Origin of the sequence: Pseudoalteromonas sp. HM-SA03 (assembly GCF_002289345.1) — a bacterium.
Taxonomy (GTDB): Bacteria; Pseudomonadota; Gammaproteobacteria; order Enterobacterales; family Alteromonadaceae; genus Pseudoalteromonas.
In genome coordinates, this window is the sequence record NZ_NSDG01000022.1 from 1 (window position 1) to 57671 (window position 57671).

At 43.8% G+C, this 57671-nt stretch carries 54 protein-coding genes (1 of these 54 running past the window's edge); 26 read left to right on the plus strand and 28 right to left on the minus strand.

The genetic code is table 11. From position 1 onward, the window contains the following. Positions 1 to 121 precede the first annotated feature (121 nt). On the minus strand, positions 122 to 1729 hold the full coding sequence (locus CKO50_RS04260) for a methyl-accepting chemotaxis protein (RefSeq protein WP_095727147.1): 1608 nt from the start codon (positions 1727 to 1729) through the stop codon (positions 122 to 124). Between the two features lie 711 nt (positions 1730 to 2440). On the opposite strand from CKO50_RS04260, the gene CKO50_RS04265 reads away from it, so the two are divergent. Further along, a complete protein-coding gene (locus CKO50_RS04265) occupies positions 2441 to 3832 on the plus strand; it encodes a diguanylate cyclase (protein WP_095727148.1) in 1392 nt (463 codons plus the stop codon). A gap of 44 nt (positions 3833 to 3876) precedes the next feature. Continuing rightward, entirely contained in the window at positions 3877 to 5679 is a 1803-nt protein-coding gene (locus tag CKO50_RS04270; protein WP_095727149.1) for a HAMP domain-containing sensor histidine kinase, read from the plus strand. A gap of 388 nt (positions 5680 to 6067) precedes the next feature. Here the strand turns inward: CKO50_RS04270 and CKO50_RS04275 are convergent, their stop codons facing one another. From CKO50_RS04275 to CKO50_RS04305, 7 genes are all read right to left on the minus strand, one after another. Further along, positions 6068 to 7900 (minus strand): DUF885 family protein, encoded by a 1833-nt coding sequence (locus CKO50_RS04275; RefSeq protein WP_095727150.1) that lies wholly within the window; start codon positions 7898 to 7900, stop codon positions 6068 to 6070. A gap of 79 nt (positions 7901 to 7979) precedes the next feature. Beyond that, on the minus strand, positions 7980 to 9116 hold the full coding sequence (hemW, locus tag CKO50_RS04280) for a radical SAM family heme chaperone HemW (protein ID WP_095727151.1): 1137 nt from the start codon (positions 9114 to 9116) through the stop codon (positions 7980 to 7982). Then, the gene (locus CKO50_RS04285) at positions 9113 to 9706 is read right to left on the minus strand and encodes an XTP/dITP diphosphatase (RefSeq protein ID WP_095727152.1); all 594 of its coding nucleotides are present in this window, start codon (positions 9704 to 9706) and stop codon (positions 9113 to 9115) included. The genes hemW and CKO50_RS04285 overlap by 4 nt, the downstream gene beginning before the upstream one ends. Positions 9707 to 9713: 7 nt before the next feature. Beyond that, entirely contained in the window at positions 9714 to 10148 is a 435-nt protein-coding gene (locus tag CKO50_RS04290) for a DUF4426 domain-containing protein (protein ID WP_095727153.1), read from the minus strand. A 10-nt stretch (positions 10149 to 10158) separates the two neighbouring features. Further along, on the minus strand, positions 10159 to 10692 hold the full coding sequence (locus tag CKO50_RS04295; protein WP_010379021.1) for a YggT family protein: 534 nt from the start codon (positions 10690 to 10692) through the stop codon (positions 10159 to 10161). Positions 10693 to 10701: 9 nt separating this feature from the next. Next, on the minus strand, positions 10702 to 11523 hold the full coding sequence (gene proC / locus CKO50_RS04300; protein WP_039494449.1) for a pyrroline-5-carboxylate reductase: 822 nt from the start codon (positions 11521 to 11523) through the stop codon (positions 10702 to 10704). A 13-nt stretch (positions 11524 to 11536) separates the two neighbouring features. Further along, positions 11537 to 12220, minus strand: a complete 684-nt coding sequence (locus CKO50_RS04305) for a YggS family pyridoxal phosphate-dependent enzyme (protein ID WP_095727154.1) — start codon at positions 12218 to 12220, stop codon at positions 11537 to 11539. Positions 12221 to 12250: 30 nt separating this feature from the next. On the opposite strand from CKO50_RS04305, the gene CKO50_RS04310 reads away from it, so the two are divergent. From CKO50_RS04310 to CKO50_RS04320, 3 genes are read left to right on the plus strand one after another with little or no spacing between them, the layout of a single operon-like run. Continuing rightward, complete coding sequence (locus CKO50_RS04310) at positions 12251 to 13297, plus strand: type IV pilus twitching motility protein PilT (protein ID WP_010379026.1); 1047 nt, start codon at positions 12251 to 12253, stop codon at positions 13295 to 13297. Between the two features lie 14 nt (positions 13298 to 13311). Next, positions 13312 to 14433, plus strand: a complete 1122-nt coding sequence (locus CKO50_RS04315; RefSeq protein ID WP_095727155.1) for a PilT/PilU family type 4a pilus ATPase — start codon at positions 13312 to 13314, stop codon at positions 14431 to 14433. Continuing rightward, positions 14411 to 15298 carry a hypothetical protein gene (locus tag CKO50_RS04320; RefSeq protein WP_095727156.1) on the plus strand — a complete coding sequence of 296 codons (888 nt, stop codon included), beginning with the start codon at positions 14411 to 14413 and terminating at the stop codon, positions 15296 to 15298. The genes CKO50_RS04315 and CKO50_RS04320 overlap by 23 nt, the downstream gene beginning before the upstream one ends. A gap of 295 nt (positions 15299 to 15593) precedes the next feature. Here CKO50_RS04320 and ruvX read toward each other — a convergent pair whose 3' ends face one another. The 6 genes from ruvX to CKO50_RS04350 form a co-directional block, all read right to left on the minus strand. Next, complete coding sequence (ruvX, locus tag CKO50_RS04325; RefSeq protein ID WP_095727157.1) at positions 15594 to 16043, minus strand: Holliday junction resolvase RuvX; 450 nt, start codon at positions 16041 to 16043, stop codon at positions 15594 to 15596. Between the two features lie 42 nt (positions 16044 to 16085). Further along, positions 16086 to 16643, minus strand: a complete 558-nt coding sequence (locus CKO50_RS04330; protein WP_095727158.1) for a YqgE/AlgH family protein — start codon at positions 16641 to 16643, stop codon at positions 16086 to 16088. 19 nt (positions 16644 to 16662) lie between these two features. Continuing rightward, positions 16663 to 17622: a glutathione synthase gene (gene gshB / locus CKO50_RS04335; RefSeq protein WP_095727159.1), complete on the minus strand. Its 960-nt coding sequence runs from the start codon at positions 17620 to 17622 to the stop codon at positions 16663 to 16665. A 57-nt stretch (positions 17623 to 17679) separates the two neighbouring features. Continuing rightward, complete coding sequence (gene rsmE, locus CKO50_RS04340; protein ID WP_095727160.1) at positions 17680 to 18414, minus strand: 16S rRNA (uracil(1498)-N(3))-methyltransferase; 735 nt, start codon at positions 18412 to 18414, stop codon at positions 17680 to 17682. Positions 18415 to 18476: 62 nt separating this feature from the next. After that, entirely contained in the window at positions 18477 to 18974 is a 498-nt protein-coding gene (locus tag CKO50_RS04345) for a hypothetical protein (RefSeq protein WP_095727161.1), read from the minus strand. Positions 18975 to 18985: 11 nt separating this feature from the next. Further along, the gene (locus tag CKO50_RS04350; RefSeq protein ID WP_045989157.1) at positions 18986 to 19879 is read right to left on the minus strand and encodes a hypothetical protein; all 894 of its coding nucleotides are present in this window, start codon (positions 19877 to 19879) and stop codon (positions 18986 to 18988) included. Positions 19880 to 19958: 79 nt separating this feature from the next. Here CKO50_RS04350 and glnE point away from each other — a divergent pair, with 79 nt between their 5' ends. Next, positions 19959 to 22754, plus strand: coding sequence for a bifunctional [glutamate--ammonia ligase]-adenylyl-L-tyrosine phosphorylase/[glutamate--ammonia-ligase] adenylyltransferase (gene glnE / locus CKO50_RS04355; RefSeq protein WP_095727162.1), 2796 nt, complete (start codon positions 19959 to 19961; stop codon positions 22752 to 22754). On the opposite strand, the gene CKO50_RS04360 is transcribed toward glnE, so the two are convergent. The 3 genes from CKO50_RS04360 to tolC form a co-directional block, all read right to left on the minus strand. Further along, a complete protein-coding gene (locus CKO50_RS04360) occupies positions 22751 to 23359 on the minus strand; it encodes a TcpQ domain-containing protein (RefSeq protein WP_095727163.1) in 609 nt (202 codons plus the stop codon). The two genes, glnE and CKO50_RS04360, sit on opposite strands and share 4 nt — an antisense overlap. 26 nt (positions 23360 to 23385) lie before the next feature. Next, complete coding sequence (gene lpxL / locus CKO50_RS04365) at positions 23386 to 24309, minus strand: LpxL/LpxP family Kdo(2)-lipid IV(A) lauroyl/palmitoleoyl acyltransferase (RefSeq protein ID WP_095727164.1); 924 nt, start codon at positions 24307 to 24309, stop codon at positions 23386 to 23388. 105 nt (positions 24310 to 24414) lie between these two features. Further along, the gene (gene tolC / locus CKO50_RS04370; RefSeq protein WP_095727165.1) at positions 24415 to 25761 is read right to left on the minus strand and encodes an outer membrane channel protein TolC; all 1347 of its coding nucleotides are present in this window, start codon (positions 25759 to 25761) and stop codon (positions 24415 to 24417) included. 247 nt (positions 25762 to 26008) lie between these two features. Between tolC and CKO50_RS04375 the strand changes: the two genes are divergently transcribed. The 8 genes from CKO50_RS04375 (at position 26009) to CKO50_RS04415 (ending at position 35110) form a co-directional block, all read left to right on the plus strand. Then, on the plus strand, positions 26009 to 26611 hold the full coding sequence (locus CKO50_RS04375) for an NUDIX domain-containing protein (protein ID WP_095727166.1): 603 nt from the start codon (positions 26009 to 26011) through the stop codon (positions 26609 to 26611). 22 nt (positions 26612 to 26633) lie between these two features. Continuing rightward, positions 26634 to 27089: a DUF1249 domain-containing protein gene (locus CKO50_RS04380; RefSeq protein ID WP_095727167.1), complete on the plus strand. Its 456-nt coding sequence runs from the start codon at positions 26634 to 26636 to the stop codon at positions 27087 to 27089. Beyond that, positions 27076 to 27840, plus strand: a complete 765-nt coding sequence (locus tag CKO50_RS04385) for a metallophosphoesterase (protein ID WP_095727168.1) — start codon at positions 27076 to 27078, stop codon at positions 27838 to 27840. The genes CKO50_RS04380 and CKO50_RS04385 overlap by 14 nt, the downstream gene beginning before the upstream one ends. Beyond that, positions 27825 to 28388 carry a YqiA/YcfP family alpha/beta fold hydrolase gene (locus CKO50_RS04390; RefSeq protein WP_095727169.1) on the plus strand — a complete coding sequence of 188 codons (564 nt, stop codon included), beginning with the start codon at positions 27825 to 27827 and terminating at the stop codon, positions 28386 to 28388. Before CKO50_RS04385 ends, CKO50_RS04390 begins: the two co-directional genes overlap by 16 nt. Before the next feature lie 77 nt (positions 28389 to 28465). Further along, complete coding sequence (gene parE, locus CKO50_RS04395; RefSeq protein WP_095727170.1) at positions 28466 to 30355, plus strand: DNA topoisomerase IV subunit B; 1890 nt, start codon at positions 28466 to 28468, stop codon at positions 30353 to 30355. A 1-nt stretch (position 30356) separates the two neighbouring features. Beyond that, positions 30357 to 31466, plus strand: a complete 1110-nt coding sequence (locus CKO50_RS04400) for a sorbosone dehydrogenase family protein (RefSeq protein WP_095727171.1) — start codon at positions 30357 to 30359, stop codon at positions 31464 to 31466. 8 nt (positions 31467 to 31474) lie between these two features. Beyond that, a complete protein-coding gene (gene parC, locus CKO50_RS04405) occupies positions 31475 to 33778 on the plus strand; it encodes a DNA topoisomerase IV subunit A (protein ID WP_095727172.1) in 2304 nt (767 codons plus the stop codon). Positions 33779 to 34546: 768 nt separating this feature from the next. Next, positions 34547 to 35110, plus strand: a complete 564-nt coding sequence (locus CKO50_RS04415) for a phosphoribosyltransferase (RefSeq protein ID WP_010607696.1) — start codon at positions 34547 to 34549, stop codon at positions 35108 to 35110. 58 nt (positions 35111 to 35168) lie between these two features. Here CKO50_RS04415 and CKO50_RS04420 read toward each other — a convergent pair whose 3' ends face one another. Continuing rightward, positions 35169 to 35825, minus strand: a complete 657-nt coding sequence (locus CKO50_RS04420) for a Crp/Fnr family transcriptional regulator (RefSeq protein ID WP_095727174.1) — start codon at positions 35823 to 35825, stop codon at positions 35169 to 35171. Positions 35826 to 36109: 284 nt separating this feature from the next. On the opposite strand from CKO50_RS04420, the gene CKO50_RS04425 reads away from it, so the two are divergent. Then, positions 36110 to 36328, plus strand: coding sequence for a YgjV family protein (locus CKO50_RS04425; protein WP_010379202.1), 219 nt, complete (start codon positions 36110 to 36112; stop codon positions 36326 to 36328). Here the strand turns inward: CKO50_RS04425 and CKO50_RS04430 are convergent. Further along, positions 36319 to 37959, minus strand: a complete 1641-nt coding sequence (locus tag CKO50_RS04430; RefSeq protein WP_095727175.1) for an amidohydrolase — start codon at positions 37957 to 37959, stop codon at positions 36319 to 36321. The genes CKO50_RS04425 and CKO50_RS04430 overlap by 10 nt on opposite strands. A 108-nt stretch (positions 37960 to 38067) precedes the next feature. On the opposite strand from CKO50_RS04430, the gene CKO50_RS04435 reads away from it, so the two are divergent. Further along, positions 38068 to 38568, plus strand: coding sequence for a DUF1543 domain-containing protein (locus CKO50_RS04435; RefSeq protein ID WP_095727176.1), 501 nt, complete (start codon positions 38068 to 38070; stop codon positions 38566 to 38568). A gap of 21 nt (positions 38569 to 38589) precedes the next feature. Here CKO50_RS04435 and CKO50_RS04440 read toward each other — a convergent pair whose 3' ends face one another. Then, the gene (locus CKO50_RS04440; protein ID WP_010379194.1) at positions 38590 to 38817 is read right to left on the minus strand and encodes a hypothetical protein; all 228 of its coding nucleotides are present in this window, start codon (positions 38815 to 38817) and stop codon (positions 38590 to 38592) included. A gap of 201 nt (positions 38818 to 39018) precedes the next feature. On the opposite strand from CKO50_RS04440, the gene proB reads away from it, so the two are divergent. The 4 genes from proB (at position 39019) to gltX (ending at position 43221) form a co-directional block, all read left to right on the plus strand. Beyond that, positions 39019 to 40158 (plus strand): glutamate 5-kinase, encoded by a 1140-nt coding sequence (proB, locus tag CKO50_RS04445; protein WP_095727177.1) that lies wholly within the window; start codon positions 39019 to 39021, stop codon positions 40156 to 40158. 71 nt (positions 40159 to 40229) lie between these two features. Further along, positions 40230 to 41198 (plus strand): GGDEF domain-containing protein, encoded by a 969-nt coding sequence (locus tag CKO50_RS04450; RefSeq protein ID WP_095727178.1) that lies wholly within the window; start codon positions 40230 to 40232, stop codon positions 41196 to 41198. Between the two features lie 86 nt (positions 41199 to 41284). Next, complete coding sequence (locus CKO50_RS04455; protein WP_026000901.1) at positions 41285 to 41650, plus strand: glutaredoxin; 366 nt, start codon at positions 41285 to 41287, stop codon at positions 41648 to 41650. Between the two features lie 83 nt (positions 41651 to 41733). After that, positions 41734 to 43221 (plus strand): glutamate--tRNA ligase, encoded by a 1488-nt coding sequence (gene gltX, locus CKO50_RS04460; protein ID WP_010607688.1) that lies wholly within the window; start codon positions 41734 to 41736, stop codon positions 43219 to 43221. A gap of 65 nt (positions 43222 to 43286) precedes the next feature. Here gltX and CKO50_RS04465 read toward each other — a convergent pair whose 3' ends face one another. The 3 genes from CKO50_RS04465 to CKO50_RS04475 all read right to left on the minus strand — a co-directional run bounded on the left by CKO50_RS04465 (position 43287) and on the right by CKO50_RS04475 (position 45129). Further along, the gene (locus tag CKO50_RS04465; RefSeq protein ID WP_095727179.1) at positions 43287 to 43721 is read right to left on the minus strand and encodes a MarR family winged helix-turn-helix transcriptional regulator; all 435 of its coding nucleotides are present in this window, start codon (positions 43719 to 43721) and stop codon (positions 43287 to 43289) included. Continuing rightward, positions 43708 to 44196: a glutathione peroxidase gene (locus CKO50_RS04470; RefSeq protein ID WP_095727180.1), complete on the minus strand. Its 489-nt coding sequence runs from the start codon at positions 44194 to 44196 to the stop codon at positions 43708 to 43710. The genes CKO50_RS04465 and CKO50_RS04470 overlap by 14 nt, the downstream gene beginning before the upstream one ends. A gap of 75 nt (positions 44197 to 44271) precedes the next feature. Continuing rightward, entirely contained in the window at positions 44272 to 45129 is an 858-nt protein-coding gene (locus CKO50_RS04475; RefSeq protein WP_095727181.1) for a transporter substrate-binding domain-containing protein, read from the minus strand. A gap of 193 nt (positions 45130 to 45322) precedes the next feature. Here CKO50_RS04475 and CKO50_RS04480 point away from each other — a divergent pair, with 193 nt between their 5' ends. The 3 genes from CKO50_RS04480 to CKO50_RS04490 all read left to right on the plus strand — a co-directional run bounded on the left by CKO50_RS04480 (position 45323) and on the right by CKO50_RS04490 (position 47927). Next, on the plus strand, positions 45323 to 45961 hold the full coding sequence (locus CKO50_RS04480) for a cytochrome b/b6 domain-containing protein (protein WP_095727182.1): 639 nt from the start codon (positions 45323 to 45325) through the stop codon (positions 45959 to 45961). Positions 45962 to 46138: 177 nt separating this feature from the next. Then, positions 46139 to 46837: a DUF3581 family protein gene (locus CKO50_RS04485; protein WP_095727183.1), complete on the plus strand. Its 699-nt coding sequence runs from the start codon at positions 46139 to 46141 to the stop codon at positions 46835 to 46837. Between the two features lie 139 nt (positions 46838 to 46976). After that, positions 46977 to 47927 carry a sensor domain-containing diguanylate cyclase gene (locus CKO50_RS04490; RefSeq protein WP_095727184.1) on the plus strand — a complete coding sequence of 317 codons (951 nt, stop codon included), beginning with the start codon at positions 46977 to 46979 and terminating at the stop codon, positions 47925 to 47927. A gap of 153 nt (positions 47928 to 48080) precedes the next feature. On the opposite strand, the gene CKO50_RS04495 is transcribed toward CKO50_RS04490, so the two are convergent. The 5 genes from CKO50_RS04495 to CKO50_RS24455 all read right to left on the minus strand — a co-directional run bounded on the left by CKO50_RS04495 (position 48081) and on the right by CKO50_RS24455 (position 53156). Beyond that, a complete protein-coding gene (locus tag CKO50_RS04495) occupies positions 48081 to 50279 on the minus strand; it encodes a TonB-dependent siderophore receptor (RefSeq protein ID WP_095727185.1) in 2199 nt (732 codons plus the stop codon). 86 nt (positions 50280 to 50365) lie between these two features. Beyond that, on the minus strand, positions 50366 to 50815 hold the full coding sequence (locus CKO50_RS24450; protein WP_255229427.1) for a SidA/IucD/PvdA family monooxygenase: 450 nt from the start codon (positions 50813 to 50815) through the stop codon (positions 50366 to 50368). A gap of 517 nt (positions 50816 to 51332) precedes the next feature. Beyond that, complete coding sequence (locus tag CKO50_RS04505; RefSeq protein ID WP_095727186.1) at positions 51333 to 51749, minus strand: biopolymer transporter ExbD; 417 nt, start codon at positions 51747 to 51749, stop codon at positions 51333 to 51335. Further along, positions 51749 to 52471: a MotA/TolQ/ExbB proton channel family protein gene (locus CKO50_RS04510; protein WP_095727187.1), complete on the minus strand. Its 723-nt coding sequence runs from the start codon at positions 52469 to 52471 to the stop codon at positions 51749 to 51751. The genes CKO50_RS04505 and CKO50_RS04510 overlap by 1 nt, the downstream gene beginning before the upstream one ends. 13 nt (positions 52472 to 52484) lie before the next feature. Then, positions 52485 to 53156, minus strand: a complete 672-nt coding sequence (locus CKO50_RS24455) for an energy transducer TonB (protein ID WP_255229428.1) — start codon at positions 53154 to 53156, stop codon at positions 52485 to 52487. A 438-nt stretch (positions 53157 to 53594) separates the two neighbouring features. Between CKO50_RS24455 and CKO50_RS04525 the strand changes: the two genes are divergently transcribed. The 3 genes from CKO50_RS04525 to CKO50_RS04535 form a co-directional block, all read left to right on the plus strand. Further along, on the plus strand, positions 53595 to 55211 hold the full coding sequence (locus CKO50_RS04525) for a TonB-dependent receptor (RefSeq protein WP_141240122.1): 1617 nt from the start codon (positions 53595 to 53597) through the stop codon (positions 55209 to 55211). A 573-nt stretch (positions 55212 to 55784) separates the two neighbouring features. Continuing rightward, positions 55785 to 56498, plus strand: coding sequence for a chorismate-binding protein (locus tag CKO50_RS04530; RefSeq protein ID WP_095727191.1), 714 nt, complete (start codon positions 55785 to 55787; stop codon positions 56496 to 56498). Between the two features lie 192 nt (positions 56499 to 56690). Next, positions 56691 to 57671 carry the start of a non-ribosomal peptide synthetase gene (locus tag CKO50_RS04535; protein WP_095727192.1) on the plus strand. The gene runs 4239 nt beyond the window's last position, so 981 of the gene's 5220 nt are visible here — the first part of the coding sequence; it begins with the start codon at positions 56691 to 56693; the stop codon falls past the right edge of the window.

The window sequence follows — 57671 nt, forward strand, 5'->3', positions numbered from 1 at the left end:
TTTTATAACCCTAACCGATTGGTTGGGGTTTTTTTATGCCTCAATTGTAGGTCGAGATTTATCTCGACGAATTGGCTTGCTAAACAGCGGCTTTTTCAAGTTTAAAGCATATCTAAAAACTTTATGAGCGTAATATGAACTTTTGCACTAATTGTGCAAGAGCGGTTGCTTGTTCACGCAACTCTTCACTTGAATGAGCTGCTACTTGGGTGTCTTGCAATGAGCTACGACTAGACTCTTCAATATGTGATACATCCCGGGCCATTTCACTCGCAACAACTGACTGCTCCTCTGTCGCTGTTGCAATGGATTGGATCATAGTTGCGATTTCTGATGCACTTTTGACTATTTCTTCAAGCTGAGTTCCAGCTTCTTCCGCCATTAATACACTCTGCTCAACTTGATTCACGCTGCTTTGCATAGAAGAGACTGCATGCTCTGTTTGTAATTGGATTGATTGTACTGTTGATACAACTTCTTCTGTGGCTTGTGAGGTGCGTTCAGCCAGTGTTCTTACTTCGTCGGCCACAACGGCAAACCCTCTGCCTTGTTCGCCAGCTCTTGCAGCCTCAATTGCCGCGTTAAGCGCCAGTAAATTGGTTTGTTCTGCAATACTGCCAATAACGCTAATTACATTGCCTATTTGACTACTTAGCTCCCCCAAGTTGGTTACGTTGCTAGCGGTACTTTGTACATCTTTTGAAGCTGCACGGATTTTTTCTATGGTTTCACCTACCGACTTACCTCCTTGGCTGGCGAGAGATCTTGCTTGATCTGCATGGCCCGCGGCGACTTGACTCTGTGCTGCAACTTCGGAAACGGTCGCGCTCATTTCTTCTATCGCCGTAGCAACTTGAGTTGATTGATCTGAAGAGGATTGGCTACGTACGGCAATTTGGTTATTTGTAGCGGCGATATCACTGCTCGATGTACGGACTTCTCCAACGACCTTACTGATTTCTTTGAGCAGGTTATTCAATGAAGCTGCCATTTTATTTGTTGACGAGGCAAGGCTATCTATTTCATCTTTGCCTTGATGGACGATATCGGGCTGAGAAATATCGCCATTACCCACTCGCTCCGCAACTTCAAGTACTTGATTCAGGCGGTTTATGATGGATTTATTCATTGAGTAAGCCACTATCACCCCTAATATTGCTGCAACGATACAAATGATAATTATAATTAAGAGTGTTGAGTTGAGGCCATTGACTAAATTATCAAGAGACCTGATTGCGTCTTCTCTTTCTTCGTTGGCAGATACTGTTAAGATTTTATTTAGTGGATAAAGGTAAGTATCATCCGCAGATTTTAAAGTCCGGTTACTATTTTCTAGACTTATATTTTGAACATTGAACAACTCAGTCTGAATGTGATTTTGGTATTGAGATATCAAGCTCATTATTCTAGCTAGCTTTTCACGGTCTGAAGCTTTATTTGATTCGTAGATATAAAGCGCTTTATGTGTTTCTTTGAATTCTTCAAATTGCTTATCGAATAGCTGCTTTTTGCTTTTATCACCGTTTGCATACTCGAGCGCTGAGGCTTCTAACTTATGGCCAATACCTAATAGTTGGTTGTAGTAGATCATGCCTGGAAGATCATCATTTTTGATCTCAAAAGCACGAGTGGTTTCTGACGAGACTTTGAACCATACTAGGGTGCTGGAGAATGTCATCAGAAAGATTAGCGTACCAAAGGCAAGGTAAAGTTTTTTACTTAATTTCATTGTTACCACCTGAATATCAAATTTTGATTACATCATATCCTTGATACGTATTTCGCGGGCTAACTACTAATGTTACATATTAGCAGATTCTTGAGTGACGATATGAGATTCACAGTGACAAAAATTTCTCTTAGCTAATACACATACACTTTAGTGAGATTAGATGCAGTAATTATTGCCATTAACTAAATTTCATCTTGGGATGATTGCGCTGGGTACTGCTGGGCTGCCACGCTAGGTAGTCGTTGTGTTATCGATTCAATTTTCACTGCTTTTCAATCAATCTCCACTTTTCATCGCCATCTAACATTGAGCTAATAGCAAAAGTTGTTTCGTTATCACCATTAATTTTCTCGACTATTTTTTCTTGTGTCTTTTTTACGACATAACTTTTAACTGAATCAACTTGTGTAGAGGAAGTAACCCCTAATGGTTTAACTATAGGGCTTTCAGGAAACCAGCTATCATAAATTAATATCTGTGTTACTTGGCCTATAAGAGTTTAGTTTGATAGTGCATGTACTACATTTGTGTGATCTTGCACTTAGTCCTTGCCATTTTTGAAGTGGTTGATGAGTGATACGAGCGTCCATCTTTTTGGGTTTTTGCTTTTTCGTAAATTGGCGGTTTTCGGTAAATTGCCTATGATTTTGTAATTAAATTGGTTTATTGTAGATTTAAGCAGCTAAATTTTATTAGGCAAGAGAGGCGATGAAGGTAACCGTAGAAAAGCAAACCATAGTGCTGTTATCGTTGTTTACCATCGTGTTCTGGAGTTTGACTTTCTACGCGGTAAATCTTATTTCTCACTCTATTGTGGTTCAGGAAGTAAGCGAAAGAACCGAAACGGTAAGGTCTAACATTTCACTTGTCCGCGCCAAAATTGAAAACGCCATATTTATGGACACCTATCTGGCTGAAAGTTTAGCTACCTTTGTTACTATCGACCCTGATTTTGCAATTGAACATTGGTCTCATGTGGTTGCTAAAGCTGTTGAAAAGTCGACACTTATTCGTCATGTTGGCCTCGCACCAAATAATATCATTAGTCATGTCTATCCAGTTGAAGGGAATCGAGCAGCTATCGGTTTCGATTTTCGCACTAACCCTGAACAATTTCGCACTGTTGAAATTGCAAGAATCTCTCAAAAAGTATTTATCGCCGGTCCATTACAGTTAGTACAAGGCGGTGAAGCCTTGATAGCGAGGTTTCCTGTGTTTTCAGATTATCCGAGGAATGAAAGCTACTGGGGCGCGATTAGTGTAGTTCTAGATTATCAAAAGCTGCTCGAATATAGTGGTATTAGCGAGTTGGACAGCGCCATTTTAGCGATTCGAGGCCGGGATGGACTAGGTGAACAGGGGGATGTCTTTTATGGCACTGCTACCTTGTTTGAAACACCAGATTTAGTCATCCCAATTAACTTACCATCTGGTGAATGGCAACTTGTAGCTGATTATCAAATAGACGAGAGCACTTATGCAAAAGCAAGACAACAAGCACAGATTTTGGTTACTGCTGTTGCCTCAATATTGTTTCTCTCGTTATTAGTGCTCTATCGATCGTATCACTTAGCACATACAGCCTCGCTGCAAGATGATTTAACCAAGTTACCCAACCGTCGCTATGCGATTAGGCAACTCAATACGTTACTTGGTCGTTCAGAACAACCATCATTTGTGTTGCTTAACCTCGATCTAAATAATTTTAAGCAAGTAAATGATAAGTTTGGTCATGAAGTGGGAGATAAGCTGTTACTCCATGTTTCGTCAATTTTGATGAACTCGGTGCGAGTGTACGACTTTATCGCGCGTTTAGGGGGAGACGAGTTTATTGTTATTTTGCACAGAGTGTCAGAGGAAGCTTTGGTTAACTCAATTATAAAAAATATTAAGGAGCAGGTTGCAAGTCAACCCTTACACGTTGACAGACACATCATTCAAATATCGGTGAGCATTGGTTACGCTTTTCCTACAGCAAACCAAGATAGTGTCTCAGGCCTCATGGCGCGAGCCGACCACAACATGTATTACGATAAAAATCTGTCGCAACGACAGCAAAAAGAAAGTGAGGTTTTGGAAACAAATCAGGAAACCCATTAGAACTATACTAAGCTTACAGAGTATCAATTAAGTGGGAATGTGCCGTGCAGCTAAAGCAGTCAGTTCTATTTTTCAAAATTGCCGCGTTGACTTCTGCGATTGTAATTATATTCGTCAGCTGGTTTTTGTATTACGAAGTGAGTCGTAGTGCGCGCCTTACTGCACAATTCACTCAGCTACAAACCGCTCTACAACGAACCATGGATCAAGAAGAGCATATTCTTATTCGAGCACAAAAAGATGACGTTTCTGCCATCCCACAATTAAAGTACAGCTATCAGGATAGCTTTAGTAACTTACTTAATTCTATGGCCAATGAAGGGGCCTTGTTGCCTTTACTATTACAACTCGATGAACTGTCAAAATCCTACTTTGGTAAACTGGATGAACTTGTCCGCTTGCATGAGCTGCTCGGCTATGACGAAAATGCAAGCATTTATGGTGAATTTAGACGTAGCGCTCATGCTTTACAGGAGCGAATTTCTGGTAAGGCCATACCTCAGTTGGAAATTGCTATATTGGAATTAAGGCGTCGAGAAAAAGATTTTTTGTTAAGAGCTGACTTGGGTTATTTGCAGCAGCACGAACAACTAGTCATACATGCTAAGCAACTAATCAAAGACAGTGCGCTTAGTGAAGAGGTAAGCAACTTGCTTAAACGTTATGAAGCGGGTTTTGCAAACTATGTTGCTATTTTGAGAAAGCTAGGTTTGCACGATGGAGAAGGCGTGCGTGCAGAGCTGTTCACCGAGAAACAAAAATTAAGAAGCCAGTTTGAACTGGTATCAATCCGTACCCAAGCCGTTACGCAAGAACGTAAAGAAAGTATCATTTTATATGGTCTTATTTTAATTGTACTGATGAATATTGCCGTGCTTATCTTACTTAATTATCAAAATAGCAAAGTCACACGGCATATACTGGCTATCAATAAAGTACTCGTAAAAGTTGCTAAACTTGAAGACTTTAGCTTAAGGGTGAATATTGACGGCAACGATGAGATTGCACAAATAGGTCACCAACTTGATGACCTATTGGCATTTATTGAAACCTTGCTTGCGCGTCTGAGCGCAGCGCAGCAACGCTTGATTGAAGAAGCCAAAATGGCGAGCTTAGGAAATATGGTGAGTGGCTTTGCTCATGAGCTTAATACGCCGCTTGGTGTTGCTATTACCAGCCAATCGCATTTAAAAGAGCAAGTTGCGACACTAAAATCACAACTTGAACTTGGTAAGTTACAGCGGCAAACCTTGACGACACTAATTACCGAGGCAGAAGCAGCGCTATATTTATTAGAAAACAACCTCCACCGTACAGCCTCGCTAGTAGATGATTTTAAGCTAGTGGCAGTGAATCGAGAGTTTGAAGAAAAGAGTACGTTCAACCTTAAGCATTTAGTTAAAAATGTCTTTGATTGCTACCAATCAGAATTAAACCAAGAAGACTATGCCATTGCACTCGAAATCCCCGAAAACTTAACTTTAATAAGCTACCCGTCGGTGTTTAGCCAAGTTGTTGGGTACAGTATTAACAACTGCATCAAGCACGCCAAGATTGACGGGCAAAAGCTCAATATTGTGGTATCTACCGTGCTAATTAATGACTATATCCATTTTTATTTTAAAGATGATGGTGCCGGTATAGATAAAGAGTTATTGCCTGCTATATTTGAGCCTTTCGTTACTTCAAAACGTTTTTCGGGGGGGACAGGACTTGGCTTGAGTATTGTATATAACTTAGTAACACAGAAGTTGAAGGGCGAAATCAAAATGCAAAGCCCTGCGCATGGCGGTGCCTGCTTGCATATTATTTTAACCGGAACAGAGTTTAATTTTACAGAAGAGTGAGTAATCTGAGCTTCGGATAATTAACGCCTTTCTAGCAGCCAGTTTTTGTGCTAACTGCGTTGAATCTAGCTATTGGTGCATAAATTCGCCTTGCCTACAGGATGTAGGTACCAGGGCGGTAGCAGGACGTGAGAGCGGGGTTATCCCCAAAACTCTCTAGCTAGATAAGGAAATAATTTAATGTGAGTTTAAAAGCAATTAGTTAGCTCACTCCTTATCCAAACCCCAGGTTAAGTAACCGGAGCGTGGGATAACAACTCGCTCTCGCGCGGCCGTTATATCTTATACCGATTTGCTTATCTGAATACAGCTTATGTAAGGTAAATAAAGTAAAAAAGCCAGCATGACTGATCATGCTGGCTTTTATTCGGTTCATTGGCAGTAGGAGTTAGCCTTTTTTGCTCGCTACCCACTCATCAACAAATAATTCAAGCACGTTTAGTGGAACTGGGCCATTTTTCAGTACGACGTCGTGGAACTCACGAATATCAAACTTATCGCCTAGTTCTTTCTTAGCGGCTTCACGAAGTTCTAGGATCTTCAACATCCCCACTTTGTACGCAGTGGCTTGTGAAGGCATAACAATATGGCGCTCTACCATCTTCACTGCGTCTGACTTAGCATTTGGTGTGTTGTTTACGTAGTAATCAATACCTTCTTGACGTGTCCACTTCATTGCGTGGATCCCTGTATCTACCACTAAGCGGCATGCACGCCATAATTCCATCGCTAAGCGACCAAAGTCTGAATAAGGGTCTTCGTATAAACCCATTTCTTTTGGCACAAGCTCAGAATATAAGCCCCAACCTTCGATGTATGCAGTGTAACCACCAAACTTACGGAATTTAGGCATATCTTCTAGCTCTTGAGCAATTGCGATCTGCATGTGGTGACCCGGAATACCTTCGTGATAAGCCAAGGCTTCCATTTGATAAGTTGGCATCGCTTCCATGTCGTAAAGGTTTGCATAGTAAACACCAGGACGTGAGCCGTCAGGCGCGGGTTGCTGGTAGAAAGCTTTACCTGCAGATTTTTCGCGGAATGCCTCTACGCGTTTTACTATCATGTCCGCTTTTGGCTTAACGATAAACAGCTCATCCAAGCGTGACTTCATATTATCGATCATCGCTTTGGCTTCGGCTAAATATTGTGCCTTACCAGCTTCTGTATTTGGAAGGTAAAACTGCTTGTCGGTTTTCATGAACTCCATAAAGGCTTTTAAATCGCCTTTGAAGCCCACTTTCTCTTTGATTGCTCGCATTTCGTCATGAATACGCGCCACTTCTGATAAACCGATTTCGTGAATTTCTTCAGCGCTTAATGCTGTGGTTGTCGTACGTGCTAGGGCGTTATTATAAAACTTTTCGCCGTTAGGGAATTTCCATGCACCATCACGATTGTCTGCTTTTTTCTCAAGTTTATGTAGGTAACCAATCAACTTGTTATAAGCAGGCTTTACTGCTGTTGTTAGCGCGTCTGTTGCTTCTTTTACCAGCGCTGATTTCTCGTCTTCACTGATTTCAAGTGTTGCTACTTTGCGTTTGAAATCAGCCAGTAACGTTGAGTCGTCACCCGCAGTAAATGGCGCACCTTTGATGATATTTTCACTTGATTCAATGACGTGAGGGAAAACGAATTTCGGCGCAATAATACCTTTATCCGCACGCGCTTTTAAGTCAACGATGAGCTGATCAAATACAGCCGGTACGCCATTTAAACGTGAGATATACGCTTTGGCATCTTTCACATCGGTAATTTGATGTTGGTTGATTAAAAATGCAGGCACCATTGAGTGTGTACCATACATCTGATTTACCGGATAAGAATGGTAACGCCATTTAAAATCTGCAATGGTGTTTTCAAGGCCTTGCTTGAATAAGTCGTAGCTCACTTGCGTATTGGCATCGAGCTTACTGCGATCAATCGCATTAAGCGCGGCTAAGTCTTGTTTCGTCAGTTCAAGATCTTCAAGTTGTCGCGCTTCACTGCCGTCATCCCACTTGTCGTAGTCTTGTTTGATACCCATATAAGTTTGGTAAACTGGGCTACGCATTACGCCACGGGTAAACGACGCTTCAAAAAGTGCGTTTGCCTTTTCTACTTCACTTTTTACGACTTGTTGTTCAGCTTTTGGAGCAGGTGCTGGAGAGTGTGTGGTTTGTTGACAGCCAGCAAAAAGCGCGACGCTTACCGCTGCTGCTAAAATGGTTAATTTACGCATTTTATACCCTTTTATTATATGTTGCCGAATGGCGGTTTTCATGCGGGTTGCAGTGAATATCACCCGCATTATTTCTATGTTAAACAAATAACTCTAGCAGATCGTTGAGGTATCGGTGGCCTTTATTTGTAACTAGCCATGAATCGTTGGTTTCCTCAATCAAACCCTTATTTACGGCCTCAGCAATTTGCGTTGCAATCGCGCTAAGTTCAAGGCCTGTGTAGTCAACAAACTGTTGTTTTGATGCGGCGGTTTTTAAACGGAACACATTCATAAAAAACTCAAATGGTCTGTCATCGTTTGCAACATGCCACTGCTCATACAAATAGGGTTTACTCAGATCCATATAGCCGCGAGGGTGTTTTACCTTTACGGTTCTTAAGATCTGTTGCTGCTCAGGCAAAGTGATTTTGCCATGTGCACCACAGCCGATCCCGATATAATCGCCAAATTGCCAATAATTCAAGTTATGTCGACATTGAAATCCTGCTTTGGCATAGCCTGAGATCTCATATTGCTGGTAGCCGTGCTCCGCAAGTAATGCCTGACCTTGTTCTTGGATGTCCCACAGTGTTTCATCCTCAGGTAAAACCGGAGGTTTAGAGGCAAACTGCGTATTTGGCTCAATGGTTAATTGATACCAAGAAAGGTGTGGCGGTGCCATTGCTATGGCTTTTTCTAAATCACTTAAGGCGTCGCTAACAGATTGATTAGGAAGACCATGCATCAAATCAAGATTAAAGCTATTTAACCCTGCTTGATGTGCTTCTTGAGCGGCATTTAGCGCTTCTTGCTCGCCATGAATACGACCAAGTTGAGTAAGCTTTTCCTGTTGTAAGCTTTGTACACCTATCGAAATACGATTGATGCCAGCCGCGACATAATGTTTAAAACGATCTGTCTCAACAGTGCCTGGATTTGCTTCTAAAGTGACTTCAATGTCATCCTCAAAACCAATTAGCGCCTCAATTTCACTGAGTAAATAGCGGTACGCTTCACCTGAAAGCAGGCTAGGGGTGCCACCGCCAATAAAAATACTACTGAGTTTACGGCCCTGAACATAGTGAAGATCGGCTTTGATATCGTGGAGCAAATGTTGAATATATTCCGATTCAGGAATATCGCCCTTTTTACCATGGCTGTTGAAATCACAGTAAGGGCACTTTTGCACGCACCAAGGTACGTGCACATAAAGACTTAATGGAGGTAGTTTCACGCGAGGCCTTGAAAGTGACTGACGAGTTGTTTAAGTGCCTGTCCTCTGTGGCTGATTGCGTTTTTTTCTTCCTTGGTTAGCTCTGCTGATGTGCAGTTTAAACCTTGTACCTTAAAGATTGGGTCGTAACCAAACCCTTCTCGGCCTTGTTGCGTTGTGGTGATTTCACCTTCCCAACTTGCCTGACAAATAATCGGCGTTGGGTCGTCAGCGTGGCGCATATAAACTAAAACACACCAAAAACGGGCGCTGCGCTCAGTTTGTTCGCCAAGCGCTGCAAGCAAGTGATCAATATTTTTTTGGTCGTCGGCGTTTGCGCCAGCATAACGCGCTGAATATACTCCAGGTGCGCCGTTTAACGCGTCTACCTCAAGGCCTGAGTCATCGGCAATGGCAGGCAAGCCAGAAATCTTAGCAGCATGACGTGCCTTGATAATGGCGTTTTCCACAAAGGTCGTGCCGGTTTCCGCAACCTCTGGCACGTTGAAATCACTTTGCGGTAATACCTCAATGTCATACTGATTTAGCATCGCGCTAAGCTCTTTGACTTTACCTTGGTTGCCCGTGGCAAGTACCACTTTATTTGACATATTTTCTCTACTCTACATAAAACTTTTGTGAGAACGTGAGTTTGCGGCTTTGCTTACCTTCACTGATCTCAATGTCGAAACGAAAAATATCTTCATCGTCGTAATCTAATTGGGCAAGATAGTATATTGCCTCACCTTCCACGACTTCTTTAAACTCTAGCTGTATGGTTTTACCAAGTAAGTTTTTGGCGCTTCCTGCAACGCGAGCTTTGACTGCTGGTTTTCCTGGCTTGTCGGCCAAGACCGAGATATTCACAATCGCTTTGTTACCACTACGAATTAAACCATACGCTTTTGCAATTGTGGGCTGAACAAAGGTAGACGGGAAGGCGATATAATGCACTTCCCAAGGACCTAAGTCTTTAAATTGACCGCCTTGTTCATCTTGAGCGAATACGCCCGGTGCAAGCAGCATCATTAACGCAATAATAAATGGTTTCATTGGGATGCTCCTATCTCAGTAAATCCATCATTAGGATCTGCAAAAATTGCATGCCGATAATTAAGACTAAAATAGATAAGTCCAGTCCACCTAGCGGTGGGATCACTTTACGAATAGGTCTTAGCATCGGCTCTGTTAATTGCTCGAACACGGCGGCAACTGGATTGTAGCCTTGCGCTACCCAACTTAAAATGGCACGAATAATAAGGATCCAGAACACCAGACTAAATGCTTCTTTTACTACCGTAATAGCGCCACCAATCAGCGCGCCTAAAGCGTCAAAGTAACCACCGAATAACGCCATCAGCGTCGCCATTTTGGCAAAGCCAATAATGAATGCCAGCACCAAAGAGGCAAGATCTAAACCGCCTACACCCGGAATGATTTTTCTCAGTGGGTTCACGGCAAAAGAGGTTGCTTTAACAACCGCTTGACTTAGCGGGTTATAAAAGTCCGCTTTGACAAGCTGCAACCAGAATCGTAGTAATACGACCATTAAAAATAGATCAAATACGATCCCGACTAAAAATTGCATGGCATTCATTGGTCACCTTTAGATTTCTTTTTCCATTGCTTCAGCGCGCGCGATACATGCATCCATCGCGTCCGCTACGGTTTTTGGTAATTGCTGTGCTTTTAAGTGCTCAACGGCTGCGTGGGTTGTGCCACCTTTAGAGGTGACGTTAGCGCGTAGCTGAGCAATGCTAATTTCAGGTTGCGATAATGCCATTTCAGCCGCGCCTAGCGCAGTTTGCTGCACAAGCTTTCTGGCTTCCTCAGGACTAAAACCGAGGGCTTTAGCTTTTTCTTCAATGGCTTCCATAAATAAGAAGAAATATGCTGGAGACGAACCCGTTACCGCAATAACGTCGTTGATTTTCGACTCTTCATCAAGCCACAGGGCAATACCTGTGGATGAAAATACTTGCTCAACATAGTCTTTTTCTTCATCGCTGATGTCGACGCCATACAAGCCAGACACACCGCGTCCAAGCAACGATGGCGTGTTAGGCATACAGCGCACCATTTTTACCGGTTGGCCGAGCATTTCTCTCAGTCGTGCAACGGTAATTCCAGCGGCGACAGAGATAAACAGTTTATTGCTAATATCAATATCTGCATCTTGAAAGGTCTGACACAGCTCGGCCATCATCTGTGGTTTTACAGACAAGACAATGACGTCAGCCGCGGCGACTGCTTCTAGATTATCTTGTGTTGTTCTTACCGATAATTGCTCTGCGACTTTGGCAAGTTTCTCTGCATTGCGGTTGGTGGCAATAATAGACTGCGCGTCAAAGCCACTTTTGATCATGCCACCGATAATGGCATAGCTCATATTTCCCGTTCCAATAAATGCAATTGTCTTGTTTGACATTGTGTTATTCACCTCACTGTCGTTTGCCAAAAATATCAGTACCAATGCGAACCATAGTGGAACCTGCTGCAATCGCAGTGTCTAAATCACCACTCATTCCCATCGATAAGGTATCTAGCTGTTGATATTGGTCCTTTAGTCTATCAAAGCAAGCGCGCATTTGCTGGAAATATTGTAATTGCTTTTGTTTATCATCGGTTTGCTCTGTGATAGTCATCAAGCCACGAAGCTCCAATTGACGACAGTCATTAATAAACTGCGCGAGCGTATCAACCTCATCGGGATGACAACCTGATTTGTTGTCATCACCGCTAATATTGACCTGCAATAGCACCTTGAGTGGCTTCAAGTTTGTTGGTCTTTGCTCATTTAGCCTGCGTGCGATTTTCTCTCTATCCACGCTTTGTACCCAATGAAAGTTTTCGGCGATTAATCTTGATTTATTGGACTGGATTGGACCGATAAAGTGCCATTCAAGCGCCTTGTTTTGTTTAAAATAGGCAACTTTATCAACCGCTTCTTGTACGTAAGATTCACCGAATTGGGTTTGGCCCGCCGCAATCGCAGCCTCAATATCGACGATAGGTTTGGTTTTAGAAACCGCGAGTAATTGTACTGTTTCGCTGAATTGACAGTTTTGTTTGGCTTTTTCTATCCTGCCGTAGGCGTTATCTAAGCGTTCTGCTATTGTAACCATATAGTACTAGTGCTCATTGTGGAGTTATAAATGGATATTACAGAATTATTGGCTTTTAGTGTTCAACACAAAGCATCTGACCTACACCTTTCTTCGGGTGTTTCCCCTATGATCCGTGTTGACGGGGACGTACGTCGGGTGAATATTCCGCCGTTAGAAGCAAAAGACGTCAGCAGCCTCATCTACGATATTATGAATGATAATCAACGTCGTGACTATGAGCAAAACCTTGAGGTAGATTTCTCGTTCGAAGTGCCAAATCTGGCGCGTTTTCGTGTTAACGCCTTTAATTCAAATCGTGGTCCTGCTGCGGTGTTCCGTACCATTCCAAATCAAGTGCTGAGCTTAGATGATTTGGGGGCACCAGACATTTTTACCAAAATTTCCGACAACCCACGCGGCTTAGTATTGGTAACCGGCCCGACAGGTTCTGGTAAATCAACCACGCTGGCTGCGATGGTGGATTATATTAATAACAACAAACATCACCATATTCTAACCATCGAAGACCCGATAGAATTTGTTCACGACAACAAGCAAAGCCTGATTAACCAACGTGAAGTACATAGAGACACGCACAGCTTTAACGCGGCGCTGAGAAGCGCACTCCGTGAAGACCCAGACGTTATTTTAGTTGGTGAATTACGTGATCTTGAGACCATTCGTTTAGCGCTAACTGCCGCGGAAACAGGCCACTTAGTATTTGGTACTTTGCATACTACCTCAGCACCTAAAACCATCGACCGTATTGTGGATGTGTTCCCAGGTGAAGAAAAAGACATGGTGCGATCTATGCTGTCAGAGTCGCTACAAGCGGTGATTTCACAAACGTTGGTGAAAAAAGTTGGCGGCGGGCGAATCGCAGCGCATGAAATCATGCTCGGGATCCCTGCTATTCGTAACCTTATTCGTGAAGACAAAATTGCACAGATGTATTCGGCAATTCAAACCGGTGCAATGCACGGTATGCAGACCATGGATCAATGCCTTACAAATTTATTAAACCGTGGTTTGATCACTCAGCAGGATGCGCGTGCAAAAGCGCATGACAAAAATCAGTTTAATAGCGGCTATTAAGTAGTGGTGTAGCGATGAATATAGAACCGTTTTTGCAAACGATGGCAAATCAGCAAGCATCCGACTTATTCGTTTCGGCAGGACTTGCGGTGAGCGCCAAAATTGATGGCGAGCTAAGAACTTTGAGTGAAGAAAGCTTAGATGCCGAGCAGTCACTGAATCTTGTTACCTCGATTATGAGCGACAAGCAAAAGCAAGAATTCTTTAACACTAAAGAGTGTAACTTTGCGATTGCCAATGATATCGGGCGTTTTCGTGTTTCAGCATTCTGGCAACGGGATTGCGCGGGCATGGTTATCCGCCGTATCGTTACTGCCATTCCAGATGTCAATGAGTTAGGTTTGCCGTCGGTACTGACCGATGTGATCATGTCCAAACGTGGCTTGGTGTTATTTGTGGGTGGTACGGGCACGGGTAAATCAACCTCGCTTGCAGCATTGCTTGGCTATCGTAATCGTAACCAACGTGGCCACATTTTAACCATTGAAGACCCCATTGAGTTTGTGCATCAACACCAAAAAAGCATCATTACTCAGCGTGAAGTGGGCATTGATACTGACAGTTTCGAATCTGCCTTAAAAAGCTCATTACGCCAAGCGCCAGATGTTATTTTAATTGGTGAAATTCGCTCGCAAGAAACCATGGAGTATGCATTGAGTTTTGCGGAAACAGGGCATTTATGCGTTGCAACCTTGCACGCCAATAATGCCAATCAGGCCATTGACCGTATCATGCACTTAGTCCCTAAAGAAAAGCACGATAAACTGAAGTACGATTTGGCGCTGAACTTACGTGCTATTGTGGCGCAACAACTTGTGCCTTCTTCAAAGGGCGAAGGCCGAGAAGCTGCCATTGAAGTACTACTTAACTCCCCACTCGTTGCCGAGCTTATTAAAAAAGGCGATATTGGCTCAATTAAAGAGGCAATGGCCAAATCGAAAGACATGGGTATGCAAACCTTTGACCAAGCGTTGTTTGAGCTTTATAAGCAGCAGCGGATCAACTATGCCGATGCCCTGCATCATGCTGACTCGCCAAACGATCTTCGGCTGATGATAAAGTTGCAAAATAATGAACAAAAAGGTGCGGGTTTCCTACAAGGAGTTACGGTAGATGGGTTGGATTCGAAGAACTAAACGCAGCCATCTATTCTTCGCTTTTGTGCTGGGCTTTGCTGGTGTACTGAATGCCAGCGAAGCGCTTAATGTTTTTATTAGAGATGATGTCCTCGCTAATTATCAACGTTTTGTTGGTGAACGCGATGTCACAAAGATCACCGATTTTAGTGGCCAGTATTTACGTCGTGATGTTGTCGATATGGTGATAGCACAGCAAGCCTTACAAAAAGGTGGTTTCGACAAAACGTTTATTTTTACTCCAGGTTTTGTCAGTTTTCGTGAGTCCAATTTGCTTGAAAAAGGAGAGCAACTACTTCACTTTGATAGCTATTGGAAAGCAGACCTTGAAAATAAAGGCCGGCTGCTTTTTATCAGTGAGCCCGTTATTCAAAAAGGCCAGTATTTTGCTGGTATTTATCACGGGATAGATAACCAAAAAGTAAAGCAGCTAAAAGAGGAGCAAGGTCTCACCCAGCTAACTTCGGTATCCAATCCTAAGTGGCAGACCGATTGGCAAACTTTAGAGTCACTTCCGCTTAAACAGCTTCATGCTGAATCCGATTGGATGTCACAAGCGCGTATGGTGAGCAAAGGTTGGGTCGACTTTATGTTGATGCCACTTATGCCGAAGCGAGATAATCGCTTTGTTTTGGAAGATGTTGAGCTCATTGCTAATGAGCATCTAGTCGTGCTGTTAAACGACAGCAGACATTTTGCGGTGTCTCGGCTTCATCCTGAAGGCGAGCGAGCGTTTGCTGCATTACAAAAAGGCCTTGCAATACTACGTGAGCAAGGCCGGATCACAAGCGCATATCAGCAAGCAGGGTTAATACCTGATTTGAATAAGTATCAAGTCGTAAACCCTACACAGGAGCTTCGCTAGTCATTTATACGCCTACTCGCGGCTTGCTAGCTGTACAAAAATGGCGATTTCACCATAGTGTTTAGAGGAATAAGAATTGCCTTATTGCAGGTGATTGAAGGAGTTGAGAGTCCGTTAAATATGAGGACTTTTACAGTTAGCCGTACCTTTAATATCAGAATTGAATTTTTGATATTAAAGGTCGCGGAGCGAGATTGATATTTTTAGTGTGTTATCGCTACACCGACCACGCAGTGTATAAATATCAATTCACTTGGTGGAAAATAAAGCAGGCCCAAGAGTTAGGCGGGCTATTCTATTCCCACATCGCTTCAAAGTAGCTTTCGAGAATAATACAAGCGGACATGCCGTCTACCTTACCTTTTGCGAGGTTCTTATAGCCACCTTGTTCAAATAAGCGTGCTCTGGCGTCAGCTGTCGTCAAGCGCTCATCTTGTGTTTCTACCGGCAACCGGAAGCGGTTATGCAGGCGGTTGGCAAACTTTTTTGCCCTGAATGTTAAATCTTGATTGGTACCATCCATATTCAGTGGTAAGCCAACCACTAATAAATCAGGTTGCCATTCGTTAATAAATATGGCGATGTCATCCCAATTTGGAATGCCATCATTTGCCTTTACAGCACCTAAACTTGATGCGGTTGCGGTGATTTCTTGGCCGATAGCCAAGCCGATACTTTTAGTGCCAAAGTCAAACCCGATGACGCTACGTTTACCTTTAGGCACTTTTTCTTTTTTGTTTTCCATGAATACTTCGTTTATTAACCTAAGCTCAAAATGACAGGTTAGTTACGCATGACCCGCTTGCGAGCTTAATTGTGCAACGTCGATACCAAGCATTTGCACTGCTTTTTCCCAACGCTTTTCGGGTGGCGTATTAAATATGATTTCGGGGTCAGCCTCGACGACTAACCAAGTGTTTTCTTTCAGTTCTTTCTCTAGCTGACCACTTACCCATCCGGCGTAGCCCAAAGTGATGATAAATCCTTCGGGAGAGCGTGATGACGTTAAAGAGGCTAAGACATCTTTTGATGTGGTGATCATAATTTCAGAGCTAAGCTCTTGGCTTGAGGCGTAACCAAACTTTGGCGTATGTAATACAAAGCCTCTGTCGGTGTGAACAGGCCCACCAGCGTAGATGTTTACCTTAGCCGCTTGGCTAGATTTGTCGTTATCGATATCAATTTGATCAAGCAATTCGCCCACGGTGATGTCGATAGGGTGGTTTACCACCAACCCCATCGCGCCATCTTCGCTGTGTTCACAAAGATAGGTTACCGTATGATTAAAAAAAGGGTCGTCCATGCTGGGCATTGCCACTAAAAAGTGATTAGCGAGTGATTTCATAACCTGACCCCCTTAATGGTTAATGTTTAGTATGGTCGAGTTTTCGCTCGATCGCATCATAAAGCTTATCCATAATTGAAATGTCATACGCCGCTTCAATTTCTTTCACGCAGGTTGGTGCAGTGACGTTGATTTCGGTGAGCTTATCACCAATGATATCCAGACCAACGAATATCAGGCCTTTTGCCTTTAACGTTGGGGCAATGGCTTCGGCAATTTTACGGTCCGATTCGCTAATAGGTCTTGCTTCACCACGGCCGCCTGCCGCGAGATTACCACGAGTTTCACCGCCTTGTGGAATGCGAGCCAAGCAGTATGGCATCACTTCACCGTCTACCACTAACACGCGCTTATCACCGTCTTTAATGGCTGGAATATAGTTTTGCGCCATCGCATAGCGAGAACCATGCTCGGTAAGTGTTTCGCAGATCACGCCAATATTTGCGTCATCTTGTTTCACTCTAAAAATAGACGCGCCGCCCATCCCATCTAACGGCTTGAGAATGATATCGCCATGTTTAGCTAAAAACTCGCGAATTTGTGATTGATTACGCGTAACCAAAGTATCTGGAGTATGTTCGCTAAACCACGCCGTAAAGAGCTTTTCATTGGCGTCGCGCAGGCTTTGTGGTTTATTTACTACAAGCGATCCCGCAAGTTCAGCGCGCTCAAGAATATAAGTGGCGTAAATATATTCAGTGTCAAAAGGCGGATCTTTACGCATTAAAATAACGTCAAGGTCGCCCAAATCGATTTCTTGTTTCTCAGCTAGTTCATACCAATGGGAAGTATCGTCAAAGACCTGCGCTTTTGCTGCGGTCGCTTTGGCAACGCCTTGGTACAAGAAAAGGTCATTCATTTCCATGTAATACAATTCATAGCCGCGCTGCTGGGCCGCCAGCATCATGGCAAACCCGGTGTCTTTTTTAATGTTAAAGCCACTGATTGGATCGGAAATGATCCCTAATTTAATCGTCATAGACGCTCCCATTGCGCTTGCTGAGTTTACCCATGATATGGGGGTTGCTCTGTATATTTAAAGTGCTAAATCGCCAAATTGTAGCTGTAGTGCGCTCAGTACCGTTAGCGCTGCAGTTTCTGTACGAAGCACACGCGGGCCTAAACGGACATCAACAAACCGCTGTTGAGCGGTGGCGTCGAGCTCTTCATCGGTAAAGCCGCCTTCAGGCCCCACCAAAAAGCGGATCCCAGACTGGCTATACGGCAGTGTTTTTATTGAATGTTCGGCGCGAGGGTGCAGTGTGATTTTTAACTCGTCGCTTTGCTGTGCAAGCCATTCAGACAACTCCACCGGCGGGTGAATAACAGTGATGGTATTACGTCCGGATTGCTCGGCCGCGGCAATTGCTATCTTTTGCCATTGCAGGTGTTTTTTTGCTAGACGCTCACCACTTAATTTAACGCCGCAGCGTGTGGTAAACAAAGGGGTGATTTCGCTCACGCCCAGCTCTACCGACTTTTGAATAGTGAAGTCCATTTTATCACCGCGAGAAATCCCTTGCCCAAGATGTATGGTAAGTGGAGATTCTACATTTTTGTCTTCAAATGATTCAGGTACAGCAACCACTTTCTTTTTCCCAACTTCACTTAATTGACATAGGTACTCGCCGCCCTGTCCGTTGAACAGGCTGACTTTATCTTTGGTTGTCATTCTAAGCACTCGGCCTATGTGTCCTGCAGCGTCATCATCCAAAGTAACTGGCACACCAATGGCCAAAGGCGAGTCTTGATAAATATGTGGAATTCGCATAATTCGATTATTCAGTTGCTGTTTTGTGGCAATGGTAAGCGCTTGTGCACGGTTAGTCTATATCATCCTGCCACTTTAGCTTTACCACATAGCAACCCGGTGAGCTTAGCAAGCATCAAGTCGGGGTCGGGTAAACCGGCAGTATCCGGATGACAAGATAAGTGATTGACTAATGCTTGTGAGTGCAGTTTACTGAGCTGAAAACCTTGCGGGGTTTGTTCAATTAAAAACCGATGTGGGTGAAGAGAATCAAAAATAAAACGCTGCTCCTCGGTGGCTAAATGATAGTCCAAAGAATAGAGCAGTACGGCATGAATGTTATGATGACGATGCAAATAGCTGGCAAGTTCAGATACACTGATTTCATTGTCAAAGTCACAATAACAGTAGTCTTTTATTTGCTCTTTAAACATCATCTTGAGCATTTGTTTGGTGTTGTCACCTGCGATAATTATATTACTGGCTTGGCTAGAGCGCACATTTTGCAAATGCTCGACGAGTTCTTGGCTAAAATCCCAATTGCTATCTACCAGTAAAAGTCCATCACTTAAAGCATTCATGCAGTATTGCGTTACACCGAAAACAAGTTAATAAGTAAATAGCCTATTGAGCAGAAAACTGCAAACTCCAAACATGCGATGCCAACGTTATCTTGGTGGTCTACCTCTAGACCAATATTGACCTTAGGTAAGGATAAATGCAGCAATACGTAACTACCAATGTAAAGAAAAAGCCACATTACACCGCAATGCATGACAACCGAAAACAAGTTCTCTACCACTTTTGCTCCATGGTAGGGAGCACTGTGCAGCCCCGCATACATGGCTAAAGAGAGGCCGATGGATTTGCCTGCATAGCGAATTCCGATAGAGGTGTTTCTGAGATTAAAATTTTGTTGTAAAGAAGCACCTTGGTTAAACTTGGCAAAGCGACTTTCTCTGATTTTACTATCTAATGTATAAAGCAGCTGCAATAGCATAAAACCGAGGGCTACGACTAATAGATCGCTCCAGCCTTTCGGGTGCACCCAATGATATAAACCAAGCACCAAAATGGTGTTACCAAGTAACATGCCGGAGTCCACCATCGCGGCGCAGATATTTTGTTTTAAAATCGCTTCTTCTTCGTCAAACTGATACAGAATCCATTTGCGATGGATCCATTGGCCGAAGTATACAAAGGCAATAATCAACCCAATATGTAAGGCCACTTGCAGAGGGTGTGCCTGCGCTCTCACCACACCTAAATCATTGAATAAGTATGCAACACAAACACACAGCATCGTCACTTGACTGGCATAGCTGATCCCAAGTGCAAAGTTGTCACGTTGTGCGAGCTCGTCATCCAGGAGATTGTTGGCGCTACGTTGGATCATTAAACGCAGCAAAATAGTCAAACCGCAGACAATGACAAAGCAAATCAAAATCGCTAAAAAGTTGATATTGTTTAAAGACAAATAACTCATACTCGGTGTAAGGTTGTGTTTTAGATAGAGTTACTATAACACTGCTCGCAAAGAGAGCCAGTCTACCGTGGAGTTTTTTATGTCGGAATTGTTTGTTCAAGCAGCGCTGAATACGCTTGCTCAAGAGCGTTACCAAATGATTTATGGTGATGCGCCGATGGAGCCCAAACTGGCACGGTTACTGGCATTGAGTGATTTTGCCGAGCGTACGCTTGCACGATTTCCTGAGTGGGGAGTTTGGCTGCTCGATGATACGCAGATGCAAATGCGCGACTGTCCTGATGTGTTTGACTTTTCCGCGCCATTAGTTGAAGAAAAACAAGCTTGGCAGCAGCTGCGTCACTATCGCTTAAAGTATTGGCTTAAAGTGATGTGGCTGGATTTGGTTGCAGGCAATGAGATTGATGACAGTATTCGCTATGTTTCGCAGCTGTCCGATACCTTGATTTCAAATGCGTACCGATGGGCGTACTTAAGCGTAGAAGCGCAATCAGGCTCACCAAAAGATGAGGCTGGTAACTCGATACCTATGACGGTATTAGGCATGGGGAAGCTTGGTGGTAAGGAGCTGAATTTTTCCTCTGATATCGATTTGATCTTTGCCTATCCACGAAGTGTCGACACATCCGGTGGCCGGCGTAGCATTGAGGCGCAAGTTTTTTACACTAGAGTGGCACAAAAACTTATTTCAGCGCTTAATCAAGTTACCATTGATGGCCAAGTATTCAGAGTCGACATGCGTTTAAGACCATTTGGGGATAGTGGTCCTTTGGTAATGAGCTATGCCGCGATGGAAGATTATTACCAAGATCAAGGTCGAGAATGGGAGCGCTATGCAATGTTAAAGGCGCGGCCAATTGGTGAGCCGTCGCCGTATTGGCAAGAGTTTTACCACCTAATTCGGCCGTTCGTCTATCGCCGTTATATCGACTTTTCTGTGATAGATTCACTGCGAAAGATGAAAAACATGATTGCCCAAGAGGTGAGACGCAAAGGCTTAACGAATAACATAAAGCTGGGCGCTGGTGGCATTCGAGAAGTAGAGTTTATTGTGCAGGCTTTGCAACTGATACGCGGCGGTCGCGAAACGCCATTACAAACCCCTTCATTGCTACAGGCATTAGAAGAGCTAGAAACGCTTGATATTGTCCCTGTCGAGGTCAAAAACTGTCTGCATGAGAACTATTTAGTGCTGCGTAAAGTTGAGCAATATCTACAAGCATTTGACGACAAACAAACGCAAACTTTACCCGACAACAACTTAGATTGCCTGCGCCTGAGCCACTTATTGCAATGTAACGATTACGCCGAAGTTGAGCAAATGCTAAAGGTTGTGACGCAGCATATCCGGGCTGAGTTTAGCCAAGTCATTGGTGAACCGCCTGAAGAAGAATTAGATGAAGACGATAGCGCGGTTTACGCGTGGCAAACGGGAGAAATTGCGCAGCTAGGCCAGTGCCGAGCTGCGCCGTGTTTTGAAACTTGGCAAACTGACTTGATGGAGTTTAAACAAGGGCTAAGTAAAAAGCAGGCGGGCACTCGTGGTCGCGATATTCTCGATAAGTTAATGCCAGCCTTGCTACGAGAGCTCAGTAAACAAAACATGGAGCCGGCGCTCGCTCGCGTGCTCAGTGTGATCAATAAAGTAGCGTCTCGTACTGCATATTTGGAGCTACTTTACGAAAATCACGGTGCGTTGACTCAACTTATCAAACTTTGTTGTCATAGCGCGTGGATTGCTGAGCATATTGCGAAATACCCGATCCTCCTTGATGAGCTTATCGACCCGCAAACTCTGTATAAACCTTTGCCATTAACGGCCTATAAAAATGAGATCCAGCAAGCATTTTTGCGTATAGATGAGCAAGATGTTGAGCTACAGATGGAAGCGCTGCGACAATTTAAACAAACGCATCAGCTAAAAGTCGCGGCTGCAGACGCCACTGGCGTGTTGGACATTATGAAGGTGAGCGATCATCTAACTGCGCTTGCTGAGGCGATTATTGCAAAGGCCGTCGATATTGCCTGGGGGCACATGGTCGCGCGTTTTGGTGCACCTGAAGGTGCAACCATAGAAGAAAAAGGCTTTGCTGTAATAGCGTATGGCAAGGCGGGGGGATATGAGCTCGGTTACAACTCAGATCTAGACTTAGTGTTTGTGCATAATCGTGACGGCGAAAGCCAAACTCAGGGTGATAAACCTATCTCTTCAAGACAGTTTTATATGAAGTTGGCGCAGCGTTTAATGCATTTGTTCAATACCAAAACGCTCTCCGGCATGCTTTATGAATTAGACACTCGACTTCGCCCTGAAGGAAACTCGGGCTTACTCGCTATCAATCTAGAAAGTTTTTACCAATACCAGTTAGAGCAAGCTTGGACATGGGAGCATCAGGCGCTAGTGAGAGCTCGTATGGTGTTAGGTGAGCCGAAAATGGCCGCACGATTTGAGGAAATACGCCATGCAATACTAATGCAGCAGCGAGACGTGCCTAAATTGGCGGAAGATGTTCGCAATATGCGTGAAAAAATGCGAGCCCACCTTAACCAAGATAGCGACAGTCACTTTGATTTAAAGCAGGGAATTGGAGGTATGACGGATATTGAATTTATCAGTCAGTACATTGTGTTGCGATATAGCAGTCAGTATCCAGCACTTTGTACTTATCCAGATAATATACGTATTTTAGAGCAAGCGGGTGAAGTTGAAGTGATTGATGGGAATGAAATGAAGCACTTAATCTCCGCATATTGTTTGTTTAGAGATCAATACCATTTTAATAGCTTAAACCAATTAGGTAGGGTTGTTGGGCGTGAAGCGTTTGACCAACACGCACAACAAGTCACTCAAGTTTGGCTGCGGGTACTTACTTAACCCGCTAGCTTACGGCAGTTTTCACGTACGTAAACGGGAGGGTTTTCGGTGATAACCGCAGCACGCTCTCGCGGACAGAAAAATGTGTAGACTTGAAACTCAAAGTCGTCGTTTATCGCCGTTCCAACCTGATAGAGTGCGGAAATAAAGTCGGTATCAAGACGGAAGTTGTATTTCACTACATAATCACGCTCTAGATACCAAAACAGTTCCACACCTTCTTCTTTGGCTTGTTTTGTAAGCACATCTTTTAAGGTATCGCCTGTGTCGAAGCGCCTTGGTTGTTTTTCACCAGTCCATTTAGGATTAGATGGCTTAACAGCAAGCGCTCTTTGTGCTAGCGCATCGTCAAGAGGGTAGGTGGGTTTTCCGAGTGTGATAACGTACTTTTCACGATCAGTATCACGATTGCTTATGCTATTTCGAAAACTTTCGTAAAATTGCGACAGGCCTTGCGCTGCAACATTGGTGGTCTCTCTAAAGTTCATGTCTTTAGAGGCACCAAAAAGAAAATAGTAGGCAGCCCAAATGAGTAACACACCTAGTGATAGGTGTTTTGTCCAAAACCACATTGACGATAATTTATTTTTTTTCTTCTTAGCCATTTCAAACTACTCCAAGACACTAGGCACTAATAAAACGACGGTGCCTTTTTATCAGGTCGCGTTTTAAAGCGACGATGCACCCACATATATTGATCCGGCGCACAATTGATTGCTTGCTCCATTCTCTCGTTGACGCGAGTGACATCCGCAAGATCATTGCCACTTGGGAATGATTCTAAAATAGGTTGTATGTCTAAATGATACATCCCTTTTGCGTCTCTCGTACAGTGTAAGCTTAAAGTCTCAGCCTTTTTGTTTGCAGAAAATAATAAAGTACCAGTTGTTGTTGCAGCATCAGGAACAGCAAAGAAAGGTGCGAACTCACAGCGCTTGCGGCCATAGTCTTGATCAGGCAGGTAATAACAAACGCGTTTGCTCGAGAGCGTTTTCAATAACCCTTTGACGTCTCGTTTAGTGACTAAATACTCATTTGAGCGTAGTCGCCCACGGGTCATAAAAAACTCCATAAGTGGATTATTGTGTGGGCGATAAAAGCCAACACCTTGCATTTTTGTGCCTAGCACTCGGCTTGCCATCTCGAGGTGCAACATATGGGGAACCAGCATAAGTACCCCTTTTCCTTGCTTTTGCACGGCTTCAATATGCTCTAGCCCTTTAATCGAGCCCACCACTTGATTGATACGCCACGCAGGCCACCACCATGCCATTCCTGTTTCAAGTGTTGCTATGCCGGTATTTTCCATATTTTTTAGTAGCATAGCTTTGTGTTCTGCTTCACTTAGGTGTGGAAAGCAAAGCTTCAAATTGACATCAGCAATATGACGGCGACGTTTCATATATTTATGGACTAGACGTCCAAGGCCTCTACCCAGTGCAAATTGAACACCTTGTGGGAGCCATGAGATTAAATACAAGGCGAAAACACCAAGCCAAGTCAGCCAAAATTTAGGTGCTAAGAATGACCATTTGAAAGGTGAGTGAGTAACCAAAGTAATATACCTAAGATTTAATTGAAGCGGCTAGTTTATCTATATTGCTGTAAAAATACAAAAAGCCAGCATAGCTGGCCTTTTCAGAGGTGATAATCGAAGCACTTAGCCTTCAATTAAACCTTGGTTGATTGCTTCAAGATCGGTACGAGATAGTGTACCTGCTGCTTGTTTTAAGCGTAGCGACGATAGTACATAGCGATAACGAATATCAGCTAAGTTACGTTTCGCGTTATACAGGTTTTGCGTGCTGACTAGTACGTCAACGATGGTACGAGTACCTACATCAAAACCCGCTTCAGTTGCTTGTAATGCACTTTCTGCTGAAACAACGGCTTGCTCTAGCGCACGGTAAGTTGCAACGTCTGAAACCACTTGGTTATAAGACGTGATCACTGAGCGCGTCATGTTACGCATTGCCGCTTCCATATCTTCGCTGCTAGCAACAAAGTTTGCGCGAGCTTGATCGGTTGCTGCAACTGTACGACCACCTGTGTAAATTGGTACGTCTAGCGTTAAACCTACTGAAGTTCTGTCGCTACGTGGTGCGTGTTGACTACCAGCACTGTTAGCTAGGGAATCAGAATAAGAGGCGTTTAAGTTTAATGTTGGGTAGTGTCCCGCATTTGCCAAGTCAATTTGATCTTTTGCGATGTCTACCGCGGATTTTGCAACTTGAAGGTCTAAATTCTTCGCTTTTGCAATTTCGATAAAATCGTTCGTATTCTGCGTAGGCTTAACTGTTGAGAAGGTTTCAGTATTTAACTTATCTAGCTTAGCATGGTACTTACCAGTAATCGTGCGTAATGTTTCACGTGCTGTTTCAACAGCATTACCTGCTATGATTTCGTCTGCAACTGCACGGTCAAATTGCGCTCTTGCTTCATGCACGTCTGTAATTGCAGTCAAACCTACTTCGTAGCGCTGTTTTGTCTGCTCTAGTTGACGTTCAATAGCGCGCTTCTCGGCTTGTACAAACTCTAGGCTATCTAACGCACTGAGCACATTAAAGTAACCTTCAGCGATACGGACAATCAAGGTCTGCTTTTGCTGCTCATATTGCGTCGATGCTTGCATTGCACGTTTTTCTGCAATTGAAAGACCTTGCCAAGATGCCATATCAAAAATGGTTTGGCTTAGAGAGATTGAACGCTGAAAGGTGTCAGTGTCAGACTCAAACATGGTGTAGCCTGTTGAGTCATTTTGCTGGCTCGATGGGCCTTCAGAGTTAACGTCTGTATAACTCATTTGAAAACCAAGCTGAGGTAGCAATACGCCTAATGCTTGGTCTTGTGCATATTTTTGCGCATCAGCCTGCGCTTTAGCCTTTAATACGGTAGGATCGTTAGCCGTTGCAATGTCGTATACTTGCAGTAGGTCTTCCGCGTGGGACAGGCTGCTTGAAAGTGCGCACGACAACCCAACAACTAATGATAGTAGAGTTTTTTTCATTTTTCGCTCAGTCCTTAGACAATTTTTATACTGTCAGCATGTTACCCTGTTTTTGCGGCCCAATTAAAGACCAAATGCGTAAAACATCGCCAACAAGTGTAACAGAATATATTAATACCACTTGGGTATTGTAAAGTGGAAAAAGTTAAAGGTAAACGACTTCGTTTACTTATTCAGGTATGACCCTACTATAAGGGCGATTGGTTAGCTTTTAAACCGTTGCTATTAAAAAATACAGGATTATTTTATGAAACCTTTGAGTCAGTTCAACAAAGTCGACGTCAATGTTTCTTCAATAGAAACAATCTTCAATGGTTTTTTTACCATTCATGAGTACCAATTTACCCATACCTTGTTTAATGGCGGTGTATCAGAGCCGATAACTCGCGAGATATTAGAGCGTGGTCATGCGGTTGCAATATTGCCGTATGATCCTATTACGGATAACGTGTTGCTTATTGAGCAAATTCGAATTGGGGCGCTGGCTTCAAAACACTCCCCTTGGCTTTTGGAGTGCATTGCAGGGATGGCTGAAGGGAGCGAAGACTATGAAAGTGTTGCAAGAAAAGAAGCCAAAGAAGAGGCTGGACTTGAGCTTGATAAGCTCATTTATATGCGCTCTTATTTATCAAGCCCAGGTGGTACAACAGAGCGGCTATATTTGTATCTAGCGCTTGCTGATTTATCTAAAGCGGGTGGGGTTTATGGACTGGCTGAAGAAGGTGAAGATATTAAAGTGCATGTGATGCCACTTGATGAAGCCCTTGCACGTCTTGATAATGAGGAAATCGATAACGCTGCCACTGTTATTAGTCTACAATGGTTGGCATTAAATAAAGCGCGGATATAGAAGCAGTGTAGGAGTCGTATTTTTGTCACAAGTGCTGAACTCAAAGCAGTATATTCAATCTCTGCCCCGTTACATCACGCTGTGCGAACGTAATTATTTACGGGCGCTAAAATTGCTACCTGAAGAAGTGGTCGGTGAGAGTCGAGTGATTGACTTAGCGTCTGCGCGCTACTGTTTGAGCGTAGCTGGGGTTAGTAAATACACAACAGACATTTACATCGAGCAGATGGCGACGATAAGCGCCCATTTGCCACACTTTTCGTTGTCTGTGCGCCTCTACCATGATGCTAAAGTGGCTGAAGTAATTCACCGTGATTATCATCGTCGAATAAAGCCATCCTATGGTTACCCAAATCCTGATATGCACCAAAAAGATGAAAAGTATCAAATAAATGCGTTTTTAGCTGATTGGCTTATGGTGTGTTTAGAAAAAGGCCGCGTGCATTTAAACTGGGATGTAAACAATGGCTTGGTTTGATCTCGAGCTGCAATTCGATAAAGCGCAAATTCGTATTGGCCATTTTACGGATTGCCATTTGTTTGCCACGCCTTGTGGGGAATACTTTGCGGTAAATACCGCCGCTAACCTTGAACGCACTCTAGCAGCGATGGCAAAAGAACATTTTGATTGTGTGGTGTTTGGCGGTGATTTAACACAAGATCACAGTGCGGCTTCTTATCATGAGTTTGCCCGTATAGTGAGAGAAAGTGAGTTGCAATGCCCTGTGCTTTGGGTGCCGGGTAACCACGACGATCTCGCTTTACTTGAAGAAATGAGTGTTGGGCAAATCGTCCGTCATAAATGCATCACAGGTCCGTTTGGCCAAGTGCTACTGTTAAATTCAAAAGGTGAAACACCCGCCGGATGGTGCGCTAAGTCACATTTAGGTGCGCTCAAAGACAAGCTTAATAACAATACCATTGTTTTTGCTCACCACCATCCTAGACCAATTGATGGCTATTTAGATAAACATATGCTCGAAAATGGTCCTGCACTTTTAAACCTGTTGGTGGACTCAACGCAAGTCTTAGGGCTATTTCATGGTCATGTGCATAATGAATATCAACAACAATTTCGCACTTTACCTATCTACGCTACGCCTGCAACATCGATCCAATTTGATAAGCACACAAAGGACTGGTGTCAGTCTGATTTGGGTCCCGCTTATCGTGTCATCGTATTTAGTAAAAGCGCTATAACAACAGAGGTAAAATGGCTCGGAAAGTAGTTTATATTCACGGCTTTAATAGCTCTGAGCTGTCCTATAAAGCAACGGTATTTGGTGAATATATGTTGGATAAACAAACGCCATATATTGTTCCAAGGCTGCATTATGACCCGAGAGTCGCATTGGCACAGTTGGATAGCGTCATTGATTCTGATACTGTGTTATTAGGTAGCTCGTTAGGCGGCTATTACGCCACCTACTTTTCGCAACATCTTGGCTGTAAAGCAGTGGTGATAAACCCTGCAGTTAGGCCTTTTTCATTATTAAATGACTACCTTGGACCACAATACAATCCTTATCAGGACTGTCATTATGAGCTGCAGTATGAACATATTGATGCGTTAAAATCCATGTATGTCGAGCAGCTGAGTAATCCAGAAAACTTGCTATTATTGCAACAAACGGGCGACGAGGTGCTGCCTTTTGAAGAGGCGGTGCGTTATTATAGTCATTGTCGTCAAATTATTGAGTTTGGTGGGGATCATAGCTTTGTTGAATTTCCACGCTATTTTGACACCATCACCAAATTTTTAACTATCAAAAATTAGAATTTATGCACAAAGCTCTGCTCAAAACTGTATGTTGTGCATATACTAGCGGATAAAAAGATAACTAGAACTAGCCTATGAGTCAGCAAAACTATAATGCCGAAGCTATTGAGGTACTCAATGGCTTAGAGCCAGTTAAGCGCCGCCCTGGCATGTATACCGATACCACCAGACCTAATCATTTAGGCCAAGAGGTTATCGATAACAGTGTCGATGAAGCCTTAGCCGGACATGCCACCAAGATTGACGTGATCTTGCATGAAGATAACTCCTTTGAAGTCATCGATGACGGTCGAGGAATGCCTGTGGACATTCACCCAGAAGAGGGCGTGCCAGGGGTTGAATTGATCCTGACCAAACTTCATGCCGGGGGCAAGTTTTCCAATAAAAACTACCAGTTCTCCGGTGGTCTTCATGGGGTGGGTATATCGGTTGTTAATGCGTTGTCGACTCGGGTCGAAATTACCGTTAAACGCGATGCGCAAATCTATGAAATGGCATTTGAAAACGGCGATAAAGTCGAAGACTTAAGAGTGACCGGCAGCGTTGGTAAACGTAATACCGGCACCTCAGTACACTTTTGGCCCGACGCGAGTTATTTTGACTCAGCTAACTTCTCAATTACTAAGTTAAACCACTTGCTCAAAGCTAAGGCTGTATTGTGTCCAGGGCTTAGAATTCGTTTTGTAAATAAACAGACGAAAGAAACGCAAGAATGGCACTACGAGGCAGGTCTTGAGGATTACCTAAAAGACAGCGCTGAAGGCTACGAAGTGCTGCCGAAATCCCCATTTACAGGCAGTTTCAGTGGCTCAACCGAAGGGGTTGATTGGGCGCTTCATTGGTTGCCTGAGGGCGGGGAATCCATCGCTGAAAGCTACGTAAACCTTATTCCAACGGCACAAGGCGGAACCCATGTAAATGGGTTACGCCAGGGCTTACTTGAAGCGATGCGTGAGTTTTGTGAATTCAGAAACCTGATCCCGCGTGGCGTGAAACTGACGCCTGATGATGTTTGGGACCGCTGTAGTTATGTCTTGTCGGTTAAAATGCAAGACCCACAATTTGCCGGTCAAACCAAAGAGAAACTGTCATCACGTTCGTGCGCTACCTTTGTGTCTGGCATTGTCAAAGACGCCTTTAGTTTATGGTTAAACGAACACACTGAAACTGCAGAGTTACTTGCTGAGCTGTGTATCAGCAATGCGCAAAAACGTTTGCGTGCCGCGAAAAAAGTGGTCCGTAAAAAAGTCACTTCGGGTCCTGCTTTACCGGGTAAATTAACCGATTGTTCTGGAAGTGAAACCGAACGCTCAGAAATCTTTTTGGTGGAAGGGGACTCAGCGGGTGGCTCGGCAAAACAAGCTCGAGACCGTGAGTTTCAAGCAATCATGCCGCTGCGCGGTAAAATCCTAAATACCTGGGAAGTGGAATCTGGACAGATCTTAGCCTCGCAAGAAGTACATGATATTTCTGTTGCTTTAGGTATTGACCCAGACTCTGAAGACTTATCAGGCTTGCGCTATGGTAAAGTATGTATCCTCGCGGATGCGGATTCTGACGGACTTCACATTGCGACTTTGTTATGCGCACTCTTTGTGAAGCACTTCCCAGAGCTTGTTCGTAAGGGCCATGTTTTTGTTGCCATGCCGCCGCTATTTCGTATTGATGTTGGTAAAGAAGTTTACTACGCCCTTGATGAAGATGAGAAAAAGGGCATTTTAGACCGTATTGAGGCCGAAAAGAAACGCGGTAAAGTCAACGTACAGCGCTTTAAAGGGTTGGGTGAAATGAACCCGTTGCAATTGCGTGAAACCACCATGGATCCAAATACTAGACGTTTAGTTCAGCTGACATTAGATGAGCCTGAACAAACTCTCGAAATGATGGACATGCTATTAGCTAAAAAGCGCTCTGGTGACCGTAAAGTTTGGCTTGAGCAGCACGGAGATAAGGCAGAGGTTTAACATGAAAATACATAGTAAATTGACCACGGTAGCGACGACGCTAGCAGCAGTGTTATTAAGCTCACAAGCACTGGCAAACGATATGCTTTCGCGCCTTTCAGTACCTAAAGGGTATGAGCTGAGCTATTTTGCGAAAGATGTTGAAAATGCAAGGCAAATGGCGGTGGGTAAAGATGGTACTGTGTATGTTGGCTCTCGCAAAGCGGGTAAAGTTCACGCACTCATTGACAACAACCGTGATGGCGTAGCCGACAAGAAAATTTTGGTTGCAGAAGGGTTGAATATGCCCTCCGGTATTGCGCTAAAAGACGGTGACTTATATGTTGCTGAAGTTGAGCGTATTGTGCGTTTTAAGCAAATCGCAAAAAACCTTAAGGCACCGGTAAAAGAAGTGGTGTTCGATGATTTGCCTGACAAACGTCACCACGGCTGGAAGTACCTGACAGTATCGCCGGAAGGCGAACTTATCATTCCTGTTGGCGTGCCTTGTAATATTTGTGCCGAAGACCCTAAGTTTGGCCGTATATTTTCACTAAATCTTGAGACAAAAAAGCTTTCGACGATTGCCAAAGGCGTGCGTAACTCAGTGGGTTTTGATTATCACCCAGTAACTGGAAAGTTATGGTTCAGCGACAACGGTCGTGACATGATGGGAGATGACATTCCACCATGTGAAATCAACCGTGTTGACGAAATAGGTCAGCATTTTGGCTTCCCGTATGTTCATGGCGGCAGTGTGCTAGACCCTGAATTTGGTGAGGGTAAATCGGTGACTGACTACGCCATGCCAGCCCTTGCACTACAAGCGCACGTTGCACCGCTGGGCATTCACTTTTACCGTGGCGAGCAATTTCCAAAGGCAATGAAGCATCAGCTTTTTGTTGCTGAACATGGTTCTTGGAACCGCAGCAAAAAAGTGGGCTATCGAGTAATGCGAGCAAATGTGCAAGATGGCCAAATTAGAGGCTATGAGCCTTTCCTTACCGGCTTTATGGAAAACGAAACAACCTATGGTCGACCTGCCGCAATTGCAGAGCTTAGCGACGGTAGCCTGCTCGTTTCCGATGATTACGCCAATGCGATATATCGCATCAGCTACAACAACAAGTAAGGTGTAACATGACAGATCCTCAAGCCTTGTCCTTGCAAGGCATTGAACAACTTCCGATGGGGCGTTTTACTGAAGATGCCTATCTGAACTATTCCATGTATGTGATCATGGATAGGGCGTTACCACATATTGGTGACGGCCTGAAGCCTGTACAACGTCGTATTGTATATGCGATGAGTGAGCTGGGCTTATCAGCTCAAGCAAAATACAAAAAATCTGCCCGTACCGTTGGTGACGTATTGGGTAAATATCACCCTCATGGCGACAGTGCTTGTTATGAGGCCATGGTACTCATGGCGCAGCCATTCTCTTATCGCTATCCGCTGGTGGATGGCCAAGGTAACTGGGGTGCTGCGGACGATCCTAAATCATTTGCTGCGATGCGTTATACCGAGGCACGTTTATCTAAGTTCTCAGAAGTACTGCTGAAAGAGCTTGGTCAAGGTACGGTCGATTGGACTGCTAACTTTGATGGCACCTTAGATGAGCCGCAAGTGTTACCTGCGCGTTTACCACATATCTTGTTGAATGGGGTGACGGGTATTGCGGTGGGGATGGCAACCGATATTCCGCCGCATAACGTACGCGAAGTTGCTGAAGCTTGTTGTTTGTTATTGGATAAGCCTAAAACCGAACTGGAAGAAATTCTAGAGTTGGTCAAGGCGCCAGACTATCCAACCGATGCGGAAATCATTACGCCGCAAGAAGAGATCAAAAAGCTTTACACCACAGGTCGTGGCTCAATCAAGATGCGTGCTGTATACACCGAAGAGCAAGGCGAAGTGGTGATCACCGCGTTGCCACACCAATGTTCGGGTGCCAAGGTGCTAGAGCAGATAGCAGCGCAAATGACAGCGAAGAAACTCCCTATGGTGGCGGATTTGCGTGACGAATCGGACCATGAAAATCCGACGCGTATCGTCATCGTACCGCGCTCAAATCGAGTTAAAGTCGAGCCATTAATGGCACACCTATTTGCCACGACAGATCTTGAAAAGAACTACCGTGTAAACATCAATATGATTGGTTTAGACGGGCGTCCACAAGTTAAAGACTTGCGTCAGATTTTATCTGAGTGGTTAGTATTCCGTCGTGAGACGGTGCGTAGACGTTTGCAGTATCGCTTAGACAAAGTGCTTGCGCGTTTGCATATTCTTGAAGGTTTGATGATTGCATTTTTGAATATCGATGAAGTCATCGAAATCATTCGCAACGAAGACAAGCCAAAAGAAGAGTTAATAGCGCGTTTTGGTCTTTCAGATAAGCAGGCAGAAGCAATTCTAGACCTGAAATTACGCCACCTTGCAAAGCTTGAAGAAATGAAGATCCGTGGTGAGCAGGATGAGCTTGAAAAAGAGCGTGATGGATTGGAAAAAACCTTAGGCTCTGAGCGTCGCATGTCGACGTTGATGAAAAAAGAAATTCAAGAAGCAGCTGAATTGTATGGCGATGATAGACGCTCACCGGTAGTTGAGCGTGGTGAAGCCAAAGCGCTTAGTGAAAAAGATTTGATCCCATCAGAGTCCGTAACTGTTGTGCTATCTGAAAAAGGCTGGGCGCGTTTTGCGAAGGGTCACGATATCGATGCCGAAGGGCTAAGCTACCGCTCAGGAGACAGTTATAAAGCATCTGCGAAAGGCAAGAGTAATCAGCCTGCAGTGTTCTTAGATACCTCAGGGCGAGCCTTTGCAACCGATGCGCATAGTTTACCTTCAGCTCGGAGTCAGGGCGAGCCGATGACAGGACGCTTTAACTTGGCATCAGGATGTAACTTTGAACATGTGGTCATGGGCGAAGAGAAGTCGACTTACCTGATGGCGACCGATGGCGGTTACGGTTTTATCAGTGACTTTGCTGATATGGTAAGCAAAAACAAAAATGGTAAAGCGTTTGTTAGCGTGCCAAAAGGTGCGCATTTGATGGCACCTATCCAGGTATTTGATGTTGCCACCGATATGTGTATGGCGATTTCGAGCGAAGGCAGAATGCTGCTATTCCCATTACGTGATTTACCTAAGCTTGGTAAAGGTAAGGGGAATAAGATAATCTCTATCCCTAGCGCGAAGGTGCAAAGCCGCGAAGAGTTTGTCAAAGTGTTAGCGGTAGTACCTGAAGGCGTTTCTGTTACCTTACATGCAGGTAAGCGCAAGCTAACCTTAAAGCCGAGTGATTTAGAGCACTATTACGGCGAGCGAGGGCGCAGAGGTAATAAGTTACCGCGCGGATTACAGCGCGTTGATAGCTATGATCTGGAGCACAATGGTATCGAGACACCAGAAGACAATGACGCCAGCGTAGATACCGAAGATTAACCGATACAGGCCGCCCACCGCGGCCTTATTTTTATCTGTTGAAAACCATCGCGAGGTGGACTCGCTGCCACCAAATTAATCACTCAGTGTAGGTGTCTGTTCACCCACCGATCTTTGTGTCTGAGCCGGTTTATTCGGCGATCTTTTAGCTGTTTAGAATATCGCGAGGTGGACTCGCTACCACCAAATTAACCACTCTGTGTGGGAGCCTGTTCACCCATTGAACTTTGTGTAGGAGCCGGTTCACCCGGCGATCTTTTAGCAGTTTAGAATATCGCGAGGTGGACTCGCTACCACCAAATTAACCACTCTGTGTGGGAGCCTGTTCACCCATTGAACTTTGTGTAGGAGCCGGTTCACCCGGCGATCTTTTAGCAGTTTAGAATATCGCGAGGTGGACTCGCTACCACCAAATTAACCANTTCCGTGTAGGTGTCTGTTCACCCATTGAATTTTGTGTAGGAGCCGGTTCACCCGGCGATCTTTTAGCTGCTTAGCACATCGCGAGGTGAGCTCGTTCCCACTAATTAAATAACGCTATGCAGGTGTCTGTTCACCCGGCGATCCTTAACTTTAGAATATGGCTCCCCAAATCAAAAAATGAAAATAAAAAGACACTATTATTGCAGCATTTTATTGCGCTTTACGTTAAAATATTCGGTTATACCAATCACACAAGTGCCTATGGCTTGCAAACAATTGTAATTGGTATCAATTGGCAGCGCTTGCTGCTTGTCACCATCACACGGGCTTCCTAACGGGGTATTTATGTCAGATAAGTGCTATATCACAGCGCAACAATTGCTAGAAGATTCATTTCGCTTAGCCGCTAAAGTTTATGAAGACGGGTTTAGACCTGACTTTATTATCGGTATTTGGCGTGGTGGTGCGCCTATTGGTATCGCAGTTCAAGAATACTACGATTACAAAGGTATAGAGACTGATCATATCGCAGTACGTACTTCTTCTTACTATGGTATTGGTAAGCAATCTAAAGAAATCAAAGTACACGGTCTGCATTACATCGTTGAAAATGCAAACGCTGACGATTCATTACTAATCGTTGATGACGTGTTTGATTCTGGCCGCAGTATTTTTGCGTTGAAAGAAAAGCTTGCAGAGTTAATGCGCCTGAACTTGCCTCGCGATATTCGTGTTGCTTGCCCATACTACAAGCCAGCAAACAAAAAAGTACCAATGACACCAGATTATTTTATTCATGAGTCTGATGAGTGGTTGGTATTCCCTCACGAGCTGTCAGGCTTAACACCGGAAGAATTAGTGGAAGGAAAGTCTGACTTAGCAAATATTAAACACCTATTTGCAAAGTAAGTTAATCAGTACTCTAGGGCGAGCAAGTACTCGCCCTAGTTATTCTAACCGCGAAAAATTAAGCTTGCGCGAAGCTATCAACAAAATCCTCAAGCGCGTCAACATTGACTGGCTTTAAGCCTTCACTACTACGTACTATCAAGCCCTTTTCTACCAATTCACTTACCACCCGACGATATGCACGCTCAGTGGTCGCAAATCTTTCGGCTTCAGCACTTACCGTTGAGTAGGCACGCAGTAATGTTGGATTCGAATTCTCGGCACGTAATAAGCAGTCTTTAGCAATGTTGTAGCTCAGCGGTAACAGCAACTTGTCTAAGTTTATCTTTTGGTTTTCAGTAAACTTAGCAGCGATGGTTTGCGCGGTATATAGGCTCAGCTCCGGCTGCTCAAGCAGTAATTTTCGCCAATACTTTAGCTCAATGAGGTGATAAGTCACATCGCTCAAGCAAGTCACGGTATAAATACAAGGCTGGTGATTCAGCGCTTCGATTTCGCCAATTAGCGTGTTGTTACAGTCCAGTTGTCCGAGTAATAGGCGACGACCGTTACCGACATCATAACTAAAAGACACAGTACCACTGGTCACCAATATGAGTTTACTCAATGGTTCATCTTGGTGGATCAAGACTTCTTTTTTGCTGTGCTGAAAACTATTACCAGCAAAAGCGAGTAACTGTTCGACCAAATTGGTTGAAAAATGATATTGAAACATCTAGATGGCTCTTCGGACATATGTCCTATTTATTAAACTATAATGACGTTAGCATGAATTTTTCAGTTTTACGCTAACTCACACCGTTTAAGTAATATCGGTTTTATCTCAGCGCTGTGGCGAAGAATTTAATCAACGATATTACCATTAAACCCCCACTTCCCGTGTTAGAGCTAATTTATTGGTGCTAATTTCTAGGGGCTTGTGGGTTAGCCTTTTTATTCTGCTCGATACGTAAATTCGAGCATAAACTATATGCTAACGCAACTTAGGGGAGAGGACAAATGAGTTGGGAATATTTAGGCTATTTAGCCTCTGCTTTTTTGGTCGTTTCTTTGATGATGAGCGATGTTGCTAAGTTGCGTTGGTTCAATTTAATGGGCTGTATTTGTTTTACCGCCTATGGTGCACTTATCCAAGCTTGGCCGGTGGCGTTAACTAATGGTCTACTGGCACTAGTTAACACCTACCACTTGGTGAAATTACAAAAAGATCAACGCTGATATTTAAGTTCACCTGCAATCCAGGTCTGCTCGACTTTAATATCATCAATTTTATCTTCGCTTACGGTAAAGTAATCTTGGTCGATTAAGATAAAATCGGCCCACTTACCTTGTTCTAAACTTCCCAGTTTATATTCTTGAAATGCAGCATAAGCAGCATCAATAGTAAATGCTTGGAGTGCTTGTTCTCTGGTTAGTTTTTCTGTTGGGCGCCAGCCATCTTTGGGTAAATCTTGATGGTCTTGCCTGGTGATGGCTGCATGCAGGCCATGGAAAGGGTTTGCAAGCTCCACCGGAAAGTCAGAGCCCGCCGCCACTCTATTTCCTTGCTTTAAGAATGTTTGCCATGCGTAAGCGCCGCTAAGCTGTTTGTTGTCTAGGCGCTTTTCGGCCATATGCATATCAGATGTGGCATGAACAGGCTGCATTGATGGAATAATATCTAACGTCTTAAAGCGGGGGATATCATCCGGATGGACAATTTGTGCGTGCTCAATGCGATTTCTGAGCAGTCTTCCACCTGCTTTTTTAAAAACGTGTTGATATGAATCTAGCACGATGCGATTCGCTCTATCGCCAATGGCGTGCGTGTGCGCACTGTAGCCGCTGCGTATGGCTTGGGTGATCAATGCTTCAAGCGTCGCTTGATTTTCGAGCATTAACCCTTTGTGACCTTTGCGGTCATGATAGTCACGAATAAGTGCTGCACCTCGACTGCCAAGTGCACCATCAGCATAGATTTTTACACTACGAATAGAGAGTTGATCTCGTGTATCTTTGATTACTCCGGCGTCTAACATTTCTGCGAGTTTGGGGGAGCTTGCACTTAGCATAGCGTAGACGCGCAGCGGCATCGTGTGTTCCTTGGCGCGTGTTTGGTAAACCTGCCACGTGGTGTAGTCAATCCCGGCATCATGAGCTGAGGTAATACCTAAACTCAGTAAGTGTTCTCCGGCTTTATTCAGTGCCTTGTTTACCTGTGCATCTGACTGAGCAGGGACATGAGTGCGAATAAGATCTTCTGCTTTGTCGATAAAAATTCCGCTCGGCATACCGCTACTCAGTGTAATGATTTCGCCGCCTTCAGGTGTCTTTGTTGATCTCGAAATGTTGGCAAGCGCCATCGCTTTTGAGTTTACCCAAATAGCGTGACCATCTACTCGAGTGAGCATGACGGGCTTATCTTTTACGTATTTGTCGAGATCGGCTGCGGTTGGGAATTGTCCGCCGGGCCATAAGGTTTGATCCCAGCCTCGACCTATTATCCATTCACCTTCATGGGCTTTTGCGTAGTGGCTAAGCCGTTTTCCTACTTCTGCAATGGTTTTGCTACCGCGCACGTCGAGTGTGAGTAAATTATTGCCAAGGCCAATGATGTGACCGTGCGCATCAATTAAACCGGGCAATAGGGTTTTTCCCTCACCATCAAACTTGGTTGCACTCGGGTATTGAGTACTAAGATCCTTTGAACTTGTTTTTACGACTTTTCCATCTTTAATGACCAAAGAAGAAAAGCGCTCAACTTGCTGCGCTTTAGTGGGCGTATAGCCATTTACATTGTGAATTAAGGTTACTTGAGCTGTTGATGACAGGCTAAAGCTAGCCAAAAGCGCGAGGAATGTTTTTTTCATTATATTGTCCTTCACTGAGAGTATTTATTCAGAATAATCATCTAACTCAATAAAGCCAAGTCTTTGAGTTGAGAGTATACTTGGGTTTTAAAGGAGTGGAGTGTCAAAGTGAAGTTGTTTGTTGTATACCTAGGCGGCCGTATTCAAGGTTGCCATATTGAAATGCATGATGTGCGCTTTGTCGCGGCAAATACAATTGAAGAGGCTTATCCAAAATTAAAGCAGCAATGGGTTGGTGATAAAAACTCGGTGCATATGGATAGCTACACAATCATTGAACATGCCGATGGCTATGCCATTGAACTTACCGAAGAGCGTGTTGAGCAAGCTGAGCATTTGTATTTTGTGAACTTGGGAGGATATAAGCCAGATAGTTTAGCTGAGGCGCATGACTTTGGGCTGTTCGTTGCGACGAATGCGGATGAAGCAAAAGAGAAGGCAAAAGCGTTTTTGCTTAACGGTTTTAGCCATATTCATAAAGACGATTTACATGATGTAGATGACTGTTTTGCCATCGATTTATTTGATCAAAACTTAAATATCAAGCTCACCCACAGTGGCCAATCAACACCGCTTTCCCCTTTGTGGTTTGGTTATCATCCTTTGTAATCTATTAAGGAGAGGGATATTTTAGCCCTCGCCCTCATTGTTTTCATCGTTATCTGCCTTTATGGCTATTTTGATAGCGACAATCACGACGGCAAACATTAAAAACGGCAGTGCAGCTAGAGAGTACTCGACAATGTGGCTGTCTTTGTAGCTAGGTTGCAAAATAAAATGGCCGCCTACACACATTAAGATCACTACAAACAGCAAAGGTAGCATCATAATCTCTTTGTTCTTTTTGTGTTTTTTCATTTTGAACTCAGCTAATTATTCTTTCATTGAATGGTGATCACTCTCTCACACACAGTGCAAAAAAGCCTTGATCGAAATCAGTGTGGCGGATTATACCAATTCACTCTGAGTTAGAAATAAAATTCATTAGTTTATTACTTGGGAGGGGGGGAGGTCCGTGGTATAACGAAAATCTGTCGCTGGAAAATCAAGCAATAAATTATGACCAAAAACAATAAACAAACCATTGTTATCAAGCTCGGCACAAGTGTCTTAACTGCAGGCAGCCAGACCTTAAACAAGCCCAGGCTTGTTGAGCTGGTAAGGCAGTGTGTAACGTTGCGTCAAGCTGGCCATCAGGTCATTGTGGTTTCCAGCGGTGCTGTTGCTGCGGGGCGCGGTGTGTTACAGCAACAAATTGGTCATTCACTCGCTGAAAAACAGATGTTGGCTGCGATTGGACAAGGTCAATTAATCCATTTATGGCAGTCATTGTTTAGTATTTACGACGTTAATGTGGCACAAATGCTACTGACACGGGCCGATCTTGAGCACCGCGAACGTTATCTAACGGCACGGGACATGCTCACTAAGCTCTTAGAGCATCATGTCGTGCCGATCATCAACGAAAACGATGCGGTGGCAACGTCTGAAATCAAAGTTGGCGATAACGATAACCTCTCTGCTTACGTCGCAATTTTAGCAAATGCTGATAAATTGGTATTACTCACCGATCAGCATGGTCTTTTTACCGCAGATCCCAGAGCCAATCCAGATGCGCAGTTGATAGAGCAAGTAACACATATAAACGACGAACTTAGAGCTCTTGCTGGTGGTAGTGGCACACAACTTGGCACGGGTGGTATGGCGACTAAGTTGCAAGCCGCCGACATCGCACAACGAGCAGGCGTTGACGTCGTGATAGCAAAAGGCAGTGAATACGACATTTTACCGCAAGTACTCACCCAAACCGCACCAAGCACGACGTTTTTGAGGTTTGACGCTCCGGTTGGAGGGCGCAAGCGTTGGTTACTGTCTGGTCCTAAATCAACCGGTAAAATTATTTGTGATAGTGGCGCAATCAATGCGGTATGTAATCAAGGAGCAAGTTTACTAGCAAAAGGCATCGTGTCGATTGAAGGGCAATTTAAACGTGGTGAGCTGGTTCAAGTGTTTTGCCAACAAGGCACGCTACAGGCGCAAGGTTTAACTAGCTTAAGTAATCAAGAACTTGGTTTGGTAATTGGCCGTCATAGTAGTGAATTTGCGCAGTGTCTCGGCTTTGAAAGTGCGGAGGAGATCATCCACCGCGATAATTTGGTGCTTTTGAATCAACATAGCCAGCAAGAAGAGTTAAATTAGCCTATAAATTACTGTAAATTCAGAAGGCTGTTCTACACTTATCAAGAGTCAATTTTATTGAGAGACCTTGAATGTCGATTAGCTATCCACCCTGTGGTCACGAACTTACTTTAGAGCTTTTGGCGCAAAAGAGTGAACTGGTGCTAATGCAGGCCCTTGAGCGGGTTATCTCCGATGTTTGTGGGGAAAGCTACGCATTTTATTTCAGTAAAAGCTTATCGGAAAAAGAAATCCCAAAGTCCATATTTGTGAGCCATCGCGACTTTTGTGTTGTGGTGGGACCGGTAGATGCCGTGGTGGATAAATTACAGCAGCGCCAAGATGACAAACACCTCATTCAATACCACGGCGATAGTGTTATCCCGTTTTATCACCAAGCTCAGCTCGTTGGTTTTTTATATATAGAAGGTCAAGTAAATCTTACCACTGCGACTTTAATGAAGCACTTACTCACCGTTTTTACGCATCAAATGGCAACATTACACTTTGCTCGTATCGATCCACTCTCCGAGCTACTCAATCGCCAAACGTTTGATGAAAAAGTTATGGAAATAACCAATGGAGATGGGTTCACGGTATGCCGTGATGACAATGAACATCGCAAGTGGTACTTAGCGATGATAGATATTGATCACTTTAAACAGGTGAATGACAATTTTGGTCATGTGATTGGCGATGAAGTGATCCTGCTGGTAGCGCAAAAGATTAAAGCTAACTTTAGAGCGGAAGACTATGTGTTTCGCTACGGTGGTGAAGAGTTTGCGGTGCTATTTCAAAGTCACAATGACGATTCTGCTGTAGTGGCACTTGAGCGCTTGAGAAAAGCAATTGCCTCAAGCCGATTTCCACAAGTAGAGCATGTTTCTGTGAGCCTTGGTTTTACCGAAGTAGTCGATACTCTACAAGTTTTGGAGCAAGTTCATAAAGCCGATCTCGCGCTTTATCGCTCAAAAGAAAATGGCAGAAACCAAGTTACAAACTACCTTGTTTTGGGGTTAGCCGAATCGCAATACGCATGTGCAGAAATAGAGTTGTTTTAAGCTCCGCTTATATATAGCGCTTAAAGATTATGCTAAACTCCCCAACCTATTTTTTAGCGAATTTAGCAAAAGGTTTGGGAAACGTTATGCAGTTTGTAAGATGGTTTTTAGGACGTCTGATTTTACTTTTTGATTTTATTTTTACCCCACGCAGTAAAAAACGTGCCGCAGAACAACAGCAAAAGTTAGATGCTATGACGGCAAACTTAAAGTTATACCAATTTAAGGCATGTCCATTTTGCGTTAAAGTGCGCCGCGCTGCCAAGCGTGAAGGGCTTAAGCTCGAAACCCGTGATGCCAAAAATGATGAGCAATATCGCCAAGAGCTGCTAGAGCAGGGCGGTAAAGTGAAGGTGCCATGCTTGCGAATCGAAGAGCAAGGCGAAGTCACTTGGCTGTACGAATCCAATGACATTGTTGCTTATCTAGAAAAGCTGGAAAAAGCAGCTTAATTCACGCGCCTTACTATGCGCTAATCAGGCGCTATGCTAGCATAGCGCCATTAATCGACTAATCCATTTTTAAGAGAATTTTGATGACTATCCGTACTCGTGTCGCACCCTCTCCAACAGGTGATCCGCATTTAGGAACGGCTTATATTGCCTTATTCAACTATTGCTTTGCCAAGCAGCAAGGTGGTGAGTTTGTATTACGAATTGAAGATACCGATCAGGTACGTAGTACAGTTGAATCTGAGCAAGCTATCATGGACAGCCTACGTTGGTTAGGGCTTGACTGGGATCACGGTCCGGATGTAGGTGGCGAGTTTGGTCCATACCGTCAATCAGAGCGTTCTGACTTATACAAAAAGTTTGCACAGCAGCTTGTAGATGATGGTAAAGCGTTTTACTGCTTTGCGACGGCTGAAGAGCTAGACCAAATGCGTGAAGAGCAGATGGCAGAAGGCTTACGCCCTAAATACGATGGCCGTGGCTTACGTTTATCTGAAGAACAAGTAAAGGCAAACCTTGAAGCTGGCAAGCCTTACGTAATTCGCATGAAAATCCCAGAAGAAGGCACGTTTAAGTTTAACGATTACCTACGCGGTGAAATTGAGATCCCATGGGAAAACGTAGACATGCAAGTTTTGTTGAAAGCCGACGGCTTCCCAACTTACTTCCTTGCAAACGTAGTAGATGACCATCACATGGAGATTAGCCATATCTTCCGTGGTGAAGAGTGGATCAACTCTGCGCCTAAACTACTAAAATTGTACGAAGACTTCGGCTGGGAAGCACCTGTACTTGGTCACTTACCGCTACTTCGTAACCCTGATAAGTCTAAGCTGTCAAAGCGTAAAAACCCAACTTCAATTAACTACTACAAAGAAATGGGTTTCTTACCAGAAGCACTACTTAACTATTTAGGTCGTATGGGTTGGTCAATGCCGGATGAGCGTGAAAAGTTCACTTTGGCTGAGATGATTGAGCACTTTGATATGAAGCGCGTATCACTTGGTGGACCTATCTTTGATATTGACAAGCTTAACTGGTTAAACGGTCTGTGGATCCGCGAAAACCTAACCGATGCAGAACTTATCCAGCGCTTTGTCGACTGGAAGTTTAACGGTGATATGTTGGCTCGCGTACTTCCTGAAGCCAAGGCGCGTATCAACACGCTATCTGATTTGGTGGGGCTAGCCGGTCACTTTGTGGCGGGCTTACCTGAATACGATCCAGCGTTATTAACGGCTGGTAAAGCGGACGAAGAAGTGGTTCGTCAAGCTCTGCAGTTCTTTATTTGGGAATTGGAAAAGCTGCGTACGTGGAACAAGTCTGAGATCTTCTCTATTGCAAAGGCTGTGGCGACACACCATGAGTTAAAGATCAAAGAGTTCTTAGAGCCTATCTTCGTTGCTATTACAGGCAAAACCTCATCGACTTCAGTAGTAGATGCGATGGAAGTGTTAGGTTCAGACCTTTCTCGTGCGCGTTTAAGAGTGGCACTAGAGCATATTGGTGTATCTAAAAAGCAAGCGAAAAAGCTTGAAAAAGCATACCGTGAGTACCCGTCTATTGCATAATAGCGAGACCGTATTGTAAAAGCCGCTGATGTAGCGGCTTTTTTATTGTCTGAAATGTATCGTGTTTATCGCTTTNGTGCCATCAACACATCAAGAGACTGCTTTAATAGTTGAATTTGCTCCATACTTAAGCCCGCTTTTGCCATCATTTGTGCTGGGATACAAGCGCATGATTGCTCGAGGGTTTTACCTGTTTCAGTTAAGTGAATGAAGGTTTGCCGTTCATCATCAGGGTTTTTGCTACGGGTAACGAGGCCACGCTCTGCTAAGCGCTTAAGGAGCGGTGTTAGGGTGTTGCTATTGAGTTCAGCTCGTTCGCCTATTTCTTTCACGAGCTGTCCGTCTTGCTCCCATAAAATCAATAACACTATGTATTGCGGATACGTGAGCCCAACCTCTTTGAGTAACGGCTGATAGAGTCGTGTAACCTGTCTTGATGCACTATATAGCCGAAAACAGATCTGGTTATCGAGATTGAGCTGCGGGTTAGATTGACTCATTTAATAACTTTTCAATATCTTTGGCTATTTGTTCAGGCTTGGTGATTGGGGCATAGCGCTTAACGGGTTCACCCTGCTGGTTAAATAAAAACTTAGTGAAGTTCCATTTGATTTTATTACCAAATAGCCCCGGAAGCGCGGACTTTAGGTATTGATACAGTGGGTGTGCTTTATCGCCATTAACCTCAATCTTTTCCATCATCTGAAAATCAACACCGTAGTTGATTAAGCAGCCTTGTTGAATTTGTTTTGCATCGCCGGGTTCTTGTTTACCAAACTGATTGCAGGGAAAGCCGATGATCACAAGTCCCTGATCCGCGTATTTTTGGTGTAGCTCTTGGAGTCCTTCATATTGTGGTGTTAATCCACACTCACTAGCCGTGTTAACAATAAGCACAGCTTTGCCTTGTAATTCGGTAAAGTGATATGCCTGACCTTGTAACGTGTTTGCTTCAAACTGATAGAGTGTCGTCATTTTTAGTCTCTTGTGATTTAATCGTGTGCGATTTAATTTAGACTAAGTATGACCCTTGTGCAACCGCAGTTGAAATTATTTTGCAGGAGTATGTTGATATTTGGCGCTTAGCATCGCAAGCCGCCTGGTGATCAATGCGTGATCTTGCTTAGGGAGATATTTTAAGTGTGTGGTTAAGTAGGTACTGGTCGAATAGAGTGCACGGATCATCTGGTTGGCCTTTTCGATAAATGCTCGTGTTTCTTGGGTATGGCTACAAGCAATATGGCCTTCAAGATGAGGGAGGTTATTTGCAATCGGTAATGAACCCACTAGATGAGCTTTGTCCTTAGGAAAGCTTTGCTGAAAAATAGCGGGGTAGGCCAATATGAAGTCGACCTTACCTGCACTGAACTGCTCCATAATGGTTTGTGCTGAGGTTTTATACGGTCTAATGGCAACATTTTTGGGTTCAAGTAGCGCTAATGCGGAGTCAATGGTATTGCCATAAGATTTGCCGACCTCTTTGATGATGGTGGCTTGTGGATAGTAAGCCATTAAACTCGCAAGCGACTTCAGTTTACCAGTGGCGTTCACAAGGCTGGCATCCATCGGGGTGTGCTGTTTGAAGTAATATAATCTATGGCTTGGATATAGATGGATGGGGATGGTAAACAAGAAAGCTTGCTGGCGACTTGGGGTTTTTAGGCGAGACATCGCACACACGGGCTCTTCGCTTGCTAGTAATTGGTTAAGTTTGCTTGGGGTGACAATGTTAAAATCAAAGTAATCTCGGCCAAACTGGTTTAAAAGCAAGTTGTTAGTATCTGACTCTAAACTATAGGCTTGCTTGGTAAAAAGTCTTTGCTCATCGGCAGGTTCATTCGAGAGCAGCAATATTTTTGCGTTGCAGCACGTACTAAACAACAGCAGCATTGGCAGTAAATATTTCATTATCGTTCCAACCCAGCAAAGTAAACACCAGTTTACTATAGAACATTGTGCTTAATTATCCGAAGTTCAGGTTAATTAGCATTCAAAACTCGGTGCCAAATCAAGATAAGCGGTTATTTGACCTTAACTCTTTGTGCTGAGTTTTATAACCTGTCATCATTGCAATGATTTTTACCTATGGGGCAAATAAACGATGACCAAAGTGTGGGATGGATTTATCCGCGGGTTTCACTGGCTGCTCGTAGCAGGACTAGTAACCTTATATATTACCGGTGAAGAGGGCATGATGGATCTTCACTTTGTTACTGGCTATTTATTATTAGCACTGATGGCCGCACGATTAATTTGGGGTGTCATTGGTAGTCAAACCGCTAAATTAAGCGCGCTATTTCATTCACCTAAAGCAATTTTATCGGCCATTAAATCAAAACAAAGCCATGTAGGACATAATCCTGCGGGAAGTTTGATGGTGCTGCTATTTTTTGTGTTGATCCTTGTTCAGCTTGTTTCTGGCTTGATGACAACTGATGATATTTTGGTGGAAGGACCGCTTGCACAATATGTATCTTATGACTTAGTTGAATTAGCAGGTGATATACATCACACCAATATTGAGCTCTTAATTGCCGCCATTGCACTGCATATATTTGCTATTGTGGTGTATCGCCTAAAAGGTCAAAACCTAGTAAAGACGCTAGTAACTGGTAAGCAAGAACATGCAGTCAGCACGCCTGTCATGAAATCGGGTGTTGCTGCATACCTTATCTTTATTGCAATTTCTGCTGTATTACTCTTTACTTGGGGCGCTGAGCCATTACAAGGGTTAATGTAACTCAACTCTGAACGGAAGTTAGCGAGGTTACTGTTTTCAATAACCTCGCTAACCTTTAGCATCAAGTCTGGGCAATGTAATATTTGTTAACAGATTATCGTAACAGATATGACCTCTATTTCAGAAAATTCTGGTAACATGACGCAGTTTTATCTTAGAGGTTAGAGAAAAGTAGCGATGTTAGAGCCGTATTATCAACAACAAGCAAATGAGATCACCATTACCAGAGAGCAGGGGAGTTTATTTGCAAAAGGAGTCGCGGACGACTACAACCCATTGCACGACATCGATGCTAAGAAGTTTTGTGTGCCGGGCGATCTACTTTTCTCCTTAGTGTTAAAGCACTATGGCTTAAGCGAGAATATGGAGTTTAGCTTTGTGGGCATGGTTGATGAAACAACTACCCTTACATTGCCAGAAGGTGCTGCACAATTTGATATTACAGCAAATAATAAGGTGATGCTGTCCGTGTCGCGTGCTGGCGAAACCAGCACTTGCCCAACGCTCATCAATAGTTTGACGAGCAATTACGTAGAATTTTCAGGCACCACTTTTCCTCATGTGATCATTCCATTGATGGGTGAGCAAGAAGTAATGATCAACCCTGCAAGGCCAATGGTGATTTACGAATCTATGTCTATCCATATGGATGATATATCTGTGACGGAAGTAACATTGGAAGCGGCCAAGCCAGAGTTTAGCTATGAAGGCAAACGTGGCAAGATCAACCTGCGTTTTAACTTGCTGTCTAACGGCACTAAAGTTGGTTATGGTGAAAAGCACATGTTAGTTTCAGGGATCCGTGAGTATTGTCAGCAAACCGTTGATGATTTGATTGCCTATTACAACGATAGAAAAGTAGCATTAAAGCCGTAACTTCCCAATACGCGCTGACGCATCAGTCAGCGTGTTACTCACACCGCCTTTCTTTTAAACAATAATTCATCCACTCTTCAGCTGTCCGCTATACGCTATACTGTTTAGATAAAATGCAATTGAATTAAATGGTATTACTGTGCCGTATACAGACTTGCTCAAACCAGAAGCTTCACAACAAACATTATTAAAATGGCAAAAAACAGTCGACTTAATGGCGAAGATCTTTTCGGTGCCCGCTGCGTTTGTGGTGCAAAAAAAAGAAGACGGCTTTGTAGTAATGATTGCAAGCAATCAAGAAGAAAACCCGTATCCTGCTGGTGGTTTCATACCGCAAGAAACCAATATCTTTTGTAAGCATGTTGTCGCCAATAACTGTAACCTATATGAGCAACACGCCAGTGCCAATTATCAATGGGACGATAACCCTGAGGTTGCCAATGATGGGTTTGAGTCTTATTTGGGTGTACCCATCCATTGGCCCAATGGAGAGTCGTTTGGCACTTTGTGTGTGATGGATTTTAAACCCACGAATTATGACGCTCCGTTGGTCGAGTTTATAGAGCATTTGCGCGATATGCTAGAAGATGATTTGGTGATGATTGAGCGCTATAGCAAAATCAAAGCGATTGCGATGCAAGACCCGTTAACTGAAGTATTAAATCGTCGTGCGACTGAAATACTCGGTGAACACAAGCGTGATATAGCCTTAAAACTGGGTGGTGCGCTTTACTGTGTCTTTCTTGATTTAGATGGCTTTAAACCGATAAATGACAGTTATGGTCATAAAATTGGTGATCAGGTGTTACAAAGTTTGGCTGAAGCCTTGAAAGCCACAAGCGGCGAAGATGATATTATTGGACGCTATGGTGGGGATGAATTTCTGGCTATTGTACAACGAGATAATGAAGAGGCAGTAAACGAATTTATTTTTCAAAGTGAAGCTAATTTCTATCAAGTGTTAAAAGAGAAAAAGCTCCCTAAGTGCGGTTTTTCAGCGGGATTTGCAAAGAGCAACAGTAAGTTTGAAAGTATGGCTAGCCTATTCGCTCGAGCAGACAAATATATGTACCAGAAAAAGATGACCTAGAGTGCTGACGATTAGCATTTTCCTTAAATTAATTCCCGCACTTGCCGTCTACTAAACGGTAATCTCATCGCTCTAATACCAATTTGTCTTTTGAAAATAAAAACGGCACTGAGTAGCGCCGTTTTTGTGAGAGTTAACTCTAGTTGCTATCACTTACCATTGGTAAGTTGCAGTTAATGCGATGTTTCGGCGACTGCCATAAGAGCATGATGTCGCGCCACATGAAGCGATAACCTTTTTGTCAGTTAGGTTACGTACGTTCAGTGCAAAGCGCCATTGTGCCAGATCGTAACTTGCCATGGCATCAAACAGGGTGTAACCCTCAACGGTTTTAGGTGCTTTTTCACCAGTACCTTTGTTACTTCCTGTGTAACGTGCACCTAAACCTACAGTGAAGTTGTCGGTAAGTTGATAGTCACTCCAGATATTAAACTGATGCTTTGAAACGGCTTTATCCTGTTTGCCCACTTCGTCAGCAAGTCTTGGATCTAGACCACTTTCAGTGACATCCGCTTTTGGAATATAAGCGTAAGAAGCGGTTAAGTTCATTTTTTCAGTTGGTTGTACAAAGGTATCAAACTCTAAACCGCGTACAACGATGGCACCCGTTTGTTTGTAGCCAGCAGGTTCGGTTGTCCATACCCACTGAGTGAAGTCACTACGTTCAATCTCAAATACCGCTGCACTATAGCTTGAAGTTGAGTCCTTTGGTTGATAGCGCACACCGGTTTCGTATTGTTTACCTGTTTCAGGTGAGAAAGGACGAGCGGTAGCAGGGTCAACATTGGTTGTCGGTGCAAAAGATTCAGAGTAGCTAAAGTAAGGTGCTAAGCCGTTGTCAGCTAAATAAACAACCCCGGCGCGAGCACTAAATTCTCTGTCTGTACGCACTGATGTCGGGTCTACTTGACCTTCTAGCGTCTCATTTTTTAGCTTTGCTTCATCCCAACGACCAGCCAAAGAAATGATGATCTTCTCATTAATTTTGATTTGGTCTTGGATATAAATACCAAATTGCTCTAGCTTGGAAACACCCTTGATATTAGGTTCAGGCTGGATCACACTTGAGCCGTAAGTCGGGTTAAAGATATCAAGATCAGCTAACACACCGCCGTAGCGCGCTCTCACTTCAATCTCTGTATCTTGATAATCGGCACCAATGAGTAATGTGTGTTCTACGTTGCCGTGTGAAAACAGACCAATCAAATGCGTGTCGATAGTAGCGCCGCTGACTTTCTCTTTACTTGATAGTGGAGTACGGGCTAAGTAACGGAAGTTTTCAGGGTCACTTGGGTTATCAGCATTTTTTTGCGCCCATTTACCCCAAATGACGCCATAGTCAACGTCAAATTCCGCATAGCGCGCGTGTTGCTTGATTTGCCAGTTGTCATTGAAGTGATATTCGCCTTTATAGCCTACCACCCACTGTTCTTGGTTGTAGCGGTTGAAATCAGGCTCACCAATCAATGTTGAAAACGGGATTTGGCCGTTAGGGTTCGGCAAAATAGTACCTGTTGTTGGGTAGGCGTGCCAAGCAGCGCCAGACTCAATGTCGTAGTATTGTGAGTAAAAGGTGATTTTCCCTTGGCTACTTGGTTGCCAAGTCATTGACAGTGCTAAGTAGTCACGATCGTTTTCTAGTGGATCGGTACTCAAATCAGATTTTTTGGTTAAGCCTGTCACGCGATATAAATACTCGCTGTCGTCGTCAATTGGACCTGACATATCAACGGCTAGTTGTTTGAGGCTGTTGTTGCCAAGCTTGATCTGCAGCTCATTTTGCGAAAATGGCGTTGGCATTTTACTAACTAGGTTTACTACGCCACCCGGACCATTTTGACCATATAATACCGAAGAAGGGCCTTTAAGAATTTCTATACGCTCCATACCGTAGCTTTCGGTCTGCCATAAACCCCAGTTACCACTGTTACGGATCTGAAGACCATCTTGGTAGAAACCAGGTGCATAAGCATCGAAACCACGAATGTATAACCAATCGTATTGTGGTAAGTCACCCCAAGGTGCGGTATTCACACCTGCGGTATATGATAATGCTTCTGTTACACGCGTTGCGCCAATGGCTTCAATTTTATCTGCGGTGACAACATTGATGGTTTGTGGCACTTCAATTATTGCAACATCGATTTTTGAGCCAGTTGCACTGCGGCGTGCATTGTAACCTTCAACCGGACCTGTTGCCGTTTCTTGGTCGGCATCAGCATTGACGGTAACCGCTTTTAGTCTGCTGGGGGAGTTATCTTCAGCATGTGCAGTTGACATCAGTGTTAAACCTAACATAGCGGTAGCAATGGGTGATAAGGTTAATAATGGGGTTGAGCGTTGTTGTTTCACAAAGACTCCTTACTATTTTTGAGAAGCAGGTTTAATTATTTGGTAATTGAGCAGAGCTTTTCTCAATTACCCGTTTTAGTTCGAGGCTAGTTCACTAGCGTCGTGTTATCAGTAACTTGATGCGTTGATGTTTGTTTTGGTTGTATAAGTACCTCACCAATTTCTTGGCTACGTACTTCTTGTTCGTAAAAAACGCCGTAAATCTGTTCAATAAGTGGTAATTCGGGATAGGCGTAATTTGTTTGACGATATTCTTTGTAGAAGGCTTGGTGCTCGATATCGGATTTGGAGAAAATCTTATCAGTGTATTCTGTGTTGAAAATTTCATTTACAAATGGACTATTGTCTGAAGGCTTAATAGAGTTTGTACGAACAACAAAATCGACTTGGTTATCATCTACGCGGCCGCGTAAATCCATAAATAAGGCGTGATTAGCCCAGTCCATTAGCCCTTGTCTGTGAAGTGCGATTGCTTGTGCAATATTAGAAGCGCCAAAGCCAAGATTTACTAATGAAAAGCGAGACGTGTTGTTCATACTTAATCCTCACAGTTACTGATAACTACTGCTCTTGTCCTAGGGACTACCGAGCGTCAAGACTGATAGGGCGCTATTGATACCAATTAGTCTTTACTCGCTCAATTTGAAGGAGCAAACCTGACGCTAACGGCATTAAAAATTTTCCACTTAGAACAACTAAATAGCAAAATTTTCGCCTTGCCTACATGGATGTAGGTACCTTGGCGATAGCAGGATGCGGTAGCGGTGTTATCGACAAGGTTTTCTCGCCTCAAAATAGATCACTTAATTAAGCGAATTAGTATGATTATTAGAAGCTCATCTAAATTGATTTTTTGAATTAAACGAGTGAGAATTTATTTTATTTAAATATTTATGAAATTAATTCGTATTTAAATGGCCTTAACGAGATCCTTCATCGTTTAGTGCCCAACCTCTTCCCGTGCACTGTGTTAAAACTCTAAGTTCTGTTTGTCTCTTTATCTTCATAGCGTTATCACAAGGCGACACCCCGCTTAGCGTTATCTTGCTTTTATTACTTGGTTTGTGTCACAAAGTTTAGCGAGTTAACGCCCGATTGCTGCGCCAGTGCCATAACCTCGACTATTTTTTCATAGGGGACTTTGGCTGCGCCTTGTAATTGGATCGGAGGCTGAGGTGATTGTGCTGCAACTTCAACTAAACGTTGTTTAAGTTGAGCGAGCGTGATGGCTTGTTGCTGCCACTGAATATCACCATTCGCTTGTACTATCAAAGAAACGCTGTCGGGCAATACCTCTACGCTGGTTTCTTGCAAGGCTGCTTTGGGCAGCTCTACTTCAATGGACTGAGTGATCACAGGCATAGTGATAATAAAAATGATCAATAATACCAGCATCACATCTACAAGAGGTGTCATGTTTATTTCAGCCATGATCTCTTCATCATCTTCAAATCCTTGGCCAAACGCCATTATTTACCTCCGACCGATTTAAATACTGGGCGCTTAGCGTTTGCACTTGGTGCAGAGCCCATCAGTAAGAATGCGTGTAATTCGTGAGCAAAGTGGTTCAGGCGGTTTACAACGCGTTTGTTTCCCCGAGTGAGTGCGTTGTAACCCAGTACTGCGGGGATAGCGACGGCAAGGCCAAAAGCAGTCATAATTAATGCTTCACCCACAGGACCTGCTACTTTGTCGATACTTGCTTGGCCACTAACGCCAATGCTTATCAGGGCATGGTAAATTCCCCATACCGTACCAAACAAGCCGATAAAGGGCGCGGTGGCACCAATGGAAGCGAGTATCGCTAAGTTACTCTGTAGTTCCGATTTACTTTCGTCAATAGAAGTTCGTAAGCTGGCAGTTAACCATTCCGCGATAGGTAAATTACCATGCAAATCTTCTTTGTGTTGCTCATGATGCGCCTTGGCATGCATGCCTTCGTTGACCAGTGAACTAAAGGGCGTCGCTTGGCCTGTTGGCGTTTCGAGCAATAAAATACCTGACTGCAAATCTTGTGCGTGCCAAAACTGTTTTGAGCCAACAAGTGGCTGTTTTAGTTTATAAAGCTTAACGCCTTTAATTAATATAACGCACCAAGTTGCGATTGACATAAATAGTAAACTAAACGCTACTGCTTTAATGACGATATCGCTTTGTGCCCACATGGCGGCGATTCCGTATGGGTTCTCCATGACTGTTCCTTATTTAATTTAATGCAAAATTGACAGGCTGTAGGTACCAATAACCGATCGCTTGTCCATCTTGAGTTGCCGGTTGGTATTGCCAGTGTTTTACAGTTGCTTTTGCAGACTGATCTAGACGACCGTGGCCACTCGACTCATGTATTTCTATCTCAGAGACGCTGCCGTCCGCTTCAATATAAATTTTTAATAAGACTGTCCCCTGCTCTTTAAATTTACGGGATAATCTTGGGTAAATAGGTGCCGGATTGTTTAATGCATTAGCGTCACTCATGTGCGGCAATACAAGTCCTGGCGGTAAACTCGGATCTTGAGGGGGGGTGGCCGTCTCAGCCGTGTTACTAACATCTTTTTGTTCTGGTTGGACTGCGGATCTGACTGGAGCTGGCTCTACAACAGGCTCAGGTTCTACAACTGGTTCAGGTTCTACAACAGGTTCAGGCTCTACAACAGGTTCAGGCTCTACAACAGGTTCAGGCTCTACAACAGGTTCAGGCTCTACAATAGGCTCAGGCTCTACAACAGGTTCAGGCTCTACAACAGGTTCAGGCTCTACAACAGGCTCAGGCTCTACAACAGGCTCAGGTTCTACAATAGGCTCAGGTTCTACAACAGGTTCAGGCTCTATAACAGACTCAAGTTGTTGAACTGTGCTGTAATCTTTTTGATTAGGCAAGTTGATAAACCTTCCCTTAATACTTGAGTGCTGAGAAGATATTTCCATTGGTTCAGGTGTTGAGGTCGCTGTCCACGCAAAAGCAATACCTCCAATATGAATAGCAATAACAAGGAGACATAAACTGAAGGAAACGACATCAAAGGTTTGCAGCCGCAAAGCTTTTGTGTATGAGGTAGGCACAACTACGTACATCCGCTATAAATTTAAATGCAAATCATTATCAATTTACTTGTTTTGTGTTGAATATACAAGTTGTTTGTTCCATGAGCTTTTTTATAAATATTGGCTTTGCAATGCCAATTCCACGAGATGTATTTTTACTTACAGCTGTATTAGGTGGCTTTAGCATGTGGGCAGGTATAATGAGCTGGTTTTATTGCATGGAATCGATAAGACAGCCAGCCGTAGCATGTGTATTACTTCTGGTAGTCAGTGGTGCGATTAATATTGTGGATGGGGNTTCGTTTATCCGCTGAAAGCAATTCCTCAGATGGTTATGTTACGAACATTACGCGTGATGAAGATGACTATGGTAACAGCCAGAACAATGTCTATCGCTTAAAGTGGTTGTATCAACCAAGCGATAATTTTAAAGCTGTATTATCATATCAGCGCATCGAGAGTGAATATGGACTATCAACAACTTACTATGGTGACTTTGCACCCATTGAAGACCGGGTTGCTTTGGCCGATGCTGAATCAAGCTTTGATACCGACGCTGATTTATTTTCACTAAACGTGGACTATTATGTTAATGACGCTTGGTCATTGAAGAGCATTACAGCTTATCAAAAGGGTGAGCGTGTCCGTCTAAGTGATGCAGACCAAACGCCAAGTGCGTTAGGTTCTGGTGGTGGTATCGTAAACCGTAACAGTGAAGATAATAATTTCTCTCAAGAATTGCGCTTCAATTTCGTTGGTGATGGGTTGTGCGGCAGTTCTGGTGTTTATTTCTCAAACATCGAAGCTAACCTAAGACAAAAAAATGAAATTGACTATAACTTGCCGGTTCTGTTTGATGATTTTGCCAGAAGCCAGGGCTTATCTGATGTTCCATTAGGGCTAATCTTAACCACTGATACCGTTTTACCGGTGGCTTTATACGCACCATATTTCGATACAGTCCAATCCGGTAGAACAGATGTAGATACGTCCACTTGGGCTGTATTTACAGAATGGGAGTACGCACTTGGCGAAAACTGGTTATTTAATGCTGGTGTGAGGTACGATAACGAGAAACAAGATTATGTTACGGAAACTAACACCGCATCAAATTACGTGTTACCACAATTGGGTAGCCCGTTAGGGTCTGTTCAGCTTGGCCCATTAACGGTAGACCAAATTATCTTCACCGCGAATGCGCAATTACAAGGTTTAATCGCTGAAGTACCTGAAACAGCTTCAACAGAAGAATTTAGTAATATATTGCCACATGCGGGCGTTACATATAAGTGGAGCCATGATGTATCAACTAGTTTCTTTATCAAAAAGAGTTATCGTTCAGGTGGAACGGAGTTAACGCTGCTTAATGGTATCAGCAATTTTGAGGAAGAAGAGCTTTGGAATTACGAAGCGTCTCTACGTGCAGTACTATTTAATGGTAAGGGCGTGTTTAATGCCAATGTTTATTACAGTGACTGGACTAATCAGCAAGTAGCCGTTCAAGAACCTGGTACTACTAACTCAGCATTCACAATGACAGATAATGCTGGTAAGTCAACACTTACAGGTGTGGAAATGAGCTTCAATTTCGCTATCACTGAGCAGCTTGATTTTTACTCAGGTTTTGCAATATCAAATACTGAGTATGATGAGTTTGAGTCTGTTGATGGCTCTCAAGATTACAGCGGTAATGAGTTTAGCTTCGCACCGAAAGAAACAGGAGTACTTGGGTTAAGTTATAACCATGACTCAGGCTTATTTGCGAATCTATCAATTAGCTATACAGGTTCATCCTATTCTGATGTTGCTAATGAAAACCCTCTGGAAAGCTATACACTGGTCAATTTTAACGGTGGATATGAGTTTGATAATATTAAACTTGAGGCCTAGGTAGTTCACGAGAATATATTTTTTGCTTTGGCACATGTAAGGTTGGATACCAACGAAAAATGTGTACACCCATTTTATAGTGTCAACTGTTAATTGTGAATGATTGTTCAAGGTGGGTTTTGGTTAGGGCATAAGTTTGCCCCTGATATGACAATAATCAGTTCCTAACCTAATCCTCTGTGAGGTCATGGCCTTTCAGCTAGGTGGAAGAATTGAGCATTTTTCTAACTATCCTACATGTTTCTACATGCTCAACTATGCGTTCCTTGCGGTTCGCCTTTTCACCACCCAACTGCGGGAGTTTTCCCCAGTTGGGGTGACTTCTTCAAAACCAAATTAACGAGTCACCAATGGAATATATCTTCGGATTTGCTCTGGGAAATCGGCTAGGTCTCGTTACACCTTGTTGTCACTCCTTTTTTATCATTCCCCTTTCCTACTTGAATAACCCTCAAAACGCTTTTTCATAAATTTTTTAATTTATTTATTACGGGTCTGGTAAGGCAGGGTGTCCACATTAATAAGACTGACGAACTGCGTCAACGGATCAAAGTTGTGAAAGGAGACCTGGGCATGAGATGCTGGCGACATCAAAAACAGAATAATAAAGCTAATTGGTGGCATCAAGCTTTGTTGCCTTTGGTGATGTTTTTTGTGCCGTGTACATGGAGCCAAGAGAAGGCTGAGGTAACTTCTCCATATACGGCTGGCTCAGAGGTTAAGCACACGACGCAAGCGCATTTGGGCGATGGCAGCTTGACGATAACAGGCTCCAACGAGGTGAAGCAGGTGTTAAAAGCGCGCCACCGTCGCTGCCATGAGCGCACATTTCAAGTCAACCTCAGTCCAAACGATACAACCATGTATCAGGTTGTCGGGGCTTTATGTGTTAATGGGTCTTTTAAAGATAAAACGCTACAGATTTTGTTATCTGGGGGGACTTACTCCGGTGTTTATTTGGACTTTCCTCTGAACCCCGCCGTGTATTCTTATGTTGATACCGCTAATCAGTATGGCTATGTGACTTTAAACTTGGCGCGCATTGGTGTGGGACAAAGCGATCGGCTCAGTGCAAGCAAAGGTGCATGGCATGCCTTTGATGAGTTATTACCTTCTATTACTGCTTCTGGGATCCCCAAAGCAGAGTCTATCGAATCCATTTTGCACATTGAAGCCGGTTCAAGAGGCCTTTACTCCGGCGCAATTTTAATGCTGGACAAACACGACTTTGAAGCGTGTTTGGTACTGCGCTCTGTATTTCAAGATGCCGACAAGTATTGGATATAGGCCGGGTGCGGCATGGTTGGCCTATCGACCCCAGAACGAGAATTTACCGAAACAATCGAAAAGTTCGCAGATATTGCACCGTACGTATTCTGTGAGCAGTAACGCGGCCTGTGCCGTAATTTTTGCAGGCAGCTACCTGTTTTTGAAGGTGATTGACTTGCATTCCTTAGCTATTTTTTAGAGAGAGTCTTGATGTCTGAACTGAGTATTCCAGAAAAGCTCAATGCTGCAACCGTGTTTGTCGACAGGCACATAGAAGAAGGCCGCAGTGACAAGCCCGCTATTTTGTGTGAAGAGCGTGTGATCACATATCGCCAGCTTCATGAAAACGTCAATCGCTTTGGTAATGTGCTTCGAGACCTTGAGGTGCGTATTGAAGAGCGTATTGCGATGTTACTTCCCGATATCCCTGAGTTCGGATTTACCTTTTTTGGTACTATGAAAATCGGTGCGGTCGCAGTACCATTGAATACCTTGTTAGACAGTGTTGAATACGCGTATTTACTGCAAGATAGCCGCGCACGCGTGCTGGTTGTACACGCATCACTTTTGGATGCGGTTGCACCTATTTTATCTGAGTTAACATATCTTGAGCATATTTTGGTATGTGGTGATGATAGCACGGAATATCCGAGCTTAGAGGGGCGGCTGGCGGATGCATCAGCTGAGCTAGAAGCCGTTGAAACGGGTCGTCATGATGTCGCTTTTTGGCTTTACAGCTCAGGCACGACAGGGTTGCCAAAAGGGATCATTCACCGTCATCAAGACATGATAGTGACCTCTGAACGCTATGCTGTGCAGACACTTGGCTTGACGGGATCAGATATTTCTTTCTCTGTGCCAAAACTGTTTTTTGCATACGGCCTAGGTAACAGTTTGTACTTCCCGCTGTGGACAGGCGGCACGGCGGTGCTATTGCCAGGCGCACCTACCCCGGAAGCGGTTTTTCACATCATTGAGCGCCATCAGCCAAGTGTATTTTATAGCGTCCCGACCAACTTTACTGTGCTGTTGCAAGCTGCTGAGCGAGATGGACGAACATCGCTTGGCGATGTTCGCATGTGCTTATCTGCCGCGGAGCCACTTCCTAAGCCGTTGTTTGAACAATGGCAAGCGCGCTTTGGTTTAGAACTGTTAGAGGGTATTGGTTCAACAGAAGCACTGCATATTTTT

What these genes read in the sequence shown, in the direction of transcription:
- CKO50_RS04260 (WP_095727147.1), bottom strand. Translation starts at nt 1,729, where the DNA reads ATGAAATTAAGTAAAAAACTTTACCTTGCCTTTGGTACGCTAATCTTT.
- CKO50_RS04265 (WP_095727148.1), top strand. Translation starts at nt 2,441, where the DNA reads ATGAAGGTAACCGTAGAAAAGCAAACCATAGTGCTGTTATCGTTGTTT.
- CKO50_RS04275 (WP_095727150.1), bottom strand. Translation starts at nt 7,900, where the DNA reads ATGCGTAAATTAACCATTTTAGCAGCAGCGGTAAGCGTCGCGCTTTTT.
- CKO50_RS04285 (WP_095727152.1), bottom strand. Translation starts at nt 9,706, where the DNA reads ATGTCAAATAAAGTGGTACTTGCCACGGGCAACCAAGGTAAAGTCAAA.
- CKO50_RS04290 (WP_095727153.1), bottom strand. Translation starts at nt 10,148, where the DNA reads ATGAAACCATTTATTATTGCGTTAATGATGCTGCTTGCACCGGGCGTA.
- CKO50_RS04295 (WP_010379021.1), bottom strand. Translation starts at nt 10,692, where the DNA reads ATGAATGCCATGCAATTTTTAGTCGGGATCGTATTTGATCTATTTTTA.
- proC (WP_039494449.1), bottom strand. Translation starts at nt 11,523, where the DNA reads ATGTCAAACAAGACAATTGCATTTATTGGAACGGGAAATATGAGCTAT.
- CKO50_RS04305 (WP_095727154.1), bottom strand. Translation starts at nt 12,220, where the DNA reads ATGGTTACAATAGCAGAACGCTTAGATAACGCCTACGGCAGGATAGAA.
- CKO50_RS04310 (WP_010379026.1), top strand. Translation starts at nt 12,251, where the DNA reads ATGGATATTACAGAATTATTGGCTTTTAGTGTTCAACACAAAGCATCT.
- CKO50_RS04315 (WP_095727155.1), top strand. Translation starts at nt 13,312, where the DNA reads ATGAATATAGAACCGTTTTTGCAAACGATGGCAAATCAGCAAGCATCC.
- CKO50_RS04320 (WP_095727156.1), top strand. Translation starts at nt 14,411, where the DNA reads ATGGGTTGGATTCGAAGAACTAAACGCAGCCATCTATTCTTCGCTTTT.
- ruvX (WP_095727157.1), bottom strand. Translation starts at nt 16,043, where the DNA reads ATGGAAAACAAAAAAGAAAAAGTGCCTAAAGGTAAACGTAGCGTCATC.
- CKO50_RS04330 (WP_095727158.1), bottom strand. Translation starts at nt 16,643, where the DNA reads ATGAAATCACTCGCTAATCACTTTTTAGTGGCAATGCCCAGCATGGAC.
- gshB (WP_095727159.1), bottom strand. Translation starts at nt 17,622, where the DNA reads ATGACGATTAAATTAGGGATCATTTCCGATCCAATCAGTGGCTTTAAC.
- rsmE (WP_095727160.1), bottom strand. Translation starts at nt 18,414, where the DNA reads ATGCGAATTCCACATATTTATCAAGACTCGCCTTTGGCCATTGGTGTG.
- CKO50_RS04345 (WP_095727161.1), bottom strand. Translation starts at nt 18,974, where the DNA reads ATGAATGCTTTAAGTGATGGACTTTTACTGGTAGATAGCAATTGGGAT.
- CKO50_RS04350 (WP_045989157.1), bottom strand. Translation starts at nt 19,879, where the DNA reads ATGAGTTATTTGTCTTTAAACAATATCAACTTTTTAGCGATTTTGATT.
- glnE (WP_095727162.1), top strand. Translation starts at nt 19,959, where the DNA reads ATGTCGGAATTGTTTGTTCAAGCAGCGCTGAATACGCTTGCTCAAGAG.
- CKO50_RS04360 (WP_095727163.1), bottom strand. Translation starts at nt 23,359, where the DNA reads ATGGCTAAGAAGAAAAAAAATAAATTATCGTCAATGTGGTTTTGGACA.
- tolC (WP_095727165.1), bottom strand. Translation starts at nt 25,761, where the DNA reads ATGAAAAAAACTCTACTATCATTAGTTGTTGGGTTGTCGTGCGCACTT.
- CKO50_RS04375 (WP_095727166.1), top strand. Translation starts at nt 26,009, where the DNA reads ATGAAACCTTTGAGTCAGTTCAACAAAGTCGACGTCAATGTTTCTTCA.
- CKO50_RS04385 (WP_095727168.1), top strand. Translation starts at nt 27,076, where the DNA reads ATGGCTTGGTTTGATCTCGAGCTGCAATTCGATAAAGCGCAAATTCGT.
- CKO50_RS04390 (WP_095727169.1), top strand. Translation starts at nt 27,825, where the DNA reads ATGGCTCGGAAAGTAGTTTATATTCACGGCTTTAATAGCTCTGAGCTG.
- parE (WP_095727170.1), top strand. Translation starts at nt 28,466, where the DNA reads ATGAGTCAGCAAAACTATAATGCCGAAGCTATTGAGGTACTCAATGGC.
- CKO50_RS04400 (WP_095727171.1), top strand. Translation starts at nt 30,357, where the DNA reads ATGAAAATACATAGTAAATTGACCACGGTAGCGACGACGCTAGCAGCA.
- parC (WP_095727172.1), top strand. Translation starts at nt 31,475, where the DNA reads ATGACAGATCCTCAAGCCTTGTCCTTGCAAGGCATTGAACAACTTCCG.
- CKO50_RS04415 (WP_010607696.1), top strand. Translation starts at nt 34,547, where the DNA reads ATGTCAGATAAGTGCTATATCACAGCGCAACAATTGCTAGAAGATTCA.
- CKO50_RS04420 (WP_095727174.1), bottom strand. Translation starts at nt 35,825, where the DNA reads ATGTTTCAATATCATTTTTCAACCAATTTGGTCGAACAGTTACTCGCT.
- CKO50_RS04425 (WP_010379202.1), top strand. Translation starts at nt 36,110, where the DNA reads ATGAGTTGGGAATATTTAGGCTATTTAGCCTCTGCTTTTTTGGTCGTT.
- CKO50_RS04430 (WP_095727175.1), bottom strand. Translation starts at nt 37,959, where the DNA reads ATGAAAAAAACATTCCTCGCGCTTTTGGCTAGCTTTAGCCTGTCATCA.
- CKO50_RS04440 (WP_010379194.1), bottom strand. Translation starts at nt 38,817, where the DNA reads ATGAAAAAACACAAAAAGAACAAAGAGATTATGATGCTACCTTTGCTG.
- proB (WP_095727177.1), top strand. Translation starts at nt 39,019, where the DNA reads ATGACCAAAAACAATAAACAAACCATTGTTATCAAGCTCGGCACAAGT.
- CKO50_RS04450 (WP_095727178.1), top strand. Translation starts at nt 40,230, where the DNA reads ATGTCGATTAGCTATCCACCCTGTGGTCACGAACTTACTTTAGAGCTT.
- CKO50_RS04455 (WP_026000901.1), top strand. Translation starts at nt 41,285, where the DNA reads ATGCAGTTTGTAAGATGGTTTTTAGGACGTCTGATTTTACTTTTTGAT.
- gltX (WP_010607688.1), top strand. Translation starts at nt 41,734, where the DNA reads ATGACTATCCGTACTCGTGTCGCACCCTCTCCAACAGGTGATCCGCAT.
- CKO50_RS04470 (WP_095727180.1), bottom strand. Translation starts at nt 44,196, where the DNA reads ATGACGACACTCTATCAGTTTGAAGCAAACACGTTACAAGGTCAGGCA.
- CKO50_RS04475 (WP_095727181.1), bottom strand. Translation starts at nt 45,129, where the DNA reads ATGAAATATTTACTGCCAATGCTGCTGTTGTTTAGTACGTGCTGCAAC.
- CKO50_RS04480 (WP_095727182.1), top strand. Translation starts at nt 45,323, where the DNA reads ATGACCAAAGTGTGGGATGGATTTATCCGCGGGTTTCACTGGCTGCTC.
- CKO50_RS04485 (WP_095727183.1), top strand. Translation starts at nt 46,139, where the DNA reads ATGTTAGAGCCGTATTATCAACAACAAGCAAATGAGATCACCATTACC.
- CKO50_RS24450 (WP_255229427.1), bottom strand. Translation starts at nt 50,815, where the DNA reads ATGAACAACACGTCTCGCTTTTCATTAGTAAATCTTGGCTTTGGCGCT.
- CKO50_RS04505 (WP_095727186.1), bottom strand. Translation starts at nt 51,749, where the DNA reads ATGGCGTTTGGCCAAGGATTTGAAGATGATGAAGAGATCATGGCTGAA.
- CKO50_RS04510 (WP_095727187.1), bottom strand. Translation starts at nt 52,471, where the DNA reads ATGGAGAACCCATACGGAATCGCCGCCATGTGGGCACAAAGCGATATC.
- CKO50_RS04530 (WP_095727191.1), top strand. Translation starts at nt 55,785, where the DNA reads ATGAGATGCTGGCGACATCAAAAACAGAATAATAAAGCTAATTGGTGG.